Raw genomic sequence first — 56,660 nt, forward strand, 5'->3', positions numbered from 1 at the left:
CGAGAAACCTGTGCGCAAGGTTTCTCGACTTCGCTCGAAACGAACGGCGAAAAGTGAAGTCGTCGCACTTCAGCGCGAATAGCCCGGCAGCATGTCCAACGTGATCCAGCCCTGCACATAATTGGCGTAATAGAGGCCGAACAACAAAGCTGACAGCAGCGTCGCCCGAAGCGCCACGACGCCCGGCCGGAAATTGCTGGGGGCGCTATCCGCCTGCCCCTTCACCATCCGTTCGCCCGTTTCGTCGGGCGTGCGGATGCCAAAAGGCAGGATGATGAACGCGCTGATCACCCAGAACAGCACATAGATGGCGAAAATGGCGTAGAGGTTCATGGCCTTGTATCTTCGCTCGTCTCTATCAATCTACATAATGATGTGTTCCCGCCTGCGCGGGAACACGGTACCAAAATCCTAGGCCCGAATGAGCAGCACGTCCACAATCGGCTTCTTGCCCGTCCAACGCGTCGCGGTGCGACGCACGGCCAGGCGGATACGCTCGCGCACCGCCTCTTCCTCATGCGATCCCTTGGGAATCACATCCGCCGCGTCGTCGGCGGCTTCGGCCAGGAAGTCCGCCTTATCCTCTTCCACCGGAACGCCCTGCGTCCGCAGCGTCGGTCGGCCAAGCAGCCGCCCCTTGGCATCGAGCGCCACGGCAACGCTGATCTGGCCATGCAGCCCCAGCTTGCGCCGTTCGTTCATGGTCGCGCCTTCTGCAGGCAGGATGACGTCGCCATCCAGCACCAGCCGCCCGACTTCCTGACGCCCGATGATCGTCGGCTTGCCCGGCGCCAGCCGCAGCAAATCGCCATTGGACTGCACCACAGCATGGGGGATGCCCGTCGCCAGACCCAGCCGCGCCTGTTCGGCCATATGCCGCCGTTCGCCATGGACTGGCAGCAATATCTCCGGCCGGATCCAGCGATACATGGCTTCCAGTTCAGGACGACCCGGATGGCCGGACACATGGACTTCGGCCTGGCGGTCCGTGACCATCACGACATTCTTCGCCGCCAGCGCATTCTGGATGCGACCGATGGCGATTTCATTGCCGGGAATCTGTTTGGACGAAAAGACGACCAGATCGCCCTCGGTCAGTTTGATGGGATGGCTGTCAAATGCGATTCGTGCCAGCGCGGCGCGCGCCTCACCCTGACCACCGGTGGCGATGATCATCACCTCGTCACGGGGCAGCTTCATCGCCTCGTCCCAGTCGACCGTGGGCGGGAAGCCCTTGAGATAGCCGCTGGCTTTGGCCATGCCGATAATGCGGTCGAGCGAACGGCCCGCGACGCACACCTTGCGTCCCATCGCCACCGCGACTTCGCCGAGCGTCTGGACGCGCGCGGCGTTGGACGCAAAGGTGGTGACCAGCACCCGGCCCTTGGCCCCCTCGATCGTCTGCATCAGCCCTTCGCGGACATCACCTTCGGAACCGCTGGCCTTGTCATTGAACACATTGGTGCTGTCGCACACCAGCGCCAGCACACCCTGATCGCCCACAGCGGTCAGTTCCGCCGGGGTCGATGGCACGCCGAGCAACGGCTGATCGTCCAGCTTCCAGTCGCCGGTGTGGAAAATCCGGCCATGTGGCGTGTCGATCACCAACGCATTGCCTTCGGGGATCGAGTGCGCCAGCGGCATGTAGCGGAAGCCGAACGGGCCAAGCTCAAAGCTGCCTTCGTTCGGGATGACATGGAGCTTGACCTCCTTGGTCAGCCCCTCTTCCTCCAGCTTCAGGCGGATGAGGCCGGCAGTAAAGGGCGTGGCATAGAGCGGGACACCCAGATCGGCGGCGAGATAGGGGATCGCGCCGATATGGTCCTCATGCCCGTGGGTCAGCACGATGCCGAGCAGATCCTTGCGCCGTTCCTCAATGAAGCTCAGGTCGGGCAGCACCAGTTCGATGCCCGGATAATTGGGATCGCCAAAGGTCATGCCGAGATCGACCATCACCCATTTGCCCTGGCAACCGTATAAATTGACGTTCATGCCAATCTCGCCCGACCCGCCAAGGGCCAGGAAGAGCAGCTCATCCTTGGGTTTCATTACGCTTGTAAACTCCGTTCGTGCATCAGCGCGAGGCCCTGAACCGTCAGGTCCGGCGCGATCGCATCGAAAATATCGCTGTTATCATTGAAGAGGACCGCAAGGCCCCCCGTCGAAATCACTCTGGTCGGGCGGCCAATTTCGGCCCTCATCCGGGCGACCAGCCCCTCCATCATGGCTACATAGCCCCAAAAGACGCCGATGTGCATCTGTGCTTCGGTCGTTCGCCCTATGACCGATCGATTATCCGGCGGGGCGATGGCGATCTTGGGCAGTTTCGCCGCCGCCGCGACCAGCGCATCGAGCGACAGGTTGATACCCGGCGCGATGATCCCGCCCTTATAAGCGCCGCTATAATCGACCACGTCGAACGTCGTCGCGGTACCGAAATCGATGACGATCAGGTCGCCTGCATAAAGATGGTGCGCGGCGATGGCGTTTACAACCCGGTCAGCCCCCACCGATCCTGGCTCCGCCACGTCCAGTTCGATGCCCCAGTCGACCGGCGCTTGCCCGGCGATCAACGCCGTCGTCCTGAAATATTTTTCGGCCAGCACCTGCAAATTATGCAGCGCGCGCGGCACCACCGTCGCAATGATCACCGCACCGACGTCGGCGATCTTATAGCCTTCCAGCATCAGCAACTGGTTCAGCCACACCGCATATTCGTCTGCGGTGCGGCGCGGGTCGGTCGCGATCCGCCAGCGCGCGCGGATGTCCCGCCCTTCGAGCAGCGCGAAAACCACATTGGTGTTACCCGCGTCGATCGCGAGAAGCATGGCCGGTCCTTGGTTCAGATGAGAAATATGTCACCGGCGTGAATGGCACGGCTGTGCCCGTTCGCCAAGCGCAGGATCAACATGCCCTGCCGGTCGAGCGTATCAAATGCCCCCTCAACGCTCTCTCCATCGGGCTGCTGCACCCGCATCGGCGTACCAGTCGGGTGTGCATTGAGCAGCCAGTGGGTGCGCACCGGGTCCAGCCCCTGCGCCCGCCAGATCGACAGCCAGTGCGCGAAAATTTGCGCCAGCCGCTCCAGCAGCGCCCCCGCCTCCGCGTCCTTCGCGCCTTGTGCCGCCAGACTGGTCACGGGGCGGTCGAGATTGTGTGGGTGATCGGCAACATTGATGCCGATACCGACAATGATCGCGTCGCCAGCCCGCTCCAGCAAGATGCCCGCTATCTTCGCGCCATCGACCAGAACGTCGTTGGGCCATTTGATCCGCGCCTGCCCCGCACAAAGAGGCGCGACCAGCGCATGAACCGCATTGGCCGCGACCAGCGCCAGCGTATGCGGCAGGGGATCGCCAGACCTTAGCCGGATCAGCGTGGAGCAATGGAGATTGCCGACCGGACTTTCCCAGTTACGGCCCATCCGCCCTTTGCCGCCCATCTGTCGCCCCGCGCGCAGCCAACTGGCTTCACTTGCGCCCTGCTCCGCCAATGCCAGCATGTCGGCATTGGTCGACTCGGTCTCGGCAACGAAGCGGATGGTCAGAACAGGGACGCCGCAGCGGCGGCGCTCGCCTGATCCAGCACGGGATTGAGCAGATAGCCCAGCACGATGACGACGGCGCAAGCAGTCAGGATGACATTTTCGACCGCACCGCCCTTCGCCTCATAGGCACCGGTCGGCTCGTCGAAATAGATCGCCTTGATGATCTTGAGATAATAGAATGCCCCGATCACCGACGCAGCGATACCGAACGCCGCCAGCGCAGTCAGGCCGGATGCAACCGCCGCATCGAACACCAGAAACTTGGCCCAGAAACCGAAGAGCGGCGGGATACCGGCCATGGAGAACATGAAGATGGCGAACGCCGCCGCCAGACCCTTGCGCGATTGCGACAGGCCCGCGAGGCTGGCGATCGTTTCGACCGGCTTGCCGTCGGCATCGCGCATCTGGAGGATGCAGGCGAAGGCACCGATCGTCATGACGACATAAATCGCCATATAGCTCATCGTCGCGGCCACGCCGGCAGGTGTGCCTGCGGCAAGGCCGATCAGCGCAAAGCCGACATTGTTGATCGACGAATAGGCCATCAGCCGTTTGATATTGGTCTGGCCGATCGCCGCGACCGCACCGAACAGGATGGAGGCGAGCGCAACGAAGATCACGATCTGCTGCCAGTCCAGACCCGCCGGACCCAGCGCCTCTATCGCGACGCGGACGGTCAGGCCCATCGCGGCAACCTTGGGCGCGCTGGCGAAGAAGGTCGTCACCGGCGTCGGCGCGCCTTCATAGACGTCGGGCGTCCACATATGGAACGGCACGGCGCTGATCTTGAAGGCGAGGCCCGCCAGCACGAACACCAGGCCGAACAATTCGCCCTTGCCCACGCCATCGCCCAGCGCAACGGCGATACCGTCAAAAGAGGTGCTGCCGGTGAAACCATAAAGCAGCGAAATGCCGTAGAGCAGGATGCCGCTGGCCAGCGACCCCAGCACGAAATATTTAAGGCCCGCTTCGGACGAGCGACCGTCCTGCCGCATGAAGCTGGCGAGGACGTAGGATGCCAGGCTGTTCATTTCGAGGCCGACATAGAGCGTCAGCATGTCCCCCGCCGACACCATCATGCCCATGCCGATGGCGGCGAACAGGATCAGGATCGGATATTCGGGCCGCAGCGCGCTGTCGGTCGAAAAGAAACGTGGCGCTAGCAGGATTGCTGCTGCCGCCGCCGCATAGATCAACGCCTTGGCATAGACGGAGAAGGCATCGGCGCGGACAAGTCCATCGAATGCGTCAGGGCCATGCGCCAACGAGCAGGACAGGGCCACGCCCGCGACGATCAGCGTCAGCACCGACAGCGCATTGACCAGCCGTGCCGTGCCGTCGCCGCCAAAAGCAGCCACCAGCATCAGGATCAGGCCACCGGCCGTTAATATGAGTTCCGGCAGAACGGCCAGAAGGGAAGCGGAGTCGATCATCAGTGCGCCTCCCCGTGCGCAGGGGCTTCTTCGTGATGGGCTTCTTCATGCGCTTCGCCCGGAGGCTTGGGCGCGCCCATTTTGATCTTGGAGTCTCCCGCCGGAGCGGCAGGTGCGAGGCGGGCTTCAAGCGCGCGAATGTCGGGACGCATGGGGCTGAGGAAGCTTTCGGGATAGACCCCCATCCACAGCACGACGGCGGCAATCGGCGCCAGCAGCCAGATTTCGCGGCCCGACAGGTCGGGCATCGCGGCGGCATCGGCGTTGACCTGCTCACCATAGCAAATGCGGCGATAGAGGTAGAGCATATAGGCCGCGCCCAGAATGATGCCCGTCGTGCAGACCAGCGCCACCCAGGTCGATGCCTGATAAATCCCCATTAATGCCAGAAATTCGCCGACGAAGTTGGACGTGCCGGGCAGGCCCACCGACGCCATGGTGAAGAACAGGAACAGCACGGCATAGCGCGGCATGTTGATCGACAGGCCACCATAGCGCGCAATTTCACGGGTGTGCAGCCGGTCATAGATGACGCCGACGCACAGGAACAGAGCGCCTGCGACAAGACCATGGCCCAGCATCACCATCATCGCGCCTTCGATGCCCGCCTGATTGAAGGCGAACAGGCCGACAGTCACGATCGCCATATGCGCGACCGACGAATAGGCGATCAGCTTCTTCATATCCGACTGCACGAGCGCGACCAGCGAAGTATAGACCACCGCGACCATCGACAGGCCCCAGACCAAGGGCGCGAGTTGCGCCGAAGCTTCGGGGAACATCGGCAGGGAGAAGCGGATGAAGCCATAGCCGCCCATCTTCAGCAGCACGCCGGCCAAAATGACCGAACCCGCGGTCGGCGCCTGAACGTGCGCGTCGGGCAGCCAGGTGTGAACTGGCCACATCGGCATCTTGACCGCGAAACTGGCGAAGAAGGCCAGGAACAACCAGGTCTGGACACCGGACTCGAAATTATAGGCCATCAGCACGGGGATTTCGGTCGTCCCGGCCTCATGCACCATCCACATCATCGCGATCAGCATCAGGACCGATCCGAACAATGTGTAGAGGAAGAATTTATAGCTGGCGTAGATGCGGTCCGCGCCACCCCAGATGCCGATGATCAAATACATCGGGATCAGGCCAGCCTCGAACATGATGTAGAAAAGGTAGAGATCCTGCGCCGTAAAGACGCCGATCATCAGCACCTCCATGAACAGGAAGGCAGCCATATATTCGCCGACCCGCTTTTCGATCGCGTTCCAGCTGGCACCAATGCAGATCGGCATCAGGAATACGGTGAGCGCGATCAGCATCAGCGCGATGCCGTCAATGCCCAGCGCCCACGCGAATTTGCCAAAGACCGGCGCATATTCCTGGAACTGCCACTGCGCCCCGCTGCCCGACTGGTCGAAATTCGCCCACAGGGCCATGCCCAGCACGAAATCGACCAAGGTGGCGATCAGGGCGATCCAGCGCGCGCTGTTCGCGCCCACGAACAGACAGGCGATGGCCCCCGCCATCGGCACTGCCATCATCAGGGAAAGGATGGGGAAGCCGTCCATTATCGTGTCATCGCCCAGGTTGCGGCAGCGGCGAGGCCAATCAGCATCACCAGCGCGTAGGTGTAGAGGTAGCCGGACTGGAGCCGACGGGTCACTTTATTGCCCTGCACGACCAGCGCCGCCAGACCATTGGGTCCGAACCGGTCGATGAAACCGACGTCCCCGAACTTCCAGAAGAAGCGGCCGATGGCGAAGGCTGGCTTGACGAACAGGACATTATACAGCTCGTCGAAATACCATTTGTTGAGCAGGAACGTGTACAGACCGGTGAAGGTCGCGACAAAGCGCCGCGGCCAGTCGGTGTTCTTGATGTAGCTCAAATAGGCAATCAACAGCCCGGTCAGCATCACCGTGAACGGCGCGAATTTGACCCAGGTGGGCACTTCATGCGCGGCGTGCATCAGATGGCTATCGAACGAGAGTGCGCCCTTCCAGAATGCGATGCCGCCTTCGGCACCGATAAACTGGTCGTGGAACAGGAAACCGGCAAACACCGCGCCCAGGCTCAGCACGATCAACGGCACCAGCATGACCCACGGGCTTTCATGCGGATTATAACCGCCGGTCCCGGTGGCATGCGCATGATGGTGGTGCTCGTCATGCGCATGATCGTCGTGATGATCATCATGCCCGTGGGAATCATGGAGAGCGTGCTGGATATGCTCCGACGCGGCCCAGCGAGCTTTGCCAAAGAAGGTCAGGAACACCAGACGCCATGAATAGAAGCTGGTGAGCAGCGCCGCAAAGATACCGACCAGGAACGCCCCGGTCCCGGCTCCACCAGCAGCATAGGCCGCTTCGAGGATGCCGTCCTTGGAATAAAAGCCCGCAAAGCCGACGCCGATGAGCGGCAAACCGACGCCGGTGATCGCCAGCGTGCCGAGCGTCATCGTCCAGAAGGTGATCGGGATTTCTTTCCGCAGCGCGCCATAATAGCGCATATCCTGTTCATGGTGCATCGCATGGATGACCGAACCGGCCCCCAGGAAAAGCAAAGCCTTGAAAAAGGCGTGGGTGAACAGGTGGAACATCGCCGCGCCATAGGCGCCGACGCCCGCGGCGAAGAACATATAGCCCAGCTGCGAGCAGGTCGAATAGGCAATGACGCGCTTGATGTCGGTCTGCACCGTGCCGACGGTTGCCGCGAACAGGCAGGTCGCTGCGCCGACATAGGTCACGACGGTCAGCGCCGTCTGCGACGTCTCAAACATCGGCGAAAGGCGGCACACCATGAACACGCCCGCCGTCACCATGGTCGCCGCGTGGATCAGCGCCGACACAGGCGTCGGCCCTTCCATCGCATCGGGCAACCAAGTGTGCAGACCAAGCTGCGCCGATTTGCCCATCGCCCCCACGAACAGCAGCAGGCACAGCACCGTCATCGTATCGAAGCGCGCGCCAAGAAATCCGATGGTGGACCCTGCCATGGACGGCGCCATTTCCAGGATTTCGGGGATGGAGATGGTGTTGAACACCAGATAGGTGCCGAAAATCCCCATCATGAAGCCAAGGTCGCCGACGCGATTGACGACGAACGCCTTGATCGCGGCGGCATTCGCGCTGGGCTTGCGAAACCAGAAACCAATCAGCAGGTAGGAAGCAAGACCCACCCCTTCCCAGCCGAAGAACATCTGCAACAGATTGTTCGCGGTCACGAGCATCAGCATCGCGAAGGTGAAGAGCGAAAGATAGGCGAAGAAGCGCGGCTGATCCGGCTCCTCGTCCATATAGCCCCAGCTATAGAGGTGAACCAGGCTGGATACGCTGGTGATCACCACCAGCATCACCGCCGTCATCGCATCGACCCGCAGCGCCCATTGCGCGTCGAAGCTGCCCGACTGGATCCAGGTAAACAGCGGCGTGACATGCGCCTCCGCGCTGCCAGTCAGGAAGCTAATGAAGATCGGCCAGCTCAGCGCGCAGGAAATGAACAGCGCCCCGGTAGTGAGGATCTTGGCAGGCAGCTTGCCCAGCGCCTTGTTGCCAAGGCCCGCAATGGCAGCGGCCAGCAGCGGAAGAAGAACGATAAGCTGGATCATGAGTTCAGGCTCAGCCCTTCATCCGGTTGACATCGTCAACGGCGATGGTGCCGCGACCACGGAAGTAAATGACGAGGATGGCAAGCCCGATGGCCGCCTCACCCGCCGCGACGGTCAGCACGAACATCGAAAATACCTGCCCCACCAGATCGCCCAGATAGGCGCTAAAGGCGACAAGGTTGATGTTCACGCTGAGCAAAATCAGCTCGATCGCCATCAGGATGATGATGACATTCTTGCGGTTGATGAAGATGCCCAGCACCCCCATCACGAACAGGATGGCGCTGACCACCATATAATGTTGAAGGCCGATCATGACCTAGCCTCCATGAAAAACATCCGTTCACCCTGAGCGAAGTCGAAGGGGTCAGCAGAGCGAAGCGAAGCCACTTCGACAAGCTTAGTGGAGGGCTTCGACAGGCTCAGCCGGAACGGGGGAGGGTTTGTGAAGGCAATCACAGCTCCACCCCCTGCCCGATGGGCTGATTGATATTGCGGACCGCATCCTGCGGACGGCGGCGATTCTGCTTGGCGATATTCTGGCCCTTCACCCCGCCTCGCGCCCGATGGGTCAGGACGATCGCACCGATCATCGCGACCAGCAGGACGATGCCCGCCGCCTCGAACAGGAAGATGTAGCGGGTATAAAGCAGCGTACCGATCGCCTTGATGTTCGACACGTCCGGCGCGGTCGGCGCGGCGCGCTGCGCCAGTTCAATGGGACCGGCGCTCCACAGGCCAATGCCCAGCACGATCTCAGCCAGCAGCACCAGCGCAATCAGCAGGCCAAAGGGCAGATAGCTGACGAAACCTGCGCGCAATTCGGCAAAGTCGATGTCCAGCATCATGACGACGAACAGGAACAGCACCGCGACCGCGCCGACATAGACGATGACGAGCAGCATCGCGATGAATTCCGCGCCCAGCAGGATCATCAGACCCGCCGCGTTGAAGAAGGCCAGAATCAGCCACAACACCGAATGGACCGGGTTGCGCGACAGGATCGTCAACGCACCGCTGGATACCACCAGGATCGCGAACAGGTAAAAGGCTAAGACGTGGATCATTTGACCTGATGGCCCCCAATTTTCCGTTCGGCCCCGGACCTGATCCGGGGGAAGTCGAAGCCTTCTACTGAACGAAGTGAAGTGACTTCGCTGCGCTCAGTCGAACCCTTCGACAGGCTCAGGGCGAACGGGTTTGAGTTAGACACGGCGCGCATTACCGATAAGGCGCATCGGCGGCAAGGTTCGCGGCGATCGCGCGTTCCCACTTGTCACCATTTTCAAGAAGCTTGGCCTTGTCGTAGATCAGCTCCTCGCGGGTTTCGGTCGCGAACTCGAAGTTCGGCCCTTCCACCACCGCATCCACCGGGCAGGCTTCCTGACAGAAACCGCAATAGATGCACTTGGTCATGTCGATGTCGTAGCGCGTCGTGCGGCGGCTGCCATCCTCACGCGGCTGCGCCTCGATGGTGATCGCCTGTGCCGGACACACCGCCTCGCACAGCTTGCACGCGATGCAGCGCTCTTCCCCGTTGGGATAGCGGCGCAACGCATGTTCTCCCCGGAACCGCGGCGAAATCGGGTTCTTCTCATAGGGATAGTTGATCGTCGCCTTGGGCTTGAAAAAATATTTCAAGGTCAGCCAGTGCGCCTTCACAAACTCCCAGAGTGTGAAGCTTTTGACATAATAAGAGAGGCTCATTGTGCGCCTCCATAGCGCGTCAGCATGAGGAAGCCCGACACCAGAAAGACGAAGAAGAGCGAGGTCGGCAGAAAAATCTTCCAGCCCAGCCGCATCAACTGGTCATAACGGTAACGAGGCACCGTCGCCTTTACCCAGGAAAAGACGAAGAAGAAAAACAGGATCTTGGCGAATAGCCAGAGGATGCCCGGCACATAATAGAGCGGCGCCCAGTCCACCGGGGGGAGATAGCCGCCCCAGAACAGGATGGCGTTCAATGCGCACATCAGGATGACGTTGGCATATTCGCCGAGCCAATAGAGCGCGAAGGCCATGGACGAATATTCGGTCTGGTAACCCGCGACCAACTCGCTTTCCGCTTCGGTCAGGTCGAAAGGCGCACGCGCGGTTTCTGCCATGGCGGAAATCAGGAACATGATCGCCATCGGGAAGAGCAGCGGATTAAAGCCGTTGCCGTTCAGGAACCCATAATAGCCCTTCTGGCTTTCCACGATGGCGGTCAGGTTGAAGCTGCCCGCCCACAGCACGACGCAGATCAGGATGAAGCCGATCGAGACTTCATAGCTGATCATCTGCGCCGACGCGCGGATCGCGGAATAGAAGGGATATTTGGAGTTGGACGCCCAGCCCGCCAGCACGATGCCGTACACGCCCAGCGACGAGATGGCGAGAATGTAGAGCAGCCCGACATTGATGTCCGCCAGCACCACGCCGACATCGAACGGCACCACCGCCCAGGCCAGCAGCGCCACGGTGAAAGTGATGATCGGCGCGATGATGAACAGCGCCTTGTTCGCCGCCGACGGGATGATGGTTTCCTGGAGGAACACCTTGGCCCCGTCCGCAAAGGACTGGAGCAGGCCGAATGGACCAACCACGTTCGGCCCGCGCCGCAGCGCCATCGCCGCCCAGATCTTGCGATCGGCATAGATGATCATCGCGACGGCCAGCATCAGCGGCAGGGCGATCACGAGGATACCGATGATGGTCGAGAGGAACCAGGCGCCTTCGAACGGCAGGCCGAGATTTTGGAAGAAAGCGGTCACTGAGGCAGCCCCTTAAAGCCCTCTCCCTGGAGGGTCGAAGCGAGACACGTGGCTCGCTTCGAGGTTGGGTGAGGGTGTGCTGAGGTTGAAGGCATATGCCGACACCGCCGTCGGTCCCCCTCACCCCAACCCTCTCCCTCATGGGGAGAGGGAGCTTTGGTAGCGTTCCCCATCATTCCGCCGCCTCCGCAAATTCAACCCCATGGACCAGTTCGGCCGAGCATTGCTGCATCGTCGGGCTGGCGCGGCAGATGGCGTTGGTCAGGTAGAAATCCTTGATCGGCGAAGCCAGTTCACCAGTCGCGCCGGTGGGCAGCTTGGGGACAGACCAGCCATAATCGGCCAGCCCCTCGACACCCAATGCAGGCACCGCCTTGACCATATCGGCGCGCAGTTGCTCGAAATTGTCGAACGGCAACGTCGCGCCCATCACTTCGGACAGAGCGCGCAGGATCGACCAGTCCTCGCGGGCATCGCCCGGCGCGAACACGGCCTTTTCGCCCCGCTGCACCCGGCCTTCCAGATTGACGTAGGTGCCCGCCTTTTCGGCATAGCTTGCGCCCGGCAAGATCACGTCCGCTGCGTGCGCGCCCTTGTCGCCATGATGGCCGACATAGACTTTGAAACTGTCGGGGAAAGCGGCATAATCCACCTCGTCCGCGCCCAGCGCGAACAGCAGCTTCGGCTTGGCCGCCGCCACAGCCTTGATCCCGCCAGCGGTCGCATAGCCGAGCATCAGCCCGCCCATCCGCGCCGCCGCGAAGTGCAGCAGGTTGTAACCGTTCCAGCCCTGTCCTGAGCCTGTCGAAGCGGCGTCCTTGATCAGACCCAGCGTCTCGACCAGCGCCAGCGTGTCGCCATGCGCGCCATCCTTGGCCAGTACGCCACCGCCCACGATCATCGCGGGCCGCGCGGCCTTGCCGAACGCCTCGACGACGGCGTCGGGCAGCTTGCCCAGCAGCGCCGCATCATTGCCCAGCCATTCGACCTTATAGGTCAGGTCAAACTCAGGCCCGATGCCAAAAACCTTGGCGCCCTTCTTGATCGCCTTGCGCAGCCGCGTGTTCACCAGCGGCGCTTCCCAGCGCAAATTGGTGCCAACCAGCAGGATGACGTCCGCCGTCTCAAGGTCCGCCAGCGGCGTGTTGAACACCACCGACGACAGGCTCGACACGTCGTAAGAAAGCCCGGTCTGACGCCCTTCCAGCATCGTCCCGCCCAGCTTTTCGACCAGCGCCTTGCCGGCAAACATCGTCTCGCAATCGAGCAGGTCGCCCGCGATCGCGGCAACGCTGCCGCCATGCTGGACCGCTGCGACGGCGGCAAAAGCCTCCGCCCATGTCGCCGGGACCAGCTTACCGTCGCGCCGCACATAGGGCTTGTCGAGCCGCTTGCGCACCAGACCGTCGACATTGTGCCGGGTCTTGTCCGACGCCCATTCCTCGTTCACGTCATCATTGATGCGCGGCACCGCGCGCAGCACCTGACGGCCCCGGCTGTCGAGGCGGATGTTGGTGCCCACGGCATCCATCACGTCGATCGCATGGGTCTTTTTCAGCTCCCAAGGTCGCGCTTCGAACGCATAGGGCTTGGCGGTCAACGCACCGACCGGGCACAGGTCGACCACATTGCCCGACAGCTCGCTCTTGGCGGCATGTTCCAGATAGGTGGTGATCTGCATATTTTCGCCGCGACCGATCGCGCCGATTTCCGGCACGCCCGCAATTTCCTCGGCAAAGCGCACGCAGCGGGTGCACTGGATGCAGCGGGTCATGACCGTCTTGACGATCGGCCCCATATTCTTTTCGGTCACCGCGCGCTTATTTTCGTCATAGCGCGACGCACCGCGGCCATAAGCGACCGACTGGTCCTGCAAATCGCATTCGCCGCCCTGATCGCAAATCGGGCAATCGAGCGGATGGTTGATGAGGAGAAACTCCATCACCCCTTCGCGCGCCTTCTTGACCATTTCGCTGTCGGTGCGGATCTCCTGCCCCTCGGCAGCGGGCAGCGCGCACGACGCCTGCGGCTTGGGCGGTCCGGGCTTCACCTCGACCAGGCACATCCGGCAATTGCCCGCAATGGACAGCCGCTCATGATAGCAGAAGCGCGGAATTTCCTTCCCCGCCAGCTCGCACGCTTGCAGAACCGTCGCGCCCGCCGGGACGTCCAGTTCTACACCGTCTACTTTGACTTTAGGCATTAGTTTGCCCCTCCGGGGACATAGTCGCCACTCAGAAAGGCTTTGGCACCCTCGTCATTGAGCATCGGTTGGGGCATGAAAATGATCGTTCCATCAGCAGCATTACTTAGCTTCAAGCAAGACTTCGGGATCATCCGGCTACGAATAACTCCAGATTTTGCGGCCCAAATACAGGTCACATTATCACCTTCGACGGCTTCAATAGTCATAGGAAATCCACCAGACTCCAGCTGGACTTGTTCGCCGACCAAGAATTTGGGGGTATCCCAGCTCACTCCGCAGCCTCCATCACCGGCGCGCCGCGCTCGTTGATCCGCCGCTCGATTTCAGGCCGGAAATGCTTGATCAGCCCCTGGATCGGCCATGCCGCCGCGTCGCCCAGCGCGCAGATGGTGTGGCCTTCGACCTGCTTGGTCACCTGATGCAGCATGTCGATTTCGGACAGGTCCGCGTCACCGGTGCGCAGCCGTTCCATCACCCGCCACATCCAGCCCGTGCCTTCGCGGCAGGGCGTGCATTGGCCGCAGCTTTCATGCTTGTAGAAATAGGACAGGCGCGAAATGGCGCGGACGATGTCGGTGGACTTGTCCATGACGATGACGGCGGCGGTGCCAAGGCCGGAGCCAACCGCCTTCAACCCGTCAAAATCCATCGGCGCGTCCATGATCTCGCGCGCCGGGACCAGAGGCACCGACGATCCGCCGGGGATCACCGCCATCAGATTGTCCCACCCGCCACGGATGCCGCCGCAATGGCGGTCGATCAGTTCGCGGAACGGGATCGACATCGATTCCTCGACCACGCAGGGCTTGTTCACATGGCCGCTGATCTGGAACAGCTTGGTGCCGCGATTGCCCTCCCGCCCGAAACGGTTGAACCAGGCCGCGCCGCGCCGCAGGATCGTGGGGCTGACCGCGATGCTCTCGACATTGTTGACCGTGGTGGGGCAGCCATAAAGACCCGCGCCCGCCGGGAAAGGCGGCTTCAGCCGTGGCTGGCCCTTCTTGCCTTCCAGGCTTTCGATCTGCGCGGTTTCCTCGCCGCAGATGTAAGCGCCCGCGCCGCGATGGACGAACACGTCGAAATCATAGCCCGACCCGCAGGCGTTCTTGCCGATGAAGCCCTTGGCATAGGCCTGCTCGACCGCCGCGAAGAGCACCTTGGCTTCGTAGATGAACTCGCCGCGAATATAGATATAGGCGGCGCGCGCGCGCATCGCGAAGCCCGCGACCAGCGCGCCTTCGATCAGCTTGTGCGGATCATGGCGGATGATCTCGCGATCCTTGCACGACCCCGGTTCGGATTCGTCGGCGTTGATCACCAGAAAGCTTGGACGGCCATCCTTGCTTTCCTTGGGCATGAAGCTCCACTTCATGCCGGTCGGGAAGCCCGCGCCGCCACGGCCGCGCAGGTTCGACGCCTTCATGATGTCGATGATCGCGTCCTGGCCCAACGCCAGCAGCGCCTTGGTATTATCCCAGTCGCCACGCATGATCGCGGCATCAATGCCCCAGTCCTGAAAGCCATGGACATTGGTGAAGATGCGATCCTTGTCCTCCAGCGGGCCGACGAACGGCGGCGGAGGCGGCGGCGTAACAGGGGCGGTTTCGTCGGCCATCAGCGGCCCTTTCCGATCAGTTTTTCAGCCACGAAATAGACAATGACGGCCAGTCCTAGCCCGATGACCAGACCCAGCACCGCCCCGATAATCTTGAGCGCGATCACGAAGATGATCAGGCCGATAATGATGGCGATCAGGGCGCTCATGCGGCGGCGCTCCCCATAAACCCACACCCGTCATGCTGAACTTGTTTCAGCATCCATCGTGGTTCAGGCGCAGTTTTGGCCGCCGAAGCGGTACGGAAGCCGAAAACGCGATCGTCCTGCACCATCCTAAACGAAGGCGCGCGGGGCGAAATGGATCCTGAAACAAGTTCAGGATGACGGGGGAAGAGAGAATGGCGATTCACGCCCACGCCCCCCGATAATCATGATTGCCCTCGACCATCTCTTTCAGCGTCGTCGGGCCACCCTCCGGGCAGCTCGTCTGACGCTCGATCTGCGGACCGATCTTGGGCTGACCACCCGCCGCCAGCGTTTCCAGCACAGCACTCATGCTGTCATAGGTCAGATCCTCGAAATTATCGTCATTGATCTGCACCATCGGCGCGTTGGCGCAGGCGCCCAGACACTCGACTTCGGTGAGGGTGAACAGCCCGTCCGGCGTCGTCGCGCCCTTCACCAGCCCCTTATTCTTGCAAGCCGCAAACACATCGTCGGAGCCGCGCAACATGCAGGGCGTCGTGCCGCACACTTGCACATGATAGCGGCCCACGGGCGCAAGGTTATACATGGTGTAGAAGGTGGCGACCTCATAGACGCGCATGTAGGGCATATCGAGCTGATCGCCGATATATTCCATCACCGGCACGGGCAGCCACCCCTGCGTCTGCGTCTCCGCCCCCACCTGCCGCTGGGCAAGATCGAGCAGCGGCATAACCGCCGACTGCTGACGACCGGCGGGATAGCGGGCGATGATGGTCTTCACCTGTTCGGCATTCTCCGCCGTCCAAGCGAAAGCGCCCCAGCGCGCGCGGGTTTCGGCTTCATCGGGGATACGGGGTGCGTCAGCCATTAGCGGATAAACTCCACGCGCGAGACTTTATCGCCTTGGAAACTATAGATCGCTGTAACATTAAACGGGGCAGCGATTTCAAATCCGCCCTTCTTTTGCCCTCGCGACACGCGCTCGTGCATCACAACAAACTCTCCAACAAGTTTGCTATCCAAGATCTCGGCGCAGTTCTCTGGATATTCAGAAAATATTACTTCTAGCCCAGACCGAATACCACTTCGCCCGTCGCGAAGCACCTCGCCGCAATAGTTACCCTCCAAAGCGTCCTCTGTCATAAATGACGCATAAGCCTTAGCGTTCTTTGCATTGTAACAGGCAATCATAGCCTTAACGATCGCCAAACGATCTACAAACTCGGTCGCACTCACAGGTCACACTCCCCGAACATTCCTCCCCTGGAAGGGGAGGTGGCAGGCGAAGCCTGACGGAGGGGTGTCGCCCTATCGATGGCGGAATACCCCTCCGTCAGTCCTGCGGACTGCCACCTCCCCCTAAGGGGGAGGATTTGAAGTGCAGCGAATGTGATCACCGGTCGCACTCCCCGAACACGATGTCCATCGAGCCTAGCACCGCCGTGACATCGGCCAGCATATGGCCCTTCATCATGAAGTCCATCGCCTGCAAATGGCTGAACGCGGTCGGGCGGATCTTGCAGCGATAGGGTTTGTTCGTCCCATCAGCGACCAGATAGACGCCGAACTCGCCCTTGGGGCTTTCGGTCGCGACATAAACTTCGCCGGCGGGCACATGAAAGCCCTCGGTATAAAGTTTGAAATGATGGATCAGCGCTTCCATCGACCGCTTCATCTCGCCACGCTTGGGCGGCGACACCTTGCGGTCGAAGCTGGCGATCGGCCCTTCGGGCATGTCGTTCAGGCACTGTTTCATGATCCGCACCGACTGGCGGACCTCCTCCACGCGCACCATGAAGCGGTCATAGCAGTCATATTGGGTGCCGACCGGCACGTCGAAATCGACCCGGTCATAGACGTCGTATGGCTGCGCCTTGCGAATGTCCCAGGCAATGCCGGACCCGCGCAGCATCGGGCCGGAAAAGCCCCATTTCAGCGCATCTTCCTTGGACACGATCGCGATATCGACATTGCGCTGCTTGAAGATGCGGTTGTCCGCGACAAGGCTGATCGCATCCTCGAACAGGCGCGGCAAACGACCGTCGAGCCAGTCGGCGATGTCGGTGAGCAGCTTGAGCGGCACATCCTGATGCACGCCACCGGGCCGGAAATAGGCGCTGTGCATCCGCGCACCCGACGCGCGCTCGAAGAAGTTGAGGCAATCCTCGCGAATCTCGAATAGCCACAGGTTGGGCGTCATCGCGCCGACGTCCATGACATGGCTGCCAAGGTTGAGCATATGATTGCAGATGCGCGTCAGTTCCGCGAAGAACACGCGCAGATATTGCGCGCGCAGCGGCACTTCCAGGTTCAGCAGCTTCTCGATCGCCAGCACATAACTATGCTCCATGCCCAGCGGCGAGCAATAATCGAGCCGGTCGAAATAGGGCAGAGCCTGTAAATAGGTCTTATATTCGATCAGCTTCTCTGTGCCGCGATGCAGCAGCCCGACATGCGGGTCGCAGCGTTCGACGATCTCGCCTTCCAGCTCCATGACAAGGCGCAACACGCCATGCGCCGCGGGATGCTGTGGGCCGAAATTAATCGTGTAATTCTGGATTTCCGTGTCGCCATAGGTCGGATCGGCGGCGTCGGTATGGTGCTCCAGCTTTTCGAGATAATCGGACATTATGCCTTGTCCTCCGGCTTGGCGGCGCCCTTGCCTTCGTCGGTCGCGGACGCAGGCTTGGCGGGCGCGTCGGCCGACTTGACCTGTGCCGCCTTGTTCGCCGCTTCGCCAGCGCCGGTGTCGGCCTTCTTCTCGGTCGTCTTGGGCGTGGAGGCTGCGGGGGCGGCTGGCGCAGCGGCCTTCTCGTCACCCGGCAGGATATATTCCGCGCCTTCCCATGGCGACATGAAGTCGAAGCTGCGGAAGTCCTGCGCCAGCTTCACCGGCTCATAGACGACGCGCTTATCCTCTTCGGAATAGCGCAGTTCGACATAGCCGGTCAGCGGGAAGTCCTTGCGCTGCGGATGGCCCTTGAACCCGTAATCGGTCAGGATGCGGCGCAGGTCGGTATTGCCCTCGAACACAACGCCATACATGTCGAACACTTCACGCTCCAGCCAGCCTGCGACGGGCCAGATGTGCGTGACGGTCGGCACCGGCAAATCCTCGTCGGTGGACACCTTCACGCGGATGCGGTGGTTCCGCGTGACGCTCAGCAAATGATAGGCGACCTCGAACCGTTCGGGACGGTCGGGATAATCGACCCCGGCAATCTCCATCAGCTGCTGATACTGCGCGCGATCACGCAGCGCGATCATCGCCTGCGGCAGCGCGTCGCGCAGCACGGTGAAGCTCAGCTCATCGGCATGATCGACCGTCTCGACCAGCATCGAACCGAGGATCGCCTCGATTTCCTGCGTGATCCCCTCGATGGTCGCAATTTTCGGTGCGGAATGGCCCATTACAGACCTCCGTTCGTATCGAGCGCAGTCGAGATACGCTCACGCTGCGCCAAGATCAGGTTTCTCGACTTCGCTCGAAACGAACGGAAAAAAAGAGACGCCATACCCCTCACCGTTCAATCGTCCCGATCCGGCGGATCTTCCGCTGCAACTGCATCACGCCATACAGCAGCGCTTCGGCAGTCGGCGGGCAACCCGGCACATAGATGTCGACCGGCACGATCCGGTCACAGCCCCGCACTACCGAATAGCTATAGTGATAATAGCCACCGCCGTTCGCGCACGACCCCATGGAAATCACATATTTCGGTTCCGACATCTGGTCGTAAACCTTGCGCAACGCGGGAGCCATCTTGTTGCACAGCGTACCCGCGACGATCATCACGTCGCTCTGGCGCGGGGATGCGCGCGGGGCCGCGCCGAAACGCTCCATGTCGTAACGCGGCATGTTGACGTGGATCATCTCGACCGCGCAGCAGGCAAGACCGAACGTCATCCACCACAGCGAACCGGTGCGCGCCCAGGTGAACAGATCCTCGGTCGATGTGACCAGGAAACCCTTGTCATTCACTTCGCTGTTGAGCGAGTTGAAGAAGTCCTGATCGGGCTGCGTCCCGACGGGCGGCAAAGTGCCGGGCGCCGGGTTATAGAGTTCTACTCCCAATCGAGTGCTCCCTTCTTCCACGCATAGACGAGACCGAGCACCAGCTCCGCTATGAAAATCATCATCGTCGCCCAGCCGGCCCAGCCGATCTGGTCGAGGCTCACCGCCCAGGGAAACAGGAACGCCGCTTCAAGATCGAAGATGATGAAGAGGATCGCCACCAGATAGAAGCGGACGTCGAACTGGCTGCGCGGTTCTTCAAACGCGGGAAAGCCGCATTCATATTCGCTCAGCTTGGCCGGGTCCGGCTTGTGCGCGCCGGTCAGGCGGCCCACCAGCATCGGCAGAAAGACGAACGCGCTGGAGAGCAGCAGCGCGACCCCAAGAAAGATCAGGATCGGCAGATATTGGGCAAGATCGACCAACGTTATCCCCTGGGCGAAAAGGTTGTGGGGGCGCTTTAGGCCTGCTGCATATGCGAAGCAAGGGGCCTAAAGGCTGAGAATGAATCGCAAAAAGGCCAAGTGGCTGAACCGCTTGGCCTAGATGGACCTTAGCGCAGGGCGTTGGCGACCAGCTTGTGCAATTTACTGTGAATCGCGTCATTGCCCGCGATGATTTCCTTGCGCTCGATCGCCTGATCGCCGCCGCGGAAATCGGACACGAAACCGCCCGCTTCGCGCACCAGCAACATGCCGGCGGCCACGTCCCAGGGCTGGAGGCCGCTTTCCCAGAAACCATCGTAACGACCCGACGCCACATGGGCGAGATCGAGCGAGGCCGCGCCAAAGCGGCGAATCCCCGCGACCGACGGCGCGACAGCGCCGAAAATGCGGGTCCATTGCGCAAAATCGCCATGGCCCATGAAGGGAATACCGGTCGCGATCAGACATTCGCCCATGTCGCGCCGCGCCGACACGCGCAGCCGCTGGTCATGCCGCCACGCGCCACGGCTCTTTTCCGCCCAATAGCTTTCATCCGAAAAGGGCTGATAGACCAGCCCCGTCGTTATCTCACGCTTTCCGCCATAATGCGGCTCTTCGACCGCGATCGAGATGGCGAAATGCGGGATACCGTGCAGGAAATTGGTGGTGCCATCGAGCGGATCGATGATCCAGCGCGGCTTGGAGGGATCGCCCTCGATCACCCCGCCCTCTTCCAGCAGGAAACCCCAGTCGGGCCGCGCCTTCTGCAATTCCTCCACCAGCGTCTTTTCCGACTGCTGGTCGGCCTTAGACACGAAATCGGCCGGCCCCTTGCGCGACACCTGAAGATGCTCGACCTCGCCAAAATCGCGACGCAGCTTGGAGCCGGCCTTGCGCGCGGCGCGTTCCATGACGGTGAGAAGGCCTGAGTGGGATGCCATATTCTTTTTCCTTAGCCCCTCCCTTTCAAGGGAGGGGTTGGGGTGGGTGGCGAGCGCAGCGAGCTGGCTCGAACTCGGAGGTGGCTTCGCCAGCGATTGCTAAAGGAGCAATCGCACCCACCCCTTCCCCCTCCCTTGAAAGGGAGGGGCTTATTCAATCGCGTCAGTCCGCGCGCTTCACATATTCGCGGGCATAGACATCGACGACGATGCGCGTACCGCTGACGATATGCGGCGGCACCATGACGCGCACGCCATTGTCCAGGATCGCGGGCTTGTAGCTGGCGGAAGCGGTCTGCCCCTTCACCACGGCGTCGGCTTCCACCACGGTCGCTTCGATCGTGTCGGGCAGCTGCACCGAAATCGGCCGCTCCTCATACATTTCCAGCGTCACTTCCATGCCGTCCTGCAGGAAGTCGGCGGCATCGCCCAGCAATTCCTGCGGCAGATTGATCTGCTCATAGGTTTCCTGATCCATGAAAACGAGCATGTCGCCTTCGGCATAGAGATATTGGAAATCCTTGGTATCGAGCCGGATGCGCTCGACGCTCTCGGCGGAGCGGAAGCGGACATTATTCTTGCGGCCGTCGATCAGGTTTTTCAGTTCCACCTGCATATAGGCGCCGCCCTTGCCGGGCTGGGTGTGCTGAATCTTGACAGCGCGCCACAGGCCGCCCTCATATTCGATATTATTGCCGGGACGAATGTCCACGCCGCTGATCTTCATGGGAAGAGCCTGCCTGTATGTCTGTGGTGAAAAGAGCCGCGCCTTCGTAAAAAGGCTGGGCGGGCCAATACAGACTGACGGGCCGCAGGGCAAGAGGGGCGTCAACGTGGCGCCCCTCCCCCCCCTTTAAGCCATTTCAAGCGCCGCCTGCGCCTTGGCCCGCGCGCGCCAGGCGTGCAGCAGCGGCTCGGTATAGCCATTGGGCTGTTCAACGCCCTCGAACACCAGCGCCCGCGCCGCCTGAAAGGCCAGGCTCTCCGCCTCCCGCCCGCTCATCGGCTGATAGAGCGGGTCGCCCGCATTTTGCGCATCGACCTTCGCCGCCATCCGCATGAGAGCCGCATCAACCTGTTCCCCCGTGCAGACGCCATGCAACAGCCAGTTGGCCATATGCTGCGAAGAAATCCGCAACGTCGCGCGATCCTCCATCAGGCCGATGTCGTGAATGTCGGGAACCTTGGAACAGCCGACCCCCTGGTCAATCCAGCGGACGACATAGCCCAACATGCCCTGCGCATTATTGTCCAGTTCCTGGGCAATCTCCTCCTCCGACCAGTTGCGCCCGGTCGCGACGGGAATCGCCAGCAGCCGGTCGAGCGAGGCGATGCCCTCAGCCTTGCGTTCTTCCTGCCGCGCAAAAACGTCGATCCGGTGATAATGGGTCGCGTGCAGCGTCGCGGCGGTCGGCGAAGGCACCCAGGCCGTGTTCGCCCCCGTCCGGGGATGCCCGGCCTTCTGCTCCAGCATGTCGGCCATGCGATCAGGTGCGGCCCACATGCCCTTGCCGATCTGCGCCCGCCCCGACAGCCCGCAGGCCAGGCCGATCTGCACGTTGCGATCCTCATAGGCGGCGATCCAGTCGCTGCTCTTCATCTCGCCCTTGCGGATCATCGGCCCGGCCTGCATCGACGTGTGCATCTCGTCCCCGGTGCGATCGAGGAAGCCGGTGTTGATGAAGACGATCCGGTCGCGGACGGCATGGATGCAGGCGGCCAGGTTCGCCGACGTGCGCCGTTCCTCGTCCATGACGCCGACCTTGATCGTGTTGTGAGCCATGCCCAGCATATCCTCGATCGCATCGAACAGAGCGTTGGTGAAGGCCGCCTCCTCCGGCCCGTGCATCTTGGGCTTGACGATATAGACGCTACCCGCCCGGCTGTTGCCGCCCTCCCGCGCCAGATCATGCATGGCGATCAGGCTGGTGACGATGCCGTCCAATATGCCTTCTGGCGCTTCGCTGCCGTCCGCCAGCAGGATCGCAGGCGTCGTCATCAGATGGCCGACATTGCGGACGAACAACAGGCTGCGCCCCGGCTGGGTGAAGCTGCCACCGTCCGGCGCTGTGTAGGCACGGTCCGGGTTCAGCGCGCGGGTCATCATCGCGCCGCCCTTCTCGAACGTGTCGGTCAGGTCGCCCTTCATCAGTCCCAGCCAGTTGGCATAGGCGGCGACCTTGTCCTGCGCATCGACCGCGGCGATCGAATCTTCCAGATCGCAGATCGCGGTCAGCGCCGACTCCAATATGACGTCGGCTATGCCCGCCGGATCGGTCGCGCCGATGGGATGGGCACTGTCGAAAACAACCTCGATGTGCAGGCCATTATGGCGGAACAAACGCCCCTTGGCGCTCCGCCCCAGATATTGCGCCGGGTTGGCAAGGATAATCTCCTCACCCGCCAGATCAGCCCAACGGCCATTGGCCAGCGGAATAGCCTCGTCCAGAAATGCCTTGGCCCAGGCGATAACCTGCGCCCCGCGCGCGGCATCATAGCCCTTCCCCGCCGCCGCGCCGGGAATCGCATCCGTCCCGTACAGCGCATCATAAAGACTGCCCCAGCGCGCATTGGCCGCGTTCAGCAGGAAGCGGGCGTTGAGAATGGGAACGACCAGCTGCGGCCCGGCCAACCGCGCAACCTCATCATCGACATTCTCGCTGCCGATGGTGAAGGGGGCGGGTTCGGCGACCAGATAGCCAATATCCCGCAAAAACGCCTGATAGGCGGCGGCATCATGTGGCTGCCCGGCGCGCTGCTCGTGCCAGCTGTCGATCTGCGCCTGCATCGTATCGCGCTTGCGCAGCAAGGCGATATTGTCGGGCGTAAAGCGCGCGAAAATATCCGCCGCTCCGGCCCAGAAAGCGTCGGGCGCGATACCCGTGCCGGGCAAAGCCTGACTGTCGATAAAATCGGCGAGCGATGCTGCGACCTGAAGGCCAGCCTTGTCGATCAGAGGTTCGATCATGCGTTCGGTCATCACTTTGCTCCAAAATTCCTCCGTCATTCCCGCGAAGGCGGGAATCCATCTCCAGCCATATCCCTTATCGTGGGGTTGGGAGATGGATCCCCGCCTTCGCGGGGATGACATATTCTTCACACAGCAATACCCCATTCCCATTATGTCGTATATTCACTATTATACGAACATAGTCTTTCCCATGGTGAATGAATATGATGGACCCGGACCATGAACTTTTCACGACCATAGTGGATGAAGGCGGCCTCGCCGCTGCGGGCCGCCGCCTGCATATTTCGCCCGCGATGATGTCCAAGCGCCTCGCCCGGCTGGAGGAGCGGCTGGGCGCGCGGCTGATCCACCGCACCACCCGCCGCCTCGCCCTCACACCGGCTGGTGAGCGGCTCCACACCGACCTGCGCACCATATTGGCCGCGCTGGATGAGGCCGAACGGCGCGTGTCGGGCGTGTCCGCCGTCGCCGCCGGGCCGCTGCGGATCACCGCCCCAACATCCTTTGGTCGCCTCCACCTCGCGCCCTGCCTCCCCCGCTTTCTCGACGATCACCCCCGTGTCGACCTGACGCTCAACCTGTCCGATGATTTCGCCGACCTGATCGAGGCGCGCGCCGACCTTGCCATCCGCATCACTGCCGATCCTGGCCCAACGCTCACCGCCCGTCGTCTCGCCACCAACCGCCGTATCCTGTGCGCTGCGCCCGCCTATCTCGACCGCTTCGGCACGCCCCGGCGCATCGCCGATCTCAAGACCCACCGCCTGCTCGCCGCCGACGGCCAGATGCCCTGGCGGCTGGTCGGGCCAAAGGGGCCGGTCATGGTGGAAGGGCGCAGCCATGTCCGCACCAACAGCAGCGAAGTCGTCCGCGAAATCGCGCTGGCAGGCTGCGGCATCGCGCTACGATCCTTGTGGGACATTAGCGAAGCCCTGGCGCGCGGCGAAGTTCGGCAGATTTTGCCGGATTTTGAGGGGTCAGCCGATGTCGGCCTGTTCGCGGTGCAACTGCCGCAGCATAATCCGCCGGTCGCCATCACCGCCTTTGTCGATTTTCTTGTCCAACTCTATGCGCCTGCCCCACCCTGGGAGCGCTCGGCCATTGCCCCCGGCGCGCCGCGCCTCTAAGGGCATCGCATGGACGATAATACCCGCCGCGCCGCCCTTGACTATCACCGCTTTCCCCGGCCCGGAAAGCTGCGCATCGAACCGACCAAGCGAATGGTCAACCAGCGCGATCTGGCGCTGGCCTATTCGCCCGGTGTCGCCGCGCCCTGCATGGAGATTGCTGCCGATCCCGACAAGGCGCTCGATTACACCGCACGCGGCAATCTGGTCGCGGTCATCACCAACGGCACCGCCGTCCTTGGCCTCGGCGCGATCGGCGCGCTGGCGTCCAAGCCGGTGATGGAGGGCAAGGCGGTCCTCTTCAAAAAATTCGCCGACATCGACGTGTTCGACATTGAAATCGACACGACCGACGCGGACAAATTCGTTGAAGCCGTCGCGCTGATGGAGCCGACCTTCGGCGGCATCAACCTTGAGGATATCAAGGCCCCGGACTGCTTCGCGATCGAGGCGCGGTTGAAGGAACGGATGAACATTCCGGTCTTTCATGACGATCAGCATGGCACCGCCATCGTCGTCGCCGCCGCCGTGCGCAACGCGCTGGTGTTGCAGGGCAAGACGCTGGCTGATGCCAAGCTGGTGACATCGGGCGCTGGCGCCGCAGCGCTGGCCTGCGTCGATCTGCTCGTATCGATGGGCCTGCCGGTCGATAATGTGACGATGACCGACAAGGATGGCGTCATCCATTCAGGCCGCGAAGGGATGCTGCCCAACATGGCGCGCTATGCCCGCGTCACCAATGCCCGCACCCTGCCCGACGTGCTGCCCGGCGCCAACCTGTTCCTCGGCCTCTCCGCGCCAGGCGTGTTGAAGCCCGAATGGTTGCCGCTGATGGCTCCCAACCCGCTGATCTTCGCGCTGGCCAACCCGGAACCCGAAATCCGCCCCGAAGCCGCGCGCGAAGTCCGCCCCGACGCCATCATTGCGACGGGTCGTTCGGACTATCCCAATCAGGTCAATAATGTCCTGTGCTTCCCCTATATCTTCCGCGGCGCACTGGACGTTGGCGCGACCCAGATCAACGAAGCGATGAAGGCCGCCGCCGCCGAAGCCATTGCCGGCCTCGCCCGCCTGCCCGCGCATGACAGCGTGGCGCAGGCCTATGGCGGCCAGAAGCTAGTGTTCGGCCCGGACTATATCATTCCCACCCCGTTCGACCCGCGCCTGATTGCGGAAATCGCCCCTGCCGTGGCGAAGGCGGCGATGGACAGCGGCGTTGCCCGCCGTCCGATCGACCTGGAAGAGTATAGACGCAGCCTGTCGCGCCAGAACGCCCGCTCCGGCCAGCTGATGATGCCGGTGTTCGAGGCCGCCCGCGGCGGCAACCGCCGCATCGCGTACGGGGAAGGCGAGGATGAGCGCGTCCTGCGCGCCATTCAGGATGCGCTGGACGAAGGCATTGTCCGCCCCGTCATCGTCGCGCGTCGCCGCATCCTCAATCAGAAGCTGCCGGACCTTGGCCTGCGTTTCCAGCTGGACCGCGATGTCGAAGTGATCGACCCCGAAACCGATCATCTGGTCATGGGCGAGCTGGTCGAAGCCTATCGCGCCGTCGCATCGCGCCGGGGCGTGCCCGCTGCCGAAGTCATCCGCCATGTCTATCGCCGCCCGACCGTGACCGCCGCCATGCTGCTGCGCACGGGCCGGGTCGATGCCGCGCTGGTCGGTGGCAACAGCGAATATTGGGGCCAGGTCGAACATGTGCTGCGCATCATCGACCGGGTGCCGGGCCAGAGCCGCGTCTATGCGCTGTCGGGCCTGATCCTGGACGCGGGCGCTTTGTTCATCACCGACACCCATATGGTGCCCGATCCGACGCCCGCACAAATTGCCGAAATGACCTTGCTGGCCGCCACCGAATTGCTCAATTTCGGCCTGACGCCCCGCGCGGCCCTGCTGTCCCACTCCAATTTCGGCGCATCGCACAGCAACAGCGCGCGCAAGATGCGATCAGCACTCAAGCTGGTGCGCGAAGCTGCGCCCGAATTGATGGTCGATGGCGAAATGCACGCCGACGCGGCGCTCAGCCAGTCGTTGCGTGAGCGGCTCATCCCCGATTCGCGTTTTGAAGGCCCGGCCAATTTGCTGGTCATGCCCAATCTGGACGCCGCCAACATCACCCTGACGGCGCTCTCCGCCTCCTCCAGTTCGCCCACGGTCGGGCCGATGCTGATGGGCCTTAAACAGCCCATCCATGTGCTGACGCCCGGCGTCACGTCACGCGGCATCCTCAACCTCACCGCCATCGCCGCAGCAGAAGTCGCGCGCGAAGGCTGAGCTTAACCTTTTGGCGCTATGCTTGCGCCCACTGGACATAAGCGAGGACGGACATGGCAGGATTGCTCAAGGCGCTGGCGAAAAGCGCCGGACCCAAGCTGGCGATCGGCGCAGCGCTGGCGGGAGTCGGCCTGCTGGTCACCAACTGGATCGACCGGCCCGCCGCCGAGGAAACGGCCCCTGTCACCCCGCTTGCCGCCGCGCCTGCGCCTGCGCCAGCAAAGCCGGTCGAACGCAGCAGCGATCAGGGCATGGCGGTCGATCCCGCCGCGCTGCGGGTCAAGCGCGTGCTGAAGATCGACGGACCGTTCCGCCATGGCGACTTTGCCTGGGACGAAAATGGCGCACCCGCGACCGGCCCGGTCATCATCACTGTCGATCTGCGCGCGCAAACCCTGTCCGTATTCCGCGCCGGGTATGAGATTGGCGCAGCGGTCATCCTCTATGGCGCGACCGACAAGCCCAGCCCGCTGGGTGCCTTCCCGATCATGGCCAAACATGCCGACTATTATTCGCGCACCTATGACAATGCCCCCATGCCCTTCGCCCAGCGCCTGACCAACGACGGCGTATTCATCCATGGCAGCGACGTCCAATGGGGCCGCGGCACCCATGGCTGCATCGGCGTGCCGAAGGAATTTGCCCAAAAACTGTTCGGTGTCACGAAACCGGGCGACGTCGTCATCATCACCAACGGCAAGATGCTGGACGTCAGCAAGGCGCAGGTCGGCGCGTGAGCTGATCGGCAAAATGCGGATTCTCCTGTCCCGCTATCGGAACAGAAAATAATAGCCGCCGAAGAAAATGGCGCCCCAAAGTATCCCGGATATCAGGGACGCTATAAGAATCGCTTGTGCGAAGCGTTCCCCTTCTGTTGAAGCGCGAACCCTGGCACGCGCTCGCCGCCGCCATTCTCCGACCAGGCCAGACCAGCACAGCATCCATAGAGCGCCTACGGCTTCAACAGCGGCGTTCGCCAATATTATCAAGCGATTTTCCGATGATCGATCACCGTGCTCACCCATATTCCACCTCGGCTAACTCAGTCGCTGGTCGAAAAGCCAAGAGGTGATCGAGGTTATTGCCGGATCGATAAAATCCGCTATTATTACCGGGTTATGGTCGTTCTGCTGACGCACCTGCGCAGTCTGGAAAACATGCAGAACGCAGTAATCCACAACCCCTGATAAATATGCCTGAATAAGCCGGAGGCTCAATCAATTTGCCGCAACAGACCCGTTCTTCTTACCTCATGCCCAAAGGACAAAACCATGCCAGCAACGGCAATGGTACACATCCCGATATCGGAACATTAGTGCCATGATCGGAACAAGGCAATCCCGTAATGTGAGAGATGAGAAGAAACTTGCATTTTCCGAACGTTTATCAAATCTGATCAATCGTTTAGAGCTAAACGATGCAGAGCTTTCGCGCCGCAGTGGATTGCCTAAAAATACGATTAGTCGTTATCGCAACGCCGAATCGCTGCCTGATGCCAATCATCTTTTCGCTGTAGCGCGTGCTCTGGACGTAAATCCCGAATGGCTTATTACAGGTAAAGGAACCCCCGTACGCTCAGGCGAGGAACTGGTTGGCAGTGAGCAAAAGAAGCTCATCGACCTTTTCAATTCGCTTGATGACGGTGCGCGCGTTTTTCTTATGGATGTCGCCGCTTTTCTTTGGTCACGTCCTGCCCGTCAGGCGGACATGCTTAAACAGACGACATCATTCCACGATCGCAACCTCAATCAGTTCAACGCAGAGAACGAACCCGAAGATCCGTTTTGATGGGTTATCGCTAAAAGCAGCCAATCCTTTGTTTATGCGCAAGATTGTCAATCGCGAGTAGTCCGAACATCGGCAATGGGCAGGCCGGGGTCAAAGCCAAGGCATCCTCCCCTTGCAGGGGAAGATGAGGTGGGCAACCTCCATTTGATCTGAATTGCACCGGATGATGATACACGTCCAATCAAATCACCACCCACCATTAACTCGCTTCGTCATGCGAAACATTTGCGCTGTTCACCCTTTATTGCGTTACAGCATGGAACTGACCGTGGGCGGCACCGGCAGCGCGGCGCTGGCGCTGGGTGGCCTTGGCATCTTCCTCCTGTCGATCATGCTGGAACGGCGCACCGGTCGGCTCATCGCCGTCCCCTGCGAATAAGCCGCTTTCGCCTCGCCCCGCCGCCGTTTAAGGCGGGCTGATGACCGATCAGGCAAGAGAGAGCGCGCTGCAAGAGGCGGCCATCGCGGCGTTGCGGCGCGGGGAAGCCGCCGTTGCACGCGCGGCATTGAACGACATGGCCGCCCCACCGCCCATGCTGCTGGCGCAGGCCTGCAACCGCACCGGCGACTGGGACGGGGAGGCCGCCGCGCTCCAGCTTATATTGCGCGATCAGCCGCGTGACCTGCCCGCCCTGCTGGCGATGGGGCAGAACGCCCTGCGACGCGGCGATGAGCGCGAAGCGACCCGCTGGTGCCGCGCTGCCGTGGCGCAGGCCGCCGCGACCGGCGCGCCGCCCCAACTCCAGCCGATGCTGCTCCAGGCGCAGGCCATCCTGAACAACGCCAGCACCCGGTTTGAGGATCATCTGAGCGCCGCCATCAGCGACCTGCCCCCCTTGCCCCGCATCACGCACGCGACCGACCTGCTGCTGGGCAAGAGCCAGCTCTATCTCCAGCAACCCAGCATGTTCTATTTCCCCGGCCTGCCCCAGCGCGCCTTTTACGAGCGCGGCGAGTTCGACTGGGTCGCACCGATAGAGGCGATGACCGGCGAGATCGTGGCGGAATTGAACACGGTGCGGGATGGCGCGCCAGACTTTGCGCCCTATGTCGAAACCCCGTCCAACGGACCCGCCCCCAACAACCCGCTGCGCGACGACCCCAGCTGGGGCGCCTATTATTTCTGGCACGGCGGCAAGCCTGTCACCGACCATGCTGCCCGCTGCCCCGCCGTCATGGCCGCGCTGGACCTTGCGCCGATGCCGGTCATCACCAGCCGCTCGCCCATGGCACTCTGGTCGCTGCTCAAGCCCGGCACCCATATCCAGCCGCACCACGGCCTGCTCAACACCCGGCTGATCTGCCACCTGCCCCTGCTCGTTCCCGAAGGCTGCGCCCTGCGTGTCGGCGCGGAAACCCGCGCCTGGCGGCCTGGCGAAATGCTGATCTTCGACGACAGCGTGGAACATGAAGCCTGGAACCGCGGCACTGACACCCGCGTCGTCCTGCTGTTCGAAGTCTGGCGTCCCGAAATCAGCCCCGAAGAACGCGAAGCGCTGACCCGACTGTTCGAGGCGATCGACCAATTCGGCCCGGCCCAGATCGACACCGGCGGTTAAAGCCGGGGCTTTGCAGCACGCTGCGACGCAGCTATCACCAGCGCAAGAGGGAGAGGATGACCGGGGCATAACCCTGTAACGGACATCCCATGCCCCCTGCCTCTGCGACTCTCCCGCCCCGCCCGCACAATCTGGCCGAAGATGGCTATGCCATTGCCATTGGGTGCGCATTCATCGCCATGGGGCTGATGCTGCTCAAGGCCGCCAATCTGGTGACCGGCGGCATGGCGGGGATCGCGCTGCTGCTCTCCTATCTGGTCCCCTATCCGCCTGCGACCCTGTTCCTGCTGATCAACATCCCCTTCTTCCTCTTTGCCGGGCGCGCGATGGGGGTGGCCTTCGGTCTCAAGACTTTGTTCGCCAATCTGGCGATCATGGCGATGGGGCTGATGATGCCATCGGCGCTGCATCTGGCGCAGGTCAGCCCGCTCTTCGCCGCGCTGTTCGGCGGCTCGATCATCGGCTTTGGCATCCTTGCCATCGCCCGCCATGGTGCAGGTGTCGGCGGCCTCGGCGTCATCGCCCTGCTGCTCCAGAAACGGCGGGGATGGAACGCCGGACGAACCCAGATGCTGGGCGACGCGCTGATCCTGTGCGCCTCGCTCCCCTTGCTCAGCCTCGACCGCTTCGCCCTCTCGATCCTCTCAGCCGCCGCCATCAACGCGGTGCTGATCGTCAACCACCGGCCGGGCCGCTATATCGGTTATTGAGGCTCACACAGCGGATCACCGCCCCGATCACGCGCACGCAACGCGCTGGCCGCATCATTGGCAATGCGCGGAAAGCTGACCCCCTCCAGCGTGCCGCGCCCCTCGCACAGGTCCGCGCAGGCCATATCAACCACGCCGGGCAGCGCCACCTGGTCGCCATCATATTGCGCCACGACGATGCAGCGGTCACCACCGGAAAAGCTCAGGACCAGCTTGTCGCCGGTGCGGCGTGCCTGACCCTGCCCCCGGCAGCTTTGCTCCTCGCCGAAATTGGCTTCCAGCCCGAACCGCAGCGCGCCGCCCTTGCCGGGGATGACGCACAGCGCGTCGCGCCCGGCCTCGTGATCGCGCTGGAACAACCCGACCGGGGAAATCTTCGCCGCGTCGGCAATCGCCCCGCTGGCGATCGCCGCCTGCTCCAGACCCGACGCCGCGACGCCGCCCGTCACCGGTCCCGCATCGCTGGCCGGTTCCCGCTGACACGCCGCCAGCAACAATAGCAGGACAGCGCTAGTCCGCCGCATCGACCGCCATAAGCCCGTCCGCCCCGACCCGGCGAAAGAAACAGGATCGCGCACCCGTATGGCAGGTCGGCCCGGCCGGCACCGCCTTCACCCAAACCGCGTCCTGATCGCAATCGATCCGAATATCGCGGACCTCCAGCATATGCCCGGACGTCTCGCCCTTCTTCCACAACGCCTTGCGGCTGCGCGACCAGAAATGGGCAAGCCCCGTCTCGACCGTCAGCGCCAGCGCCTGCGCATTCATATGCGCCACCATCAACACGTCGCCGCTGGCCACGTCAGTGACCACAGCGGTGATCAGGCCATGGTCGTCATATTTGGGATTAAGGGTCAGCCCTGTGTCGCGCGCATCGGTCATGCCGGGGCTATAGAGCGCAATCGCGATGCTGCGAAGCCCCTTCCCGCCTGCCCGGCGAATATGCCGGGATCAGGCCAGGAAAAGCGAAAATGGGGCGATCGAGGGGTCTTGAACCCCCGACCTCCGGTACCACAAACCGGCGCTCTAACCAACTGAGCTACGATCGCCACAGCACTTACCGTGGGGCACTTGGCCCCGCGAGAAGTGGGCACATATGCGGCGGATAACCGGGCGTCAAGCAGGCAATTGCGCCCGGTGCCATCTTTCGCCGGGGTTACAGCCCCGCCGCCTTCATCTGCGCGCGCAGCTTTACCAATGTCCGCTCCGGCACCCTCGGCCGCTCATCCGCCGCCTTGCCCTTGCGCAACCGCTCGCGCACCTTCTCCGGTGGATTGACCACCCGCACCCGCACCGCGACCTGCCCCTGCGCCCGCATTCCCAGTTGCTCCGCCGCGCCGCGCGACAGGTCGATCACCCGCCCCTTGCCCGCAAACGGCCCACGATCATTGACCCGCACGACGATGGTGCGCCCGCTGTCCAGCGCCGTGACCTCGACATAGCTGGGCAGCGGCAGGCTGGTATGCGCCGCCGTCACCCAGTCGGGCCGGAAACGCTCGCCATTGGCAGTACGGTTGCCCGATTCCGATCCGTACCAGCTGGCATAACCCAGCATATCATAGCGCGGATCGGCGGCAGGCACATAGGTGACGCCGCGCACCGTGTAAGGCGGGCCAATCCTGACCGGCACATCGCGCACCGGGCGATAATCGCCGCCTGCACACGCCGACAGGGCCAGTGCCAGACCCAGCGCGCCCGCGCTCCCCCATCTACCTTTCATTCCACCCCCGACACGCAACATCGCCCTACCAAAAGAAAAGGGGCGAAAGCTGCATCAGCCTTCACCCCCTTGCCCAGACATACATGCGCGCCTGGGGCTGTCCCCTGTGGCAACGCTACTCTCCTAATCACTTTCCGGCCGCGACACCGGTTGTGGTCAGACGTGAGCGCTCACCCAATGGCAAGCGCCCGGACCGTCAGTTGACCGAATCCTTGAGGCCCTTGCCGGCCTTGAACTTGGGCTGGGCCGAAGCCTTGATCGTCATCGTCTCGCCGGTGCGCGGGTTGCGACCGGTCGAAGCCTTGCGCTGCGAAACGGAAAAAGTACCAAAACCAACCAGGCGCACTTCATCGCCCTTCTTCAACGCGCCAGTGATGGCGTCGAATACACCTTCGACGGCCTTGCTGGCGTCGCTTTTGCTGAGACCGCTGCTGTCGGCGACAGCGCTGATAAGATCCTGCTTGTTCATGCCTTGGGAACCCCCTTGTGCTATTTGGTTGTATAGGAATCGCGGCGTAGGCGGCGCAATAAGGCGCAGCTTCCAGCGCCTGTCAAAGGGAAAGCGACGAAGCCACCAGCTTCGATGCAATTTTGCGCCATCAGGTGCAAAATGCCGTAAAACCGGCTGTTATCAGCCGCTTTCCCCTTCAATCAATGCCGCAGTGCAGCATCTCCGTCCCTCGTCGGCCCGTTGCTCGGCTGCGCGGCGAGGTCATCCTCCTCGGTCCAGGCGATCGCTTCGGGCAGCGAAACCAGCGCGCGCGCCAGCACCTCATCGACATGCGACACCGGCACGATTTCCAGTCCGTCACGAATGTTGGCCGGAATTTCCGCTAGGTCTTTCTCATTTTCCTGCGGGATCAGCACCGTCTTGATGCCGCCGCGCAACGCCGCCAGCAGCTTCTCTTTCAGGCCACCAATCGGCAGCACCCGGCCACGCAACGTGACCTCGCCAGTCATCGCCACATCCTTGTGAACGGGGATACCGGTCAGGGTGGAAACGATGCAGGTAACCATGCCGATACCCGCCGACGGACCATCTTTGGGCACCGCCCCTTCGGGTAGATGGATGTGGATGTCCTTGCGATTGAACAGGCTGGGCTTGATGCCATAGCCGGGCGACCGCGCGCGGACGTAAGAAAACGCCGCCTGGATCGATTCGTTCATCACTTCGCCGAGCTTGCCGGTGGTTTTGATCATGCCCTTGCCCGGCACGGTCACCGCCTCGATCGTCAGCAATTCGCCGCCAACTTCGGTCCAGGCCAGACCCGTCACCGCGCCGATCTGATGCTCATCCTCACCCACGCCATGGCGGAACTTACGCACCCCGGCATAGTCGGCCAGATTGTCCGGCGTAATCACGACGGTTGCATAGACGCCTTCGAGGATCTTGCGCAGCGCCTTGCGGGCGAGGCGCGCAATCTCGCGCTCCAGCGTGCGGACACCGGCTTCGCGGGTATAGTAACGAATAAGGTCGCGCACGGCCTCTTCCGTCACCACAAATTCGCCGTCTTTCAGGCCATGGGCGTCGATCTGCTTGGCGATCAGGTGGCGCTGCGCGATCTCGACCTTCTCATCCTCGGTATAGCCTTCCAGCCGGATGATCTCCATCCGGTCAAGCAAAGCCTGCGGCAAATTCAGCGAGTTGGCCGTCGTCACGAACATGATGTCCGAAAGATCGACGTCGATCTCCAGATAATGGTCCTGAAACTTGTTATTCTGTTCCGGGTCCAGCACCTCCAGCAGCGCCGACGCGGGATCACCCCGGAAATCCTGACCCAGCTTGTCGATCTCGTCGAGCAGGAACAGCGGGTTCATCGTCCCGGCTTTTTTAAGGTTGGTGACGATCTTGCCCGGCAGCGACCCGATATAGGTCCGCCTGTGGCCGCGAATCTCGGCCTCATCGCGCACGCCGCCCAGCGACTGGCGCACGAATTCACGCCCCGTCGCCTTGGCGATCGAACGGCCCAGCGACGTCTTGCCCACGCCCGGCGGGCCGACGAGACACAGGATCGGCCCCTTCAGCTTGTTGGTGCGCGCCTGCACGGCCAGATATTCGATGATCCGGTCCTTGACCTTGTCGAGCGCGAAATGATCCTCATCCAGCACATCCTGCGCGCGCTTGAGGTCATTCTTGACCTTGCCCTTCTTGCCCCAGGGCAGACCCAGCAGTACGTCCAGATAATTGCGCACCACTGTCGCTTCAGCCGACATGGGCTGCATACCTTTAAGCTTTTTCAGCTCGGCGGTCGCCTTGGCGCGCGCTTCTTTGCTCAGCTTGGTCTTGGCGATCTTCTCGGTCAGTTCGGCAAGCTCGTCGCCTTCCTCACCCTCGCCATTGCCCAGCTCACGCTGAATCGCTTTGAGCTGCTCGTTCAGATAATATTCGCGCTGCGTCTTTTCCATCTGGCGCTTCACACGGCCACGGATCTTCTTTTCGACCTGCATGACGCCCAGTTCGCCCTCCATGAAGGCGAACACCATCTCCAGCCGCTTGACCGGATCGGCCTCGACCAGCAGCGACTGCTTGTCGGATACCTTGACGTTGATGTTGGCGGAGATCGCGTCGGCCAGCCGCCCGGCATCCTCAATCTCGCGCAGCTGCACCGGCGTTTCGGCGGGCAGCTTCTTGTTGAGCTTGGCGTAATTTTCAAACTGTTCGGCCACCGACCGCATCAGCGCGGCGGCTTCCGGTCCCTCGGCAACGATATCCTCTACCGTCTCGACGTCCGAAACCAGATAGCCATCCTTGCTGTCCATCGTCTGCAAACGCGCGCGATGCTTGCCCTCTACCAACACCCGCACGGTGCCGTCGGGCAGCTTGAGCAGTTGCAACACGATGGCGACGACGCCCGTGTCATACAGCGAATCGCGGCCCGGATCATCCTCGGCCGGGTCGAGCTGCGACACGAGGAAGATTTCCTTGGAACCTTCCATCGCCGCTTCCAGTGCGGCAACACTCTTGTCACGACCAACGAAGAGCGGGACGATCATCTGCGGAAAGACGACAATGTCACGCAGCGGCAGAAGGGGATATTGCACGGTCATTCACTCTCCGGGGCCAAAAGACGCGGCCCTGTCCTACGGTTCATCGCCTTTATGGGGATGCCCGTCGCACCAATCAATCGTCACTTGTCATAATGCCGCAACGATGAACCGGGGGTTATCGGGATTTTGGGGTCAGAAGCTGCCCTTCATCCCATCGAAACGGCTATCATGGTTAGCTAACCCAGCACTCATCCTCCCCTGCAAGGGGAGGTGGATGGTCGGAGGCCAGACGGAGGGGTGTCACCCTCTCGATAGGGTGACACCCCTCCACCACCCGCTAGGCGGGCGGTCCCCCTCCCCTTGCAGGGGAGGATTTCCGTACCGGAACTGCAAAAGAATCAAAATGGCAGCTTGAAGCCAGGCGGCAGTTGCAGGCCGGATGTCATCTTGCCCATTTCCGCATTGCTGACCTCATCGGCCTTCTTGCGCGCGTCGTTGAAGGCGGCGGTGACCAGATCCTCCAATATCTGCTTTTCGGACGGCGTGAGCAGCGTGTCGTCGATCGACACGCCGATGATCCGCCCCTTGGCCGATGCGCGCACCTTCACCAGTCCGCCGCCAGCCGCGCCTTCGACTTCCAGCTTGTCCAGATTATCCTGCGCGCGTTGCAGTTCCTCCTGCACGCGGGTGGCCATGCCCAATATTTCGTTCAGATCTTTCATGCGTCATGCACTCCATTGTTCCGGCTGGTCGGTTTCGACCAGCGCAGCATCGGGGAAAGCGGCCATTGCCGCCTTGACCACCGGAATTTCCAATATGTCAGCGCGGGCTTCGGCCTTGGCCGCTTCCTCGCGCTCCAGCAAGGTCGGTTGGGCTGCTGCGTCGCTCGGCGTCACCCGCCAGCCGCTGCCCGTCATCTCGCGCAACGCCTGGGTCAGGCGCGCGGCGAAGTCGGACGGCAATTGCGGCGTCGCGCGATAGTCGATTTCAGGCGGCGCATAGCGGACCAGCCCGACACAATCATGCAGTTCCTGCGCCAGCTGCCCCTTACCCTTCTGCCACAGCGCTTCGATTAGATCCTCGAAGGTCGCAGGCAGCTTCGCCGCCGGGCCAGCCGTCGGAGCCGAAGCAACCGCCCCCGATGGTGCAGCCACGACAGGCCCGCCCTCGCGCAGCAGCCGCGCCAGCTCACCCGGATCGGGCATGGTCGCCGCGTGCATCACCCGCAACAACGCCATTTCGCAGCTTTCGATCGGCAGGATCGCGCCCGCGACCTCATCATGCCCCTTAAGCAGCAACTGCCACAAGCGATGCAAGGGCGCGAAGCCCAGTTGCGACGCCCAGTCGGCCAGCGCCTCGCGCTCCTCGGCGGACTGGCCGGGGCTGGCAATGTCGCGCCCCGCCTTCACCAGCGTCACCGCATGGACCAGTTCCAGCAACCCGCGCATCAGCGCCAGCGGCTCGACCCCCAGCGCATATTGATCGCGTATCCCGGCCAGCAGCGCGGCGGTCTCCCCCTCCAGCAGCAGACCCAGCAGGCGGCGCACCGATCCGCGATCCGACAGGCCCAGCATGTCGCGAACCTGGGTCGCGGTGACCATCGGCTCGCCCTCGCCCATCTCGGCATGGGCAATGGCCTGGTCCAGAATCGACAGCCCGTCACGCGCCGATCCTTCCGCCGCCTGCGCAATCAACGACAGCGCATCCGCCTCAGCGCCAACGCCCTCGGCCTCCACGACATGGGCGAAATGCCCCGCCAGCAACTCGGCTGGAATCCGGCGCAAATCGAACCGCTGGCAGCGCGACAGCACCGTCACCGGCACCTTGTTCACTTCCGTAGTGGCGAACAGAAATTTCACATGGGCAGGTGGCTCCTCCAGCGTTTTCAACAGCGCGTTGAACGCATTTTTGGAGAGCATATGCACTTCGTCGATGATGTAGATCTTGTAGCGTGCCGACACGGCGGCATAGCGCACCGCCTCGATTATCTCGCGCACATCATCGACGCCAGTATGGCTGGCCGCGTCCATCTCGACCACATCGATGTGCCGCCCCTCGGCAATCGCGCGGCATGGCTCGCACACACCGCACGGATCGATCGTCGGCCCGCCCTGCCCATCCTCGCCAATGCAGTTCAGCGCCTTGGCGATCAGCCGCGCGGTCGATGTCTTGCCGACCCCGCGCACGCCGGTCATCAGGAAGGCGTGCGCCAGCCGCCCCCGCTTGATCGCATTGCCCAGCGTCTGGACCATCGCGTCCTGGCCGATCAGCTCGCGGAAATTGCGCGGCCGATATTTGCGCGCAAGGACGCGATAGGGCTGGGGGGAATCGGACATATCTGTGTCCTAGCCGCTTGGGCGGCCCTTGTCGAAGCAGGATGATGGGGCAAAGGTGGGAGCCGGAACGACCCGCGGCAAAATCACTGTGGCTGCTTCCGTCAGGACCTGACCAGGTTGGCGACGACCTCGTCCGCCCGACTCCCGGCGCGGCATATGGCGAAGAAGGATGGGGATGGCAAGGGGCCACACACCACGTCCGTTCGTGTCGAGCAAAGTCGAGACACAACAGCGCAACGGCTTCTCGACTTCGCTCGAAGCGAACGGAATGTGGCCTAATCCAGCCCGCTCTTCTGCGCCTTGGCCAGAAAATCCAGCGCCGCCTGCGCCGCCTGCGCAATCGCCGCCTCGGCTGCCTTGGCGTCCACGGTCGGGCGATCGAGATAGACGGCCAGTATATATTCCTCGCCCGACGGCGCCTTCACCAGCGCCACGTCATTATAGGCGGTGCCGCATGTCCCGGTCTTGCTGCCCGACGTCCAACCTTCGGGCAGGCCCGCCTTGATCCGCTTGTCGCCGGTGCTGCTGGCGTTCAGCCAGCCGCGCAGCGTATCGGCGCTCTTCCCCTGCATATCGCGAAACAGCAGCCGCCCCATCAGCCCGGCGATTGCGGCGGGCGTCGTCGTATCGCGCGGATCGCCCGGCGCATTTTCATTCAATGCCGGTTCGTTGCGATCCAGCCGGGTCACGCTGTCGCCATGCGCCCGCATGAACGCCGTCAGCCCCTCTGGCCCACCCAGCATCGGCAGCAGCAGGTTCGCCGCGCTATTGTCGCTCACCTCGACAGCCGCCTGCGCCAGTTCGGCCATGCTCATCCGACCGCGCTTCTTATTCTTCTTCACCACCGGCGCATAATCGAGAATATCGTCCTTGCCGAAAGGGATTTCGCCCTCCAGCCCGAACTTGCCCCCCTCCGCGCCGATCAGCACGGCAGCAGCGAGCGGCGCCTTGAAGGTCGAACAGAGCGCAAACCGCTCATCCCGGTTGAAGCCCAGGATCAGCGCACCCTTGCTGTCCACCAGCGCGATGCCCAGCCGCCCGCCGGTTTCCTCCTCGATCGTCTTGGGATTGCGCACGGATGCCAGCGCCGATTGCGGCACCAGATAGCGGGGTGGCGGCGGCAGCAGCGAATCGAGCCGCCCGGTCGGCACCGGCTCCTTCGCTTTTTTCTTGGGCGCGGCCAACGTGGTCGCGGTCAGGCACAGGACAAGGGCCAGCGTGGCGATGCGGAACGGGCGAAGCTCCATCCCGCTCACATGCCCTGCATATTATAGGATTCGGACGGAATACGGACGGTCAGGCTCTCCAGCCCTTCCGCCAGCACGATCTGGCAGGACAGGCGGCTGGTGCGCGTCGCAGCGGCGGCCAGGTCCAGCATATCCTCCTCATCCTCGCTCGCACGGCGCAGATGGGGAAAGTCCGCCGCATCGACGATGACATGGCAGGTGGAACAGGCCATCTGACCTTCGCATGTTCCTTCCAACGGCTGGCCCGCCGCCTGCGCCACGTCCAGCAGGACCGATCCCGCCGGTGCGTCGACTTCCTGCCGTCGCTCGCCATCGGCGCTGATGAATATGATCCTGGTCATTGACGCGACGCTCCCTGCTACGGCGCCGCTTGTGCGGCTGCCGCCCTGTTCAATGCCTCCGCAGCGCTCTCCAGTTCGGCCGGTGTCGTGTAGCGGCCAAAGCCGATCCGCACCGATCCACGCGCCTGTGCGTCTGTCAGGCCCAGTGCGCGCAACACATGGCTAGGCCGCCCGGACCCGCTTGCGCAAGCGCTTCCCAACGAAAAAGCAATATTGCGGCAATCTGACAACAGCCGCGCCCCGTCGATCCCGTCACGGCGCAGGTTGAGATTGCCGGCATAGCGCACGTCCGCGCTGCCATTGAGCGTCCAGTCGGCAAACAGGCTGCGCGCCATCGCCGCCAACATTTCCACATGCGCGCGATCAGCCTCAGCCCGCTCCCGCATCAACCGCGCCGCCACGCCAAACCCGGCGCACAGCGCAGGCGACAGCGTACCGGATCGCAGGCCCCCCTCCTGCCCCCCGCCATGGATCAGCGGCGCAGGCTTCACCCCATCCCGCAGCCACAATGCGCCGACACCCTTGGGACCGTGAATCTTGTGCGCGCTGATCGCCACCATGTCGCAAGTGCCGGGGATCGGCACCCGGCCATAGCCCTGCACCGCGTCGCACAGGAACATGGCACCCGCATCATGCGCCATAGCCGACAGCGCCGCGACCGGCTGGACCACGCCAATCTCATTATTGACCAGCATCGTGATCACCAGCGCAACGCCCGGACGGATCGCCTGCTTGGCGGCATCCATGTCCACCAAACCGTCGGTCCTGACCGGCAGCAGCGTGATCGTCCGCCCCGCCCGGCGCAACGCCTCCACCGTATCCAGCACAGCGGCATGTTCCGTCGCGATCGTCACGATGTCACCCGAAGGAACGCCCTGGATCGCGATATTCAGCGCCTCGGTCGCCCCGGACGTGAACAGCAAACGCCCTCCGCCCGGCAACAACTTGCCAATCTCCTCGCGCGCTACCTCAACCTGTGCAGCGGCAGCCCTGCCCAACCGATGCGCACTGTGTGGATTGGCAAACTGGTCGCGCAACAACGGCACCATCGCGTCGAACGCTTCCGGTGCCAGCGGCGTCGTCGCCTGATAATCCAGATAGATCATCGCCGCACCCGTGCGGCCATGGCGACCCACTGCCCCAGGAACCGCTCGACATCCGCCTCGTTCGTCTGCGGCCCGAAACTCACGCGCACAACTTCACTCGCCGCCGCCTCGTCCCATCCCATGGCGTGCAGCACATGGCTGGTCTTGAGCGATCCCGACGAACAGGCGCTGCCCGCCGACACCGAAATCCCGGCCAGGTCAAACTGGATCAGCTGCGCCCGCGCCGACAGGCCCGGCATCCGATAGCTGGCAATGGCCGGGATGCGCGCCGCATCGCGCGCAACGACTTGCCCGCCCGCAGCCTCGATACCCGCATCCAGCCGCGCGCGCAGGCCAGCAGCCTCCGCCAGCCAATCCGTCCGCGCCTCCAGCGCCGCCGCCATCGCCATTATGGCAGGCAAATTTTCCGTCCCGGCCCGATAGCCCTGCTCCTGCCCGCCCCCGGCGTGCAGCAACCCCAGATCGCGCACCAGCAAAGCCCCGATCCCCGGCGGCCCGCCAAATTTATGCGCGCTGATCGCAATCATGTCTGCATCAGGCAACGCCAGCTTCCCCGCACTCTGCGCGCAATCGGCGAACAACAGCGCCCCGTCGCGCTCCAGAGCGTCGAGCGGCTGGATCACCCCGGTCTCATTATTGACGTGCTGGATGGCCAAAACCACGTCATCCCAGCGAATGCTGGGATCTCTCTTTCCTTCTGGTGCTACAGAAGAAGCGGGATCCCGGCTTTCGACGGGATGACGGGGTAAGTGGACGCAGCCATCCCCATCCACCGCCAGCCGCTCCGCTCCCTCCGTCACCCGCAACACCGAATCATGCTCGACCGGCGACGTTGCGACCCGCGCCGCCTTGCCCCGCGTCAGCCCAATCGCGATCGCCTCGCTCGCCCCCGACGTGAAGATCACATGCCCCCGCCACCCCAGTGCCTCGGCAATTCGCGCCCGCGCCCGCTCCAGCGTCGCACGCGCCGCGCGCCCGTCGGCATGGGGGCTGGACGGGTTGGCCCAGCACTCCAGCGCATCGACCATTGCCGCCTTGGCAGCAGGCAGCATCGGCGTGGTCGCGGCATGGTCTAGATAGAGGCGTTGGGCAGCCACGATGCGATGTTACTCATTGATTGCGGAAATGGCGGCGGCTTCTATATAGGCGGTCTGCCGCGCAGCGCCAGCTTCTGGCGCGGCGCGCGTCCTTTTGCCACCGCCCGCCGACCTGACACAAGGTGATCGGTGGCCATAACGATAACAGGTGCCATGCCCGACGTAATCTTTACCGGACCCGAAGGTCGCCTCGAAGGCCGCTTCAGCCCCCCGCCCCGCCCGCGTGCGCCGGTCGCCATGATCCTGCACCCGCACCCCCAGGGCGGCGGCACGATGAACGACCGCATCACCCAGGCGCTCTACAAGACTTTCGTGAAGCGCGGCTTTGCCGTGCTGCGCTTCAACTTCCGCGGCGTGGGCCGCAGCCAGGGCACGTTCGACAATGGCATCGGTGAACTGTCCGACGCCGCCGCCGCGCTCGACTGGGTCCAGAGCTTCCATCCCGAAGCCCAAACCACCTGGATCGCGGGCTTCTCCTTTGGCGCCTGGATCGGGATGCAGCTGCTGATGCGCCGCCCGGAAATCCGCGGCTTCATCTCGGTCGCCCCCCCGGCGAATATGTACGACTTCTCCTTCCTCGCGCCCTGCCCCTCATCGGGCATCATCGTCCAGGGCACCTCGGACGAAGTCGTGACCGCCAGCGCCGTGCAAAAGCTTGTCGACAAGCTGCGCACGCAAAAGGGCATCACCATCCACCACGACGAAATCCGTGGCGCCAACCATTTCTTCGAACATGAACTCGACCAGCTGATGAAGTCGGTCGACAATTATCTCGACATGCGCCTGTCCCCGGACTCGCCGATCCGCTGAGGATCAAGACAGCGCGCACGTACAGAGGGGCTGCCGCAAGGTGGCCCCTTTTTGCGTCATGCTTCTGACGAACAATCCCTTCTTGTCCAATCCCAGCTTTTTCGCGCTTGGCGCTTCGCCTGCCGGACGATAGGCCCCGCGCCCATGCCGCAACCGCCAGAGCCAAACAGCCGTCTGATCTGGAGCCGCTATTATAGCGCCTTCGTCCCCGCCCCGCCCGGCCCCGGCTTTCTGGACCGGATGAAGGCAGCCAGCGGTGCCATCGGCGGCATTGCCATCACCGGCCTGTTATGCGGGCTGATGCTGGGCAACGGCCTGGCCCATCCTCTGCTGGTTGCACCCATGGGCGCGTCGGCCGTGCTGCTGTTCGCCGTGCCGGCCAGTCCGCTGGCCCAGCCTTGGCCAGTATTGGGCGGCAATGTCATCTCAGCGCTTGTCGGGATCGCAGTCGGCCATATCATCCCCAATCCGACGATCGCCGCCGCGTTCGCCGTTGGCGCGGCCATCGCCATCATGTCGCTGCTACGCTGCCTGCATCCGCCCGGTGGTGCCGTTGCCCTGTCTGCCGTGCTGGGAGCTGGCGGACCGGCGGGCGACTATATGTTCGCGCTCGTCCCGGTCGGCCTGAACACGCTTCTGCTGCTGGTCGTGGCGATCCTGTTCCATCGCCTTGCCGGGCACAGCTATCCCCATGTCGCGCCCAAAGCTCCTGCGCCGCACGGCACGACCGATCCCGCCCCGCTGCTGCGCTCCGCCCCCAATGAACAGGATATTGCCGACGCCCTCGACAATTTTGGCGACCGGCTGGACGTGGATGAAGCCGATCTGCGGCAATTGCTGGCCGATGCAGAACTACGCGCCGCCGAACGCACCCATGGCACGATCCACTGCGGCGACATCATGTCGCGCGACGTGCTGCATGTCCGCGCACGCCAGCCAGTGGGGGAAGTCCGGGCGCTGATGCAGGCACGAAACCTGCTGGCGCTGCCCGTGCTGGACGATGCTGATCGGGTGCAGGGATTGATCGGTGCGCTGGACCTGGCACGCGATGGCGTACAAGCGCGCGACATTGCCAGCCGCCCGTTCTTCGTCCACCCCGACACCCCTGTCGCACGCCTGATCGGTCCGTTGAGCAGCGGTGCGCGTCGTGAAGCTGTCGTCATAGATGCGGATTATCAGTTACAGGGACTGGTGACCCAAACCGACCTGCTGGCCTCACTGGCGCTGCGGGTCAGCGCTGCTCCAGTCCCGGCAGATCCGGCCCCGGAATCGCGGTGATCGCGACATTGCCGAACATCACCAGCCCCGCAATGATCATCAGCGCGCCGCGCTTGCGATCCCGCAACTTGAGCATCACATATAGCCCGCCGCCGGTCAGCAGCAGCCCGGCCAGCATGAGAATAGATAAAATCGTGCCTGTCATGCCCCTTCCCATAAGGGCGGTGGTGCAAGGTGGCAATTGCCGCCCTCACCCCCTAAGAGGCGCGGGAACGAATCACCCCATCGGTGAAGGGACGCACAGCAGATGAAGATCGCCATCGCATCCGATCATGCCGCCATCGACCTGAAGGCGGAACTCGCCCAGTGGCTGCGCGACGAAGGACATGACGTCGCCGACCTTGGCCCCGCGACTGCTGACCGGGTCGATTATCCCGATTATGGTTACAAGCTCGCGACAGCCATAGCATCCGGCGCAGCGGAACGCGGCATCGCGCTCTGTGGTTCCGGCATCGGCATTTCCATCGCGGTCAATCGCAACCCGGCCTGCCGCGCCGCGCTGGTCGGCGAACCCTTGTCCGCGGCCCTGTCGCGCGAACATAATGACGCCAATGTCATCGCTATGGGCGCGCGCCTGACCGGCGTGGACATGGCCAAGGCCTGCGTCACAGCTTTCCTCACCACGGAATTTGGCGGAGGCCGCCATAGCGGCCGCGTCGAAAAACTCTCCCAGCCCGCGCTCTGAAAGGAATCTTCGATGAGCATCGACACCCTCGCCCCCGCCATCCGTCAGGACGGCTTTTTCAGCGAAAGCCTCGCCAGCGCGGACCCGGAAATCTTCGGCGCGATCGGTAACGAGCTGAAGCGCCAGCAGGACAAGATCGAACTGATCGCGTCCGAAAATATCGTGTCGAAAGCGGTGCTGGAAGCGGCCGGCTCCATCTTCACCAACAAATATGCCGAAGGCTATCCGGGCAAGCGTTACTATGGCGGCTGCGAATATGCCGACGTCGTCGAAACGCTGGCGATCGAGCGCGCGAAACAACTGTTCGGCGCCAATTTCGCCAATGTTCAGCCCAACAGCGGCAGCCAGATGAACCAGGCGGTGTTCCTCGCCCTGCTCCAGCCCGGCGACACCTTCATGGGCCTCGACCTATCGTCGGGTGGCCACCTGACCCACGGGTCGCCGGTCAATATGAGCGGCAAATGGTTCAACCCCGTCCCCTATGGCGTGCGCGCCGACGATCATCTGATCGACATGGACGAAGTCGCCCGCATCGCCCACGAGTGCAAGCCCAAGCTGATCATCTGCGGCGGCACCGCCTATTCGCGCACCTGGGACTTCAAGCGCTTCCGCGAGATTGCCGACGAAGTGGGCGCCTATCTGCTCGCCGATATGTCGCACTTTTCCGGCCTGGTCGCGGGCGGCGCGCATCCCTCGCCCGTGCCTCATGCCCATGTCACCACCACCACGACCCACAAGTCGCTGCGTGGCCCGCGGTCGGGCATTGTCCTGTGCAATGACGAAGCGATCGCCAAGAAGATCAACAGCGCCATCTTCCCCGGTATGCAGGGCGGCCCGCTGATGCACATCATTGCGGCCAAGGCCGTGGCCTTCAAGGAAGCACTCAGCCCTGAATTCAAGGCCTATGCCCACCAGATCGTCGCCAATGCCAAGGCACTGGCCGCCACCCTGGCCGACGCTGGCCTGTCGATCGTATCGGGCGGCACCGACAATCACCTGATGCTGGTCGACCTGCGCGCGAAGAACACCACCGGCAAGGCGGCGGAAAAGGCGCTCGATCGCGCCTTCATCACCTGCAACAAGAACAACGTGCCGTTCGACACCGCCAGCCCGTTCGTCACCTCCGGCGTGCGCCTCGGCACCCCCGCCGGCACCACGCGCGGTTTCGGCGAAGCGGAATTCCGCGAGATCGGCCAGTTGATCGCCCAGGTCGTCGAAGGCCTCAAGCGCAACGGCGACGAAGGCGACGGCCAGGTCGAAGCCCATGTCCGCGAAAAAGTGCTGGCCCTGACCAGCCGCTTCCCGATCTACTAAGCAACATGAAAGCCCCTCTCCTTCAGGGGAGGGGTTGGGGTGGGGCCTGCCCGGCTTAGGCAGCGTTAGGACAGGCCCACCTCCTAGCCCCCTCCCGCAAACGGGTGGGGGAACTAGTGGGAGAATGTGAATGCGCTGCCCCTTCTGCGCCCATGAAGATAGCCAGGTGAAGGACAGTCGGCCGACGGAGGATGGCAATGCCATCCGCCGCCGCCGCCAGTGCGAAGCCTGCGCCGCGCGCTTCACCACCTTTGAACGCATCCAGCTGCGCGACATCTGGGTGGTCAAGAGCGAGGGCCGCAAGGAAGCGTTCGAGCGCGACAAGCTGGCCCGCTCGATCGGCATCGCCTGCCGCAAGCGCCCGATCGACCCCAGCCGCATCGAAAAACTCATCTCCGGCATCCAGCGCCAGCTCGAAACCAGCGGCGACAGCGAAGTCCCCGCCCGCGCGATCGGTGAACTCGTCATGGAAGGCCTCAAACGCCTCGACAGCGTCGCCTATATCCGCTTCGCCAGCGTCTATAAGGACTTCAGCGACGCCAGGGATTTCGAGGAATTTGCGAGTACGGTGAAGGAAGTTGGGGGGTGAGTATGAGCTGCGCAGCCCCTCATCCGTTCGCCCTGAGCGAAGTCGAAGGGCTCGACCGAGCGCAGCGAGGTCCTGATCAGCAATGACCTTTCACGCCTATATGCTGCGCTGTTCCGACGGTTCATATTATACTGGCCACACGGACAATTTCGAAACCCGGATTGCCCAACATCAGTCAGGGGCGATCAAAGGGTACACATTCGATCGTCGTCCGGTCGAACTTGTTTGGTCTGCCGAATTTGAAACTCGCGCAGAGGCGCTCGCCAGCGAACTGCAAATCAAGGGCTGGTCGCGCAAGAAGAAGGAAGCGTTGATCGCTGAAAATTGGGACAAGCTGAAAAAGGCTTCCGTTTCGCACACTTCGCCTTCGCTCAGTGACGCCCTTCGACTTCGCTCAGGGCGAACGGAGGATGAGACTGATCCTGCTGACCAATCGGAAACCCAAATGCCTCCTCCCTTCGTCCCCCTCCCCCCCGTCATCGTCCTCGTCCGCCCCCAGCTTGGCGAGAATATCGGCAAGGCCGCCCGCGCCATGCTCAATTTCGGGCTTACTGAAATGCGCCTGGTCTCGCCCCGCGACGGCTGGCCAAACCCGGACGCCGGCCCATCCGCCGCGGGCGCGGACTTCATCCTCGATCAGGCGCAGGTGTTTGAAACCCTCGCCGAAGCCGTGTCCGACTGCGCCCATGTCTATGCCACCACCGTGCGCAAGCGCGGCGTCACCAAGCCGGTCGTGACGCCGGAGGAAGCTGCCCGCGAGATCCACGCCGCACAGGGCCGCTGCGCCTACATTTTCGGGCCGGAACGCTCAGGGCTGGAGACTGAGGATGTCGCGCTCGCCCGCAAGATATTGACCGTGCCGATCAACCCGGAATTCGGGTCGCTAAACCTCGCGCAGGCGGTCATCCTGTGCGCCTATGAATGGTCGAAACAGGCCGACCTGAAACAGCCCACCATCACCGACCTTGGTGAACCCGCGCCACAGGTAGAGCTGGAAGGGATGATCGAACAGCTCAACACGCTGCTGGAAAAGGTCGGCTATTTCTTCCCGCCCGACCGCGCCAATGCGACCCGGCTGACGCTGCGCAACCTGCTGACCAAGCCGGGCTGGAACCATCTGGAGGTGCGCACGCTCCGCGGCGTCCTCTCCCACCTCAACCGCCCGCGCGAACGCTAACCCCGCGTCCGCTCAAACTCGGCCATCTCATAGGCAATCGACGCCTCGACCAGTTGCTCCCACAGGTCAGCGACAATCTCCACCGGCGCGCCAATCCGCGCCGCCTCCGCGCACGCCTGGTCGATCACCTGCCGCTTGCGCGGCTCGTCCCGCACAGCGCCGCGATCGGGCTTGATCCGGGCGGCGGCACGCATATGGGCAAATCGCGCAGCCAGCAACGCGACCAGTTCGCGATCGATCGTATCGACGCCCGCCCGCACCTCGACCATGCTGCTATAATCATCAGGGTTCATGCCCCGCCAATTAGGCGTCGCTCAAGCCCCTGTCGAGGGTTGACATGCAGCCCCCTTGTGGCCATAGGCGCGCCTTCGCAATTGGTCCCGCATCCCGGTGAAGCGGTGGCCCTGCCCCTGAGCGCACAAACGCAAAACGGACGTAGGCGATACCGGGAATAACATTCACCCTCCCCGAAAAGTGGGAACCGGTTTTCGGATCAGGAGGGTGAACAAACGTCGTTAGCTATTGTAAGGAAATACCATGACGAAGCGCACCAGCGCCAAGTATAAACTCGACCGTCGCATGGGCGAGAATATCTGGGGCCGTCCCAAGTCGCCTGTGAACAAGCGCGAATATGGTCCGGGGCAACACGGCCAGCGCCGCAAGGGCAAGGTGTCGGATTACGGCATCCAGCTGCGCGCCAAGCAGAAGCTCAAGGGCTATTATGGCGACATCACCGAAAAGCAGTTCAAGAAGAACTATTTTGAGGCGAGCCGCATGAAGGGCGACACCGGCCAGAATCTGATCGGCCTGCTCGAACGCCGCCTGGACGCCGTCGTCTATCGCGCCAAGTTCGCGCCGACCATCTTCTCCTCGCGCCAGATCGTTTCGCACGGCCACATCTATGTGAACGGCGTGAAGTGCAACATTGCATCGCGTCTGGTGAAGCCGGGCGACGAAATCACCCTGGGCAAGAAGGCGCAGGAAATGGCGCTGGTGATGGAAGCACAGGCCTTGGCCGAACGCGACATCCCCGACTATGTCTCGCCCGATGGCGCCGCCAAGGTCACCTATGTCCGCGTCCCCACGCTGGACGAAGTGCCTTATCCGGTGAAGATGGAACCCAATCTGGTCGTCGAATTCTATTCGCGCTGATCGGCTTCTACCCAAGCGTTACAAAAAGGGCGGCCCCGCAAGGAGCCGCCCTTTTTTGCGGTCATATCCTTTGCAAAACTGACACGAAAATCCTCCCCTGCAAGGGGAGGGGGACCGCGCCCGTAGGGCGTGGTGGAGGGGTGTCACCCTCTCGATAGCGTGACACCCCACCGTCTGGCCTGCGGCCATCCACCTCCCCTTGGCAAGGGGAGGATTGGCAAAATACATGATCATTTTTGATGACAGGCTCCACGACAGATTATGATCGACATCGACACCGAAAGCGCGTCCCCCATCGGCAGGACGCAAAGGCGCCTGCTCCGGCGGATCTATAATGGTCGCACCGTGCCGATCGTCGCAGATGGCAAGGACTTCCTGACCTACAAGGATGCGCTCAAATATCTTGAGGCGCTTGAGGTCGATATGCGCGAAGCCGTGTACGAAGAAATGAAGGCGTCAGCGAAAAATGGCAAAAGCCCGACACCCATGGCCTGACGTCATGACTTGCGCACGCTCACCACGGCTGTAAGCGCAACCCTATGGCGAAAACGGAACCCCATATTTACGCGCTGGCCCTGGGATCGAACCGCGCCCTGTCCGCCCGCCTGACGCCCCGGCACCTGCTGTCCGAAGCCGCAACGCGAATCGCGCAGCACGCCCGGATCGTGGCAACGTCGCACACCATCGAAACCCCGCCGATCGGCCCCTCCCGCCGCCGCTACGCCAATGCGGCGCTGCTGGTCCAAGGCCCGCTCGAACCGCCCGCGATGCTGGCGTGGCTCCAGTCGATAGAACAGGCGCTGGGCCGCCGCCGCTATCGCCGCTGGGGCGCCCGCAGTCTCGATATCGACATCATCCTCTGGTCAGGCGGCGTCTGGAACAGCCGCCAACTTACCATCCCTCACCCCGCCTTTGCCGCGCGCGATTTCGTCCTGACCCCGCTCCGTGCCATCGCGCCCACTTGGCGCGATCCCCAATCCGGCCTCACGATCCGCCACCTCGACGCCCGCCTGAACGCCCGACGCCAAAAAGCCCAACAAACCATACCACAAGAGGTTGACCATCCCCGCCGCCCCCTCTAGTGCGTGCGCACCCAGACGCTTGGGGGTCCATAGCTCAGTCGGTAGAGCAACTGACTTTTAATCAGTAGGTCGCTGGTTCGAACCCAGCTGGACTCACCAATTTTCCTTCACGCGCATGATTCCACGGGCAGCAGGCTGCGCCCGGCAACCTTGATGGCCCGGCCATCGGGCAACCGAAAATCCTGCGCCTCGCCGCTGCCATTGACGCACAGCGTCCATCCCGACCGCATGAAATGCAGCGCGACGCAGCGCCGCTCCGGCTGCTCCCATTGCGCCACCGTCATCGCCTCGCCACTCTCGTCCAGCCAGACCACATCCTCGTCGCGCAGCAGGGCAATATCCGTCAGGTCAGCGCATCGCGCCCGTAGCGCCGCCAGCGCAAAGGCGTGGCGCTCAATCGCCCGGTCCCGCCCCGCCCAATCGACCCAGCCGATGACATTATCCTGCGCATAGGCATTGTTATTGCCCTGCTGGCTGCGGCCAAATTCATCCCCCGCGCTCAGCATGATCGCCCCGCGCGAACAGAAAAGCGTCGAGAGCAGCGCCATCACATCGCGCCGCCGCGCCGCGACAATGGCGGGGTCGTCACTCACCCCCTCCACGCCATTATTCCAGCTCAGATTTTCGCCATGGCCATCGCGATTCTGTTCGCCATTGGCGTGGTTATGTCGCTGCTCATAGGCAGTCAGGTCCGCCAGCGTGAAGCCGTCATGGGCGGCCAGGAAATTGACGCTGCGGGTCGCATCGCCCCCAAATATGTCCGACGATCCCGCCAGCCGCGTCGCAAAGCCGCCCAGCGTCCCCGCGTCCCCCCGCCAGAAACGCCGCATGTCATCGCGATAGCGGTCATTCCATTCCAGCCACCCCGCGCCAAAGCGCCCCAGCTGATAGCCGCCCGGCCCGATGTCCCACGGCTCGGCAATCATCACCCGGTCCGCAAGCAGCGGGTCAGCCCGCATCTCTTCCAATAATGGCGCATGGGGATCAAATCCGTCGGCCATCCGCCCCAGCGCCGGTCCCAGATCGAAGCGGAAGCCGTCGACCCCAGCCTGCGTCACGAAATGGCGCAAGGACTCCAGGATCAAACGGCGCACCATCGGCTGGTTGCACGCGATACTGTTGCCCGTCCCGGTATCGTTGATCAGTTGCCCGTCATCGGCATGGCGGAAATAGTCGCGGGCATTCAGGCCGCGCAGCGACAGCGTCGGGCCATATATGTCGCTCTCGCCATTATGATTATAGACCATGTCCAGGATCACACCGATACCCGCCTCATGCAACGCCGCGACGGTCGCATGCAGCTCCGCCATGCCACCGGGGGCCAGCCGCGGGTCGATCGCAAACCAGCTGACCGGATTATAGCCCCAATAATTGGTGAGGCCGAGCGGACCCAGATGCCGCTCGTCGATCCAGGCGTTGATCGGCATCAGTTCCACGGCAGACACATGCAACTGCTGCAAATGCGCGATGATCGCCGGATGGGCCAGCGCGGCGATGGTCCCGCGCTGCGCTTCCGGTATATCGGGATGCAGCATCGTGAAACCACGCACATGCAATTCGTAGATCAGGCCACCCGGCGCAAAAAGCGACGGATTGGCAGGGACCGGAGCCATCGGCGCGGCCACCACCCCTTTCGGCATCAGCGGCGCGGTATCGCCCCCCTCCCCGCGCCGCGCCGTCAGCGCCGGATCATAGACGAACGCCCGGTCGATCGCCGGCGCATAAGGATCAAGCAACAGCTTGTCGGGATCGAACCACAGCCCCGCAGCCGGATCATAGACACCATCGGCCCGCACACCATAACGCCCCCCTGCGCCGACGCCCGCCGCCTCGACATGCCACACGCCAGCGCCATCGCGCAGCATCGGCAGCCGTTTCTCCCGATCGGCGTCGTCGAACAGGCACAGCCATAGCTGCTCGGCCTCCGGTGCCCAGATCGAAAAGCGGGTGGCGGTGGGGCCGATGACCGGCGCGCATCCGCCCCCGCTCACGCCGCCTCCGCCAGCAACGCCCGGTAGAGCGCGGCATAGCGCGCGGCGCTATGGTCCCACGACACCTCGCTACGCATCCCCGCGCGCTGCATCGCCTGCCACACCGGCCGCTGCCCATGCAGCCGCACAGCCCGGCCAATCGCGCCATGCAGCGCCAGCGGATCGGACGGGGCAAAGACGATGCCCGTCGCCGCGCCCGCCGCCACTGCCGCCTCATTGGCGTCGATCACCGTATCGGCCAGCCCCCCGACCCGCGCCACCACCGGCACGCATCCATAGCGCAGCGCGTACAACTGGGTCAGCCCGCACGGCTCGAACCGCGACGGGATCAGGATCGCATCGCCACCCGCCTGCATCAGATGCGACAATGGCTCGTCATAGCCGATCTGCACGCCGACCCGTCCGCGATGCCGGTCCGCCGCGCCCAGAAACGCGCCCTCCAGCGGATGATCGCCCGATCCCAGCACCGCCAGCTTCGCACCCAACCCGACCAGATGGTCGATCGCACCGACCATCAGGTCCATCCCCTTCTGCCAGGTCAGGCGGCTGACGATGATGAAGATCGGCGCATCGTCATGATCGAGGCCAAAGCGACTCTCCAGCGCGCGACGATTGGCCGTCCGACCACCCAGCGCGCGTGCCGTATAAGCCTTTGTAATCAGGCTATCATTCGCCGGATTCCAGATGGCGGTATCCACCCCGTTCAATATCCCGTGCAGCCGGTCGACCCGCCCGTTGATCAGGCCATCCAGCCCCATGCCATGGACCGGCGAACGAATTTCCTCCGCATATGTCTGGCTCACTGTCGTGATCGCGTCAGCCGACACCAGCCCCGCCTTCAAATAGCCGATGCCGCCATAATATTCGACGCCATCCACCCCCCACGCCTCCTGCGGCAGGCCCAGCGTAGCGAAGATATCCGCACTGAACCGCCCCTGAAACGCCAGATTGTGGATCGTCACCACCTTGGGTACCCGTGCCGCCGGGCCAAAGCGCATATAGGCCGCAGTCATCGCCGCCTGCCAGTCATGGACATGGACGACATCGGGCCGCCAGCCCTTCACGCCATCGGCGGCAATATCCGCCCCGACCCGCGACAAGGCGGCAAATCGCCGCCAATTGTCAGGCCACTCATTACCCGCATGGTCGCCATAGGGACCACCCTCACGCGCATAGAAATCGGGCGCATCCAGCACCAGCAGGTCCAGCCCGCCGACGCTGGCCGCCAGCACGGTCGCGGGAACGCCGAACAGCGCCTCATAACGCCGCACCACCTTCGCCTTGCCGAGCCGCGCGATGACGGCGGGATAGCCCGGCACCAAAGTCCGCACCGCGACCTGCTGCGCCGCCAGCGCACCGGGCAACGCGCCAGCGACATCGGCAAGGCCGCCGGTCTTGACCAGCGGATAGACTTCGGACGCGACCGACAGCAATTTCATCGCCACAGGCCCGCTCAAGCCACCAGCCGCTCGATCATCGGCTGCGTCACCAGGCAAATGCCGCTTTCGGTTCGGCGGAAACGCTGCGCATCCTCTTCGGGATGCTCGCCGATGATCAGGCCCGGCGGAATGATGATCCCTGAATCCAGCACGCATTTATGCAATCGCGCACCCCGCCCGATCTCGCAATTGGGCATGATGACGCTGTCGGTGACCGACGAGAAGCTATGCGTCTTAACCCCGGAAAAGAGCAGGCTGCGATGCAGCGAGGAACCCGACACGATGCACCCGCCCGCCACCAGCGATGATGTCGCCGAACCGCGCCGTCCATCCTCATTATGGACAAATTTGGCCGGGGGGGTGACTTCGGAATAGGTCCAGAGCGGCCAGCTACGGTCATAGAGGTCGAGCGATGGCACCACATCGGTCAGGTCGATGCTCGCCTGCCAGTAGGCGTCGATCGTCCCCACGTCGCGCCAGTAGGGGACCAACTCGCTTTCGGCCCGCACGCAACTGCTCGAAAAGCGGTGCGCCACCGCTTTGCCATGCTTGACGATATAGGGGATGATGTCGCCGCCAAAATCGCGCTTGCTCGCCGGGTCGTCCGCGTCACGCCGCAGCTGCTCGATCAGGAAACGGGTCTGGAAAACATAGATCCCCATCGACGCCAGCGCCATGTCGGGCTGGCCGGGAATCGCCGGCGGGTCTTTGGGCTTTTCGACGAAGGCGGTGATCCAGTCCTTCTCATCGACATGCATCACGCCAAAGCCAGACGCCTCGCTGCGCGGCACTTCCATGCAGCCGACCGTCACATCCGCGCCGCTGTCGACATGCTGCTGGAGCATCAGCTCATAGTCCATTTTATAGACATGATCACCTGCCAGCAGCACCATATATTCGGGCGCATAGCTTTCGATGATGTCGATATTCTGGAACACGGCGTCGGCCGTCCCCTCATACCACTGGCTTTCCGACACGCGCTGGCTGGCAGGCAATATGTCGAAGCTCTCATTGCGTTCGGGACGAAAGAAGTTCCAGCCGCGCTGTAAATGGCGGATCAGCGAATGGGCCTTATATTGCGTCGCCACACCGATGCGGCGGATACCGCTGTTCAGCGCATTGGACAGGGCAAAGTCGATGATCCGCGCCTTGCCACCAAAATGAACGGCGGGCTTGGCGCGCTTGTCGGTCAGTTCCGCCAGGCGACTGCCGCGTCCCCCAGCAAGCACATAGGCCATGGCGTCGCGGGCGATCGGCTGGTTTCGTGTCTGCTGCATTTCGGGCCTCTCCTTGGCTTTGCCCCGTCCGTCGCCTGCACGCGCCCGTCGGCTTCGTTAAATATCCAGTTCCAGCATCAACGTCGCAAAGGGGGGAATGGTCACATTGGCCCAGCCCTCCTCGTCCGCCGTCACCATGCCCATATTGCCCGCATTGCTGCCGCCATAATCGGCTGCATCGCTATTCAATATCTCGCGCCAGCGCCCGCCCGACGGCAACCGCATCCGGTAGCCATGCCGCAGCACCGGCGTAAAATGGCTGATCACGACGATAGGCCGCACGCCGGGCGCGCGCCGCACCCAGGCAAAGACGGAGTCAGCTGCGGCATCGACCAGCACCCACTCAAACCCCTCCGGCTCGCAATCGCGCGCGTGCAGCGCCGGGCGGGAGCGATAGAGATGGTTGAGATCGCTCACCAGCTGCTGCACGCCATGATGGGGCGCATGATCGACCAGATGCCAGTCGAGCGCCCGCTCCTCGCTCCACTCGCTCCGCTGGGCAAATTCCTGCCCCATGAACAACAGCTTCTTGCCCGGATAGCCCCACATCAGGCCATAATAGGCCCGCAACGTCGCGAATTTCTGCCAGTCGTCACCCGGCATCTTGTGCAGCAGTGACGCCTTGCCATGCACCACCTCGTCATGGCTCAGCGCCAGCACGAAATTCTCGGTAAAGGCGTAAAGCAGCCCGAAGGTAATGTCGTCATGATGATGGCGACGATGCACCGGGTCACGCTGCAAATAACGCAGCGTGTCATGCATGAACCCCATATTCCATTTGAAGCCGAAACCCAGCCCGCCGCTATGCACCGGGCGCGACACATCGGGCCAGCTGGTGGATTCCTCGGCGATCGTCATCACCCCGCCATAGGTGCCATACAGATCGCTGTTAAGCTGCTGGAGGAAGGCAACCGCCTCCACATTCTCCCGCCCGCCATGGTCGTTGGGTACCCATTCGCCCGGTTGGCGAGAATAATCGAGATAGAGCATCGATGCGACCGCATCGACGCGCAATCCATCGACATGGTAGCGCTCGGCCCAGAACAGCGCATTGTTGACCAGATATTGCGACACTTCGCGCCGCCCGAAATTATAGATGGCGGTATTCCAGTCAGGGTGAAACCCCTTGCGTGGATCGGCATGTTCATAGAGCGCTGTGCCGTCAAAATAGGCCAGCCCATGTTCGTCGGTCGGGAAATGCGCCGGCACCCAGTCCAGGATCACGCCAATCCCCGCGCGATGCGCACCATCGACGAACCGGGCAAACCCCGCCGGATCGCCAAAGCGCGCAGTCGGCGCATAAAGCCCCAGCGTCTGATAGCCCCAGCTGGGATCATAGGGATATTCGCTGATCGGCAGAAATTCGATATGGGTAAAACCCATGCCAACGACATAGGGGATCAGCCGGTTGGCCAGCTCGTCCCAGCTCAGGAAATCGCCGGACTCGTCCAGCTGCCATGACCCGGCATGGACTTCATAGATGGACACCGGCTCGCGCCGCGCATCGGCCTTCTGCCAATGCTCCTTATGCCGCGCGTCCCCCCATATGTGGTCGAGCGGCGCAGCGACGATCGACGCGGTCGAGGGGCGCAGTTCAGACTGGAAGGCAAAGGGATCGGCCTTGAGCGGCAGCACCACCCCGTCCGCGCCCATAATCTCATATTTATACGCGCTGCCCGGCCCGACATCGGGCAGGAATATCTCCCACACGCCCGCATCCGCCCGGTGGCGCATCGGCGCGCGACGGCCATCCCAGCGGTTGAAGTCGCCGACCACCGACACACGCTTGGCATTGGGCGCCCAGACCGCGAAATGCGTGCCGGTCGCCCCGTCATGGGTCATGACATGCGCGCCCAATTTGTCGAACAGCCGCCCGTGCGATCCTTGGGCGAAATAATAATCGTCCATCGG

At 62.8% G+C, this 56,660-nt stretch carries 57 protein-coding genes, 2 tRNA genes and 1 other RNA gene (1 of these 60 running past the window's edge); 17 read left to right on the forward strand and 43 right to left on the reverse strand.

All coding sequences use genetic code 11. The features are described from left to right. Window positions 1–69 precede the first annotated feature (69 nt). From ACODSR_RS10430 to ACODSR_RS10545, 24 genes are all read right to left on the reverse strand, one after another. Window positions 70–333, reverse strand: coding sequence for a DUF1467 family protein (locus ACODSR_RS10430; protein WP_217672160.1), 264 nt, complete (start codon window positions 331–333; stop codon window positions 70–72). A gap of 78 nt (window positions 334–411) precedes the next feature. Further along, the gene (locus tag ACODSR_RS10435; RefSeq protein WP_489076208.1) at window positions 412–2,049 is read right to left on the reverse strand and encodes a ribonuclease J; all 1,638 of its coding nucleotides are present in this window, start codon (window positions 2,047–2,049) and stop codon (window positions 412–414) included. Further along, window positions 2,049–2,828 carry a type III pantothenate kinase gene (locus ACODSR_RS10440; RefSeq protein WP_489076210.1) on the reverse strand — a complete coding sequence of 260 codons (780 nt, stop codon included), beginning with the start codon at window positions 2,826–2,828 and terminating at the stop codon, window positions 2,049–2,051. Before ACODSR_RS10440 ends, ACODSR_RS10435 begins: the two co-directional genes overlap by 1 nt. Window positions 2,829–2,842: 14 nt before the next feature. Further along, on the reverse strand, window positions 2,843–3,547 hold the full coding sequence (locus tag ACODSR_RS10445) for a biotin--[acetyl-CoA-carboxylase] ligase (protein WP_489076481.1): 705 nt from the start codon (window positions 3,545–3,547) through the stop codon (window positions 2,843–2,845). Beyond that, entirely contained in the window at window positions 3,544–4,980 is a 1,437-nt protein-coding gene (gene nuoN / locus ACODSR_RS10450; RefSeq protein ID WP_489076212.1) for an NADH-quinone oxidoreductase subunit NuoN, read from the reverse strand. The genes ACODSR_RS10445 and nuoN overlap by 4 nt, the downstream gene beginning before the upstream one ends. Then, window positions 4,980–6,545 carry an NADH-quinone oxidoreductase subunit M gene (locus tag ACODSR_RS10455; protein ID WP_489076214.1) on the reverse strand — a complete coding sequence of 522 codons (1,566 nt, stop codon included), beginning with the start codon at window positions 6,543–6,545 and terminating at the stop codon, window positions 4,980–4,982. Before ACODSR_RS10455 ends, nuoN begins: the two co-directional genes overlap by 1 nt. Continuing rightward, window positions 6,545–8,584, reverse strand: a complete 2,040-nt coding sequence (nuoL, locus tag ACODSR_RS10460; protein ID WP_489076216.1) for an NADH-quinone oxidoreductase subunit L — start codon at window positions 8,582–8,584, stop codon at window positions 6,545–6,547. Before nuoL ends, ACODSR_RS10455 begins: the two co-directional genes overlap by 1 nt. A 10-nt stretch (window positions 8,585–8,594) precedes the next feature. Next, window positions 8,595–8,900: an NADH-quinone oxidoreductase subunit NuoK gene (nuoK, locus tag ACODSR_RS10465; RefSeq protein ID WP_046764479.1), complete on the reverse strand. Its 306-nt coding sequence runs from the start codon at window positions 8,898–8,900 to the stop codon at window positions 8,595–8,597. A gap of 139 nt (window positions 8,901–9,039) precedes the next feature. Beyond that, on the reverse strand, window positions 9,040–9,651 hold the full coding sequence (locus tag ACODSR_RS10470; protein ID WP_006959723.1) for an NADH-quinone oxidoreductase subunit J: 612 nt from the start codon (window positions 9,649–9,651) through the stop codon (window positions 9,040–9,042). Window positions 9,652–9,805: 154 nt separating this feature from the next. After that, window positions 9,806–10,291: an NADH-quinone oxidoreductase subunit NuoI gene (gene nuoI, locus ACODSR_RS10475; RefSeq protein WP_489076218.1), complete on the reverse strand. Its 486-nt coding sequence runs from the start codon at window positions 10,289–10,291 to the stop codon at window positions 9,806–9,808. Next, the gene (gene nuoH / locus ACODSR_RS10480) at window positions 10,288–11,337 is read right to left on the reverse strand and encodes an NADH-quinone oxidoreductase subunit NuoH (RefSeq protein WP_489076220.1); all 1,050 of its coding nucleotides are present in this window, start codon (window positions 11,335–11,337) and stop codon (window positions 10,288–10,290) included. Before nuoH ends, nuoI begins: the two co-directional genes overlap by 4 nt. A 172-nt stretch (window positions 11,338–11,509) precedes the next feature. Continuing rightward, window positions 11,510–13,540, reverse strand: coding sequence for an NADH-quinone oxidoreductase subunit NuoG (nuoG, locus tag ACODSR_RS10485; RefSeq protein WP_489076222.1), 2,031 nt, complete (start codon window positions 13,538–13,540; stop codon window positions 11,510–11,512). Next, a complete protein-coding gene (locus ACODSR_RS10490; RefSeq protein WP_489076224.1) occupies window positions 13,540–13,815 on the reverse strand; it encodes a DUF2158 domain-containing protein in 276 nt (91 codons plus the stop codon). The genes nuoG and ACODSR_RS10490 overlap by 1 nt, the downstream gene beginning before the upstream one ends. Next, window positions 13,812–15,158, reverse strand: coding sequence for an NADH-quinone oxidoreductase subunit NuoF (gene nuoF / locus ACODSR_RS10495; protein ID WP_489076226.1), 1,347 nt, complete (start codon window positions 15,156–15,158; stop codon window positions 13,812–13,814). Before nuoF ends, ACODSR_RS10490 begins: the two co-directional genes overlap by 4 nt. Further along, window positions 15,158–15,307: a hypothetical protein gene (locus ACODSR_RS10500; protein WP_489076228.1), complete on the reverse strand. Its 150-nt coding sequence runs from the start codon at window positions 15,305–15,307 to the stop codon at window positions 15,158–15,160. The genes nuoF and ACODSR_RS10500 overlap by 1 nt, the downstream gene beginning before the upstream one ends. A 199-nt stretch (window positions 15,308–15,506) precedes the next feature. Beyond that, the gene (locus tag ACODSR_RS10505) at window positions 15,507–16,175 is read right to left on the reverse strand and encodes a complex I 24 kDa subunit family protein (RefSeq protein ID WP_489076230.1); all 669 of its coding nucleotides are present in this window, start codon (window positions 16,173–16,175) and stop codon (window positions 15,507–15,509) included. Then, a complete protein-coding gene (locus ACODSR_RS10510) occupies window positions 16,175–16,543 on the reverse strand; it encodes a nuclear transport factor 2 family protein (RefSeq protein ID WP_489076232.1) in 369 nt (122 codons plus the stop codon). Before ACODSR_RS10510 ends, ACODSR_RS10505 begins: the two co-directional genes overlap by 1 nt. Window positions 16,544–16,700: 157 nt before the next feature. Next, entirely contained in the window at window positions 16,701–17,936 is a 1,236-nt protein-coding gene (locus ACODSR_RS10515; RefSeq protein WP_489076234.1) for an NADH-quinone oxidoreductase subunit D, read from the reverse strand. After that, window positions 17,936–18,718: an NADH-quinone oxidoreductase subunit C gene (locus ACODSR_RS10520; protein WP_489076236.1), complete on the reverse strand. Its 783-nt coding sequence runs from the start codon at window positions 18,716–18,718 to the stop codon at window positions 17,936–17,938. Before ACODSR_RS10520 ends, ACODSR_RS10515 begins: the two co-directional genes overlap by 1 nt. A 109-nt stretch (window positions 18,719–18,827) precedes the next feature. Next, on the reverse strand, window positions 18,828–19,382 hold the full coding sequence (locus ACODSR_RS10525) for a NuoB/complex I 20 kDa subunit family protein (RefSeq protein WP_037473949.1): 555 nt from the start codon (window positions 19,380–19,382) through the stop codon (window positions 18,828–18,830). Further along, window positions 19,373–19,747 (reverse strand): NADH-quinone oxidoreductase subunit A, encoded by a 375-nt coding sequence (locus ACODSR_RS10530; protein WP_006959701.1) that lies wholly within the window; start codon window positions 19,745–19,747, stop codon window positions 19,373–19,375. The genes ACODSR_RS10525 and ACODSR_RS10530 overlap by 10 nt, the downstream gene beginning before the upstream one ends. Before the next feature lie 128 nt (window positions 19,748–19,875). Next, window positions 19,876–20,688 carry an inositol monophosphatase family protein gene (locus tag ACODSR_RS10535; RefSeq protein WP_489076239.1) on the reverse strand — a complete coding sequence of 271 codons (813 nt, stop codon included), beginning with the start codon at window positions 20,686–20,688 and terminating at the stop codon, window positions 19,876–19,878. Between the two features lie 163 nt (window positions 20,689–20,851). Next, entirely contained in the window at window positions 20,852–21,415 is a 564-nt protein-coding gene (efp, locus tag ACODSR_RS10540; protein WP_119743854.1) for an elongation factor P, read from the reverse strand. Window positions 21,416–21,541: 126 nt separating this feature from the next. After that, the gene (locus tag ACODSR_RS10545; RefSeq protein WP_489076241.1) at window positions 21,542–23,668 is read right to left on the reverse strand and encodes a malate synthase G; all 2,127 of its coding nucleotides are present in this window, start codon (window positions 23,666–23,668) and stop codon (window positions 21,542–21,544) included. Between the two features lie 194 nt (window positions 23,669–23,862). Between ACODSR_RS10545 and ACODSR_RS10550 the strand changes: the two genes are divergently transcribed. The 7 genes from ACODSR_RS10550 (at window position 23,863) to ACODSR_RS10580 (ending at window position 31,120) form a co-directional block, all read left to right on the forward strand. After that, on the forward strand, window positions 23,863–24,786 hold the full coding sequence (locus ACODSR_RS10550) for a LysR family transcriptional regulator (RefSeq protein ID WP_489076243.1): 924 nt from the start codon (window positions 23,863–23,865) through the stop codon (window positions 24,784–24,786). Window positions 24,787–24,795: 9 nt separating this feature from the next. Then, a complete protein-coding gene (locus ACODSR_RS10555; RefSeq protein ID WP_489076245.1) occupies window positions 24,796–27,063 on the forward strand; it encodes an NADP-dependent malic enzyme in 2,268 nt (755 codons plus the stop codon). A gap of 53 nt (window positions 27,064–27,116) precedes the next feature. Continuing rightward, window positions 27,117–27,800: a L,D-transpeptidase family protein gene (locus ACODSR_RS10560; RefSeq protein ID WP_489076247.1), complete on the forward strand. Its 684-nt coding sequence runs from the start codon at window positions 27,117–27,119 to the stop codon at window positions 27,798–27,800. Between the two features lie 610 nt (window positions 27,801–28,410). Further along, complete coding sequence (locus ACODSR_RS10565) at window positions 28,411–28,851, forward strand: helix-turn-helix domain-containing protein (protein ID WP_489076249.1); 441 nt, start codon at window positions 28,411–28,413, stop codon at window positions 28,849–28,851. Window positions 28,852–29,107: 256 nt separating this feature from the next. Next, the gene (locus tag ACODSR_RS10570; protein ID WP_489076251.1) at window positions 29,108–29,230 is read left to right on the forward strand and encodes a hypothetical protein; all 123 of its coding nucleotides are present in this window, start codon (window positions 29,108–29,110) and stop codon (window positions 29,228–29,230) included. 40 nt (window positions 29,231–29,270) lie between these two features. Then, entirely contained in the window at window positions 29,271–30,410 is a 1,140-nt protein-coding gene (locus tag ACODSR_RS10575) for an aspartyl/asparaginyl beta-hydroxylase domain-containing protein (RefSeq protein ID WP_489076253.1), read from the forward strand. A gap of 89 nt (window positions 30,411–30,499) precedes the next feature. Then, window positions 30,500–31,120: a YitT family protein gene (locus ACODSR_RS10580; RefSeq protein WP_489076255.1), complete on the forward strand. Its 621-nt coding sequence runs from the start codon at window positions 30,500–30,502 to the stop codon at window positions 31,118–31,120. Here the strand turns inward: ACODSR_RS10580 and ACODSR_RS10585 are convergent. From ACODSR_RS10585 to ACODSR_RS10645, 13 genes are all read right to left on the reverse strand, one after another. Beyond that, the gene (locus ACODSR_RS10585; RefSeq protein ID WP_489076257.1) at window positions 31,114–31,644 is read right to left on the reverse strand and encodes a hypothetical protein; all 531 of its coding nucleotides are present in this window, start codon (window positions 31,642–31,644) and stop codon (window positions 31,114–31,116) included. The genes ACODSR_RS10580 and ACODSR_RS10585 overlap by 7 nt on opposite strands. Further along, window positions 31,631–32,002: a phosphoribosyl-AMP cyclohydrolase gene (gene hisI, locus ACODSR_RS10590; protein ID WP_489076259.1), complete on the reverse strand. Its 372-nt coding sequence runs from the start codon at window positions 32,000–32,002 to the stop codon at window positions 31,631–31,633. The genes ACODSR_RS10585 and hisI overlap by 14 nt, the downstream gene beginning before the upstream one ends. Before the next feature lie 90 nt (window positions 32,003–32,092). Continuing rightward, window positions 32,093–32,169: transfer RNA gene (locus ACODSR_RS10595), tRNA-His, on the reverse strand. A gap of 107 nt (window positions 32,170–32,276) precedes the next feature. Beyond that, entirely contained in the window at window positions 32,277–32,840 is a 564-nt protein-coding gene (locus ACODSR_RS10600; protein ID WP_489076261.1) for a septal ring lytic transglycosylase RlpA family protein, read from the reverse strand. A gap of 196 nt (window positions 32,841–33,036) precedes the next feature. Then, the gene (locus ACODSR_RS10605) at window positions 33,037–33,309 is read right to left on the reverse strand and encodes an HU family DNA-binding protein (RefSeq protein WP_006959670.1); all 273 of its coding nucleotides are present in this window, start codon (window positions 33,307–33,309) and stop codon (window positions 33,037–33,039) included. 182 nt (window positions 33,310–33,491) lie between these two features. Continuing rightward, window positions 33,492–35,888 (reverse strand): endopeptidase La, encoded by a 2,397-nt coding sequence (gene lon / locus ACODSR_RS10610; protein WP_489076263.1) that lies wholly within the window; start codon window positions 35,886–35,888, stop codon window positions 33,492–33,494. Between the two features lie 338 nt (window positions 35,889–36,226). Next, the gene (locus tag ACODSR_RS10615) at window positions 36,227–36,550 is read right to left on the reverse strand and encodes a YbaB/EbfC family nucleoid-associated protein (protein WP_489076265.1); all 324 of its coding nucleotides are present in this window, start codon (window positions 36,548–36,550) and stop codon (window positions 36,227–36,229) included. A gap of 3 nt (window positions 36,551–36,553) precedes the next feature. Then, window positions 36,554–38,164, reverse strand: coding sequence for a DNA polymerase III subunit gamma/tau (locus ACODSR_RS10620; RefSeq protein ID WP_489076267.1), 1,611 nt, complete (start codon window positions 38,162–38,164; stop codon window positions 36,554–36,556). A 51-nt stretch (window positions 38,165–38,215) separates the two neighbouring features. Further along, window positions 38,216–38,313: signal recognition particle sRNA small type (gene ffs, locus ACODSR_RS10625), an RNA gene on the reverse strand. A gap of 126 nt (window positions 38,314–38,439) precedes the next feature. Continuing rightward, window positions 38,440–39,411 carry an SGM family class A beta-lactamase gene (gene blaSGM / locus ACODSR_RS10630; RefSeq protein ID WP_489076269.1) on the reverse strand — a complete coding sequence of 324 codons (972 nt, stop codon included), beginning with the start codon at window positions 39,409–39,411 and terminating at the stop codon, window positions 38,440–38,442. Window positions 39,412–39,416: 5 nt separating this feature from the next. After that, on the reverse strand, window positions 39,417–39,752 hold the full coding sequence (locus tag ACODSR_RS10635) for a 2Fe-2S iron-sulfur cluster-binding protein (protein ID WP_489076271.1): 336 nt from the start codon (window positions 39,750–39,752) through the stop codon (window positions 39,417–39,419). 17 nt (window positions 39,753–39,769) lie between these two features. Then, complete coding sequence (locus tag ACODSR_RS10640) at window positions 39,770–40,858, reverse strand: cysteine desulfurase family protein (protein WP_489076272.1); 1,089 nt, start codon at window positions 40,856–40,858, stop codon at window positions 39,770–39,772. Next, window positions 40,855–41,955 (reverse strand): cysteine desulfurase family protein, encoded by a 1,101-nt coding sequence (locus tag ACODSR_RS10645; protein WP_489076274.1) that lies wholly within the window; start codon window positions 41,953–41,955, stop codon window positions 40,855–40,857. The genes ACODSR_RS10640 and ACODSR_RS10645 overlap by 4 nt, the downstream gene beginning before the upstream one ends. Before the next feature lie 153 nt (window positions 41,956–42,108). On the opposite strand from ACODSR_RS10645, the gene ACODSR_RS10650 reads away from it, so the two are divergent. Both ACODSR_RS10650 and ACODSR_RS10655 read left to right on the forward strand, forming a co-directional pair. Next, window positions 42,109–42,765: an alpha/beta hydrolase gene (locus ACODSR_RS10650; RefSeq protein ID WP_017184627.1), complete on the forward strand. Its 657-nt coding sequence runs from the start codon at window positions 42,109–42,111 to the stop codon at window positions 42,763–42,765. Window positions 42,766–42,909: 144 nt separating this feature from the next. After that, the gene (locus tag ACODSR_RS10655; RefSeq protein ID WP_489076276.1) at window positions 42,910–44,043 is read left to right on the forward strand and encodes an HPP family protein; all 1,134 of its coding nucleotides are present in this window, start codon (window positions 42,910–42,912) and stop codon (window positions 44,041–44,043) included. On the opposite strand, the gene ACODSR_RS10660 is transcribed toward ACODSR_RS10655, so the two are convergent. Continuing rightward, complete coding sequence (locus tag ACODSR_RS10660; RefSeq protein ID WP_294136239.1) at window positions 43,997–44,188, reverse strand: hypothetical protein; 192 nt, start codon at window positions 44,186–44,188, stop codon at window positions 43,997–43,999. The two genes, ACODSR_RS10655 and ACODSR_RS10660, sit on opposite strands and share 47 nt — an antisense overlap. A gap of 102 nt (window positions 44,189–44,290) precedes the next feature. Here ACODSR_RS10660 and rpiB point away from each other — a divergent pair, with 102 nt between their 5' ends. The 4 genes from rpiB (at window position 44,291) to ACODSR_RS10680 (ending at window position 47,808) form a co-directional block, all read left to right on the forward strand. Then, on the forward strand, window positions 44,291–44,728 hold the full coding sequence (gene rpiB / locus ACODSR_RS10665; RefSeq protein WP_489076278.1) for a ribose 5-phosphate isomerase B: 438 nt from the start codon (window positions 44,291–44,293) through the stop codon (window positions 44,726–44,728). Between the two features lie 12 nt (window positions 44,729–44,740). Next, entirely contained in the window at window positions 44,741–46,042 is a 1,302-nt protein-coding gene (gene glyA, locus ACODSR_RS10670; RefSeq protein WP_489076280.1) for a serine hydroxymethyltransferase, read from the forward strand. A gap of 130 nt (window positions 46,043–46,172) precedes the next feature. Then, complete coding sequence (gene nrdR, locus ACODSR_RS10675) at window positions 46,173–46,631, forward strand: transcriptional regulator NrdR (protein ID WP_489076282.1); 459 nt, start codon at window positions 46,173–46,175, stop codon at window positions 46,629–46,631. Between the two features lie 82 nt (window positions 46,632–46,713). After that, a complete protein-coding gene (locus ACODSR_RS10680) occupies window positions 46,714–47,808 on the forward strand; it encodes a TrmJ/YjtD family RNA methyltransferase (RefSeq protein ID WP_489076284.1) in 1,095 nt (364 codons plus the stop codon). Here ACODSR_RS10680 and ACODSR_RS10685 read toward each other — a convergent pair. Further along, complete coding sequence (locus ACODSR_RS10685; protein ID WP_489076286.1) at window positions 47,805–48,101, reverse strand: chorismate mutase; 297 nt, start codon at window positions 48,099–48,101, stop codon at window positions 47,805–47,807. The two genes, ACODSR_RS10680 and ACODSR_RS10685, sit on opposite strands and share 4 nt — an antisense overlap. A 244-nt stretch (window positions 48,102–48,345) precedes the next feature. Here ACODSR_RS10685 and rpsD point away from each other — a divergent pair, with 244 nt between their 5' ends. From rpsD to ACODSR_RS10705, 4 genes are all read left to right on the forward strand, one after another. Continuing rightward, entirely contained in the window at window positions 48,346–48,960 is a 615-nt protein-coding gene (rpsD, locus tag ACODSR_RS10690) for a 30S ribosomal protein S4 (RefSeq protein ID WP_006964269.1), read from the forward strand. Window positions 48,961–49,221: 261 nt separating this feature from the next. Continuing rightward, window positions 49,222–49,455, forward strand: a complete 234-nt coding sequence (locus ACODSR_RS10695) for a hypothetical protein (protein WP_489076288.1) — start codon at window positions 49,222–49,224, stop codon at window positions 49,453–49,455. Window positions 49,456–49,499: 44 nt separating this feature from the next. Next, entirely contained in the window at window positions 49,500–50,042 is a 543-nt protein-coding gene (gene folK / locus ACODSR_RS10700; RefSeq protein WP_489076290.1) for a 2-amino-4-hydroxy-6-hydroxymethyldihydropteridine diphosphokinase, read from the forward strand. 23 nt (window positions 50,043–50,065) lie between these two features. Continuing rightward, window positions 50,066–50,141 (forward strand) — tRNA-Lys (locus tag ACODSR_RS10705). 8 nt (window positions 50,142–50,149) lie between these two features. On the opposite strand, the gene glgX is transcribed toward ACODSR_RS10705, so the two are convergent. The 4 genes in view from glgX to glgB are tightly spaced (at most 57 nt apart) and all read right to left on the reverse strand, a layout consistent with a single transcriptional unit that may run on beyond the window. After that, the gene (glgX, locus tag ACODSR_RS10710) at window positions 50,150–52,033 is read right to left on the reverse strand and encodes a glycogen debranching protein GlgX (protein WP_489076292.1); all 1,884 of its coding nucleotides are present in this window, start codon (window positions 52,031–52,033) and stop codon (window positions 50,150–50,152) included. Beyond that, window positions 52,030–53,478 carry a glycogen synthase GlgA gene (glgA, locus tag ACODSR_RS10715; RefSeq protein WP_489076294.1) on the reverse strand — a complete coding sequence of 483 codons (1,449 nt, stop codon included), beginning with the start codon at window positions 53,476–53,478 and terminating at the stop codon, window positions 52,030–52,032. The genes glgX and glgA overlap by 4 nt, the downstream gene beginning before the upstream one ends. An 8-nt stretch (window positions 53,479–53,486) precedes the next feature. Further along, window positions 53,487–54,749: a glucose-1-phosphate adenylyltransferase gene (gene glgC, locus ACODSR_RS10720; protein ID WP_489076296.1), complete on the reverse strand. Its 1,263-nt coding sequence runs from the start codon at window positions 54,747–54,749 to the stop codon at window positions 53,487–53,489. 57 nt (window positions 54,750–54,806) lie between these two features. After that, window positions 54,807–56,660, reverse strand: partial view of a 1,4-alpha-glucan branching protein GlgB gene (glgB, locus tag ACODSR_RS10725; protein ID WP_489076298.1) — the 3' portion only. 306 nt of this gene lie beyond the right edge of the window; 1,854 of the gene's 2,160 nt are visible here — the last part of the coding sequence; its start codon lies off the right edge, out of view; its stop codon occupies window positions 54,807–54,809.

It is taken from the genome of Sphingobium sp. FG125, assembly GCF_057809795.1.

Excerpts from the sequence above, each read along its gene's own strand:
- rpsD (WP_006964269.1), top strand. The coding sequence starts at position 48,346 with ATGACGAAGCGCACCAGCGCCAAGTATAAACTCGACCGTCGCATGGGC.
- ACODSR_RS10430 (WP_217672160.1), bottom strand. The coding sequence starts at position 333 with ATGAACCTCTACGCCATTTTCGCCATCTATGTGCTGTTCTGGGTGATC.
- ACODSR_RS10520 (WP_489076236.1), bottom strand. The coding sequence starts at position 18,718 with ATGGGCCATTCCGCACCGAAAATTGCGACCATCGAGGGGATCACGCAG.
- ACODSR_RS10635 (WP_489076271.1), bottom strand. The coding sequence starts at position 39,752 with ATGACCAGGATCATATTCATCAGCGCCGATGGCGAGCGACGGCAGGAA.
- ACODSR_RS10455 (WP_489076214.1), bottom strand. The coding sequence starts at position 6,545 with ATGGACGGCTTCCCCATCCTTTCCCTGATGATGGCAGTGCCGATGGCG.
- ACODSR_RS10535 (WP_489076239.1), bottom strand. The coding sequence starts at position 20,688 with ATGGCATCCCACTCAGGCCTTCTCACCGTCATGGAACGCGCCGCGCGC.
- ACODSR_RS10640 (WP_489076272.1), bottom strand. The coding sequence starts at position 40,858 with ATGATCTATCTGGATTATCAGGCGACGACGCCGCTGGCACCGGAAGCG.
- nuoF (WP_489076226.1), bottom strand. The coding sequence starts at position 15,158 with ATGGCCGACGAAACCGCCCCTGTTACGCCGCCGCCTCCGCCGCCGTTC.
- ACODSR_RS10660 (WP_294136239.1), bottom strand. The coding sequence starts at position 44,188 with ATGACAGGCACGATTTTATCTATTCTCATGCTGGCCGGGCTGCTGCTG.
- nuoL (WP_489076216.1), bottom strand. The coding sequence starts at position 8,584 with ATGATCCAGCTTATCGTTCTTCTTCCGCTGCTGGCCGCTGCCATTGCG.
- ACODSR_RS10570 (WP_489076251.1), top strand. The coding sequence starts at position 29,108 with ATGGAACTGACCGTGGGCGGCACCGGCAGCGCGGCGCTGGCGCTGGGT.
- hisI (WP_489076259.1), bottom strand. The coding sequence starts at position 32,002 with ATGACCGATGCGCGCGACACAGGGCTGACCCTTAATCCCAAATATGAC.
- rpiB (WP_489076278.1), top strand. The coding sequence starts at position 44,291 with ATGAAGATCGCCATCGCATCCGATCATGCCGCCATCGACCTGAAGGCG.
- ACODSR_RS10550 (WP_489076243.1), top strand. The coding sequence starts at position 23,863 with ATGATGGACCCGGACCATGAACTTTTCACGACCATAGTGGATGAAGGC.
- ACODSR_RS10575 (WP_489076253.1), top strand. The coding sequence starts at position 29,271 with ATGACCGATCAGGCAAGAGAGAGCGCGCTGCAAGAGGCGGCCATCGCG.
- ACODSR_RS10585 (WP_489076257.1), bottom strand. The coding sequence starts at position 31,644 with ATGCGGCGGACTAGCGCTGTCCTGCTATTGTTGCTGGCGGCGTGTCAG.
- blaSGM (WP_489076269.1), bottom strand. The coding sequence starts at position 39,411 with ATGGAGCTTCGCCCGTTCCGCATCGCCACGCTGGCCCTTGTCCTGTGC.
- ACODSR_RS10580 (WP_489076255.1), top strand. The coding sequence starts at position 30,500 with ATGCCCCCTGCCTCTGCGACTCTCCCGCCCCGCCCGCACAATCTGGCC.
- ACODSR_RS10435 (WP_489076208.1), bottom strand. The coding sequence starts at position 2,049 with ATGAAACCCAAGGATGAGCTGCTCTTCCTGGCCCTTGGCGGGTCGGGC.
- ACODSR_RS10680 (WP_489076284.1), top strand. The coding sequence starts at position 46,714 with ATGACCTTTCACGCCTATATGCTGCGCTGTTCCGACGGTTCATATTAT.
- ACODSR_RS10615 (WP_489076265.1), bottom strand. The coding sequence starts at position 36,550 with ATGAAAGATCTGAACGAAATATTGGGCATGGCCACCCGCGTGCAGGAG.
- ACODSR_RS10470 (WP_006959723.1), bottom strand. The coding sequence starts at position 9,651 with ATGATCCACGTCTTAGCCTTTTACCTGTTCGCGATCCTGGTGGTATCC.
- efp (WP_119743854.1), bottom strand. The coding sequence starts at position 21,415 with ATGAAGATCAGCGGCGTGGACATTCGTCCCGGCAATAATATCGAATAT.
- ACODSR_RS10600 (WP_489076261.1), bottom strand. The coding sequence starts at position 32,840 with ATGAAAGGTAGATGGGGGAGCGCGGGCGCGCTGGGTCTGGCACTGGCC.
- ACODSR_RS10685 (WP_489076286.1), bottom strand. The coding sequence starts at position 48,101 with ATGAACCCTGATGATTATAGCAGCATGGTCGAGGTGCGGGCGGGCGTC.
- ACODSR_RS10505 (WP_489076230.1), bottom strand. The coding sequence starts at position 16,175 with ATGGCTGACGCACCCCGTATCCCCGATGAAGCCGAAACCCGCGCGCGC.
- nuoK (WP_046764479.1), bottom strand. The coding sequence starts at position 8,900 with ATGATCGGCCTTCAACATTATATGGTGGTCAGCGCCATCCTGTTCGTG.
- ACODSR_RS10650 (WP_017184627.1), top strand. The coding sequence starts at position 42,109 with ATGCCCGACGTAATCTTTACCGGACCCGAAGGTCGCCTCGAAGGCCGC.
- glyA (WP_489076280.1), top strand. The coding sequence starts at position 44,741 with ATGAGCATCGACACCCTCGCCCCCGCCATCCGTCAGGACGGCTTTTTC.
- ACODSR_RS10440 (WP_489076210.1), bottom strand. The coding sequence starts at position 2,828 with ATGCTTCTCGCGATCGACGCGGGTAACACCAATGTGGTTTTCGCGCTG.
- ACODSR_RS10500 (WP_489076228.1), bottom strand. The coding sequence starts at position 15,307 with ATGAGCGCCCTGATCGCCATCATTATCGGCCTGATCATCTTCGTGATC.
- ACODSR_RS10560 (WP_489076247.1), top strand. The coding sequence starts at position 27,117 with ATGGCAGGATTGCTCAAGGCGCTGGCGAAAAGCGCCGGACCCAAGCTG.
- ACODSR_RS10515 (WP_489076234.1), bottom strand. The coding sequence starts at position 17,936 with ATGTCCGATTATCTCGAAAAGCTGGAGCACCATACCGACGCCGCCGAT.
- nrdR (WP_489076282.1), top strand. The coding sequence starts at position 46,173 with ATGCGCTGCCCCTTCTGCGCCCATGAAGATAGCCAGGTGAAGGACAGT.
- folK (WP_489076290.1), top strand. The coding sequence starts at position 49,500 with ATGGCGAAAACGGAACCCCATATTTACGCGCTGGCCCTGGGATCGAAC.
- ACODSR_RS10545 (WP_489076241.1), bottom strand. The coding sequence starts at position 23,668 with ATGACCGAACGCATGATCGAACCTCTGATCGACAAGGCTGGCCTTCAG.
- ACODSR_RS10555 (WP_489076245.1), top strand. The coding sequence starts at position 24,796 with ATGGACGATAATACCCGCCGCGCCGCCCTTGACTATCACCGCTTTCCC.
- ACODSR_RS10695 (WP_489076288.1), top strand. The coding sequence starts at position 49,222 with ATGATCGACATCGACACCGAAAGCGCGTCCCCCATCGGCAGGACGCAA.
- lon (WP_489076263.1), bottom strand. The coding sequence starts at position 35,888 with ATGACCGTGCAATATCCCCTTCTGCCGCTGCGTGACATTGTCGTCTTT.
- nuoG (WP_489076222.1), bottom strand. The coding sequence starts at position 13,540 with ATGCCTAAAGTCAAAGTAGACGGTGTAGAACTGGACGTCCCGGCGGGC.
- ACODSR_RS10620 (WP_489076267.1), bottom strand. The coding sequence starts at position 38,164 with ATGTCCGATTCCCCCCAGCCCTATCGCGTCCTTGCGCGCAAATATCGG.
- ACODSR_RS10655 (WP_489076276.1), top strand. The coding sequence starts at position 42,910 with ATGCCGCAACCGCCAGAGCCAAACAGCCGTCTGATCTGGAGCCGCTAT.
- glgC (WP_489076296.1), bottom strand. The coding sequence starts at position 54,749 with ATGCAGCAGACACGAAACCAGCCGATCGCCCGCGACGCCATGGCCTAT.
- nuoI (WP_489076218.1), bottom strand. The coding sequence starts at position 10,291 with ATGAGCCTCTCTTATTATGTCAAAAGCTTCACACTCTGGGAGTTTGTG.
- ACODSR_RS10605 (WP_006959670.1), bottom strand. The coding sequence starts at position 33,309 with ATGAACAAGCAGGATCTTATCAGCGCTGTCGCCGACAGCAGCGGTCTC.
- nuoN (WP_489076212.1), bottom strand. The coding sequence starts at position 4,980 with ATGATCGACTCCGCTTCCCTTCTGGCCGTTCTGCCGGAACTCATATTA.